This is a genomic window from Saccharothrix australiensis (assembly GCF_003634935.1).
Lineage (GTDB): Bacteria > Actinomycetota > Actinomycetes > Mycobacteriales > Pseudonocardiaceae > Actinosynnema > Actinosynnema australiense.
Window position 1 is genome coordinate 1,556,056 of the sequence record NZ_RBXO01000001.1, and the last position, 57,671, is coordinate 1,613,726.

Genomic DNA, 57,671 nt, shown 5'->3' on the forward strand with positions numbered 1-57,671 from the left:
CGTGCCAGAAGCAGCCGTCCACGAACACCGCCACCTTCGCGGGCCCGAACACCACGTCCGCTTCCCGGCGGACGGCCCGCACCGGACGCCGGTGCACGCGGTAGCGCAGGCCGAGCCGGTGCAGCTCCCGGCGCAGCGCGACCTCGATCCCCGTGTCGCGCGAGCGCTGCCTGCTCATCCGGGCCCGGACGTCGTCCGTGGTCTCCAGTTTCGGCACCGCGCCATGATGGCTCACCCGGGGTACAGCACCGCGCGCAGCCTCCGCGCGGCCTGGTCGAGCCCGCGCCGCGTCGGCAACGCCACCGCGCCCACCTGCTCGGACTCCGTGAGGCGCAGGTCGTGGAAGAAGAACGGCGGCATGGCGTGCACCAGCAGGTCGGCCGACCGCTGCGGGCCGCCGCGCGGGTTGAGGACGAGCCGTTCGACCCAGGCGTCGACCTTGAACACGACGTCCGCCAACGGGTGCACGCGCACGTCGAGCCCGTGGCTCCGCAGCACCGCGAGCACGAAGGTGTCGCGCAGGAACGCGGCGAACTGGGCGAGCACCCGGTGCCGCATGGCCTCGCGCGCGACCGCCCGGTCGACGGGCGCGTCCGCGATGACCTCCTTCGCCGGCGCCCAGAGCATCGTGCGGGCCCGCTCGTCGGCCTCGCAGAACTCCCGGAACTCCGACCAGCCGGGTAATCGGCCCAGGGATTCGACCACGTGGTGGGCCACGTGGGTGAACGCGAACTCCGGCCGCCAGTCGCGGACGTCGACCACGTGCGGCGGCGGCCCTGGGGCCGGCGTGCCGCGACAGGCCGCCACCACGTCCTCCGGTGTCACGCGGTGGATCGCGTCGGCGCGGTGGGCCATCACGTGCTCCACGACGCGGTCGCGGTGGCGGAACCAGCCGTTGAAGTGGAACCGGGTTTCCTGGGTGACGTTGAAGGTGCGGCGCACGTCCAGCGCTGTGGTCATCATGACGGAGAGGGTACGGACGGGCACCGACAGCTCCGGGGAAACCGCAGGTCAAAGCCGATCATGCCGGTCGCCGCGCGGCCGGCGGGCACACGCGGGTCAGGGCCGGTCGACGTCCAGCCGGGCCCGGTCGGCCGCCGCGCGCCCGGCGTCCCAGCCCGCCGCGCTGCGAATCGGCGTGGACTTGGTCCTGGTGTTGGTGAAGAGGCCGGCGAAGTGGTCGTCCACGGCGCGTTTGCGAGCCGCCAGTACCGGGAGGAGGCGGTCGTCGTCGGACGCGGGCGCGTTGGCCGCTTTCAGGCGCTCGCCGACCCGGTGCGCGTAGGACAGCAGGAACGACTTGCGGAACGACGACGAGCGCGCCTCGTCGCCCTTGCGGGCGCCGTCACCGGCCGCGACCATCGCGCGCGTGGCCTGGACGAGCAGGGACGCGGAGAGCAGCTCCACGATCTCCAGGTCCAGCTCCTCGCCCACCAGGGCGACGAAACCGAGGTCGTAGACGACGGCGCGGCAACGGTTGGCGTCGGCCACCACGTGCACCACCTGGGCCTTGCCGTCGAAGTAGCGCTTGTCCAACCACACGCGGCGGGACGTGGTGGTGGGCTCCTCCGACGGCATCCGCTCCAGGGCGTGGCGGGTGACCAGTTCCTGCGCCTTCGCCGACAGGGCCTCCGCCTCCTCGGGGAACGCGGTCGACTCCGCTTTCGCGAGCAGCGCGCGCACGCGTTTGAGGATCTTCGGCGCAACGGTGTGGTGGGTGATCGCGGCCAGCGGGCTGCCGGGCCGGGGCACGATCAACGGCAGGCCGGGGAGCGTCATCAGGGTGCCCAGCAACGCCACCGCCACCGCCACGGCGTCGTCGGGCAGCTCGATGTGCTTCCGCGCCCACTGCGCGAGGTGCGGCTCGGACTCGTCCCACCAGACCGCGGCGTCCATGTCGGCCAACTGCTCCGTCCAACGAGGATGGAGCGACGGGTAGCGGGACGCCTTACGGGCCAACGCGTCCACCAGGAACGACAACGCGCGGTCGTCCTCGTTGCGCTTCACGACCTCGAACAGGTCCTGCGGCAGCCACCCGTGGTCCCAGAGGTGTTCCAGGGTCTGGTCCAGGACGTCCCGGACGGCACCGTCCACTTCGGTCGGTGTCAGGCCGGCGGTGCGCGGCAGCGGGGCACGGCGGTTGACCGCGGCTCGCCGGATCGCGTCGCGCAAGGAGTCCACGATGGGTGATTCTCCCCCGTCGCGCGGTGTCGCTGCGTCCGGTGTGGCGCGTGCCGTGCCAGCCTCGCGCGGTGAGCCGGAAGACGCAGCGCCCGCAGCGGCGACCGATCGTGGTGGTGCGGCAGCCGATCGGCGCGCCGTTGAGCCCGGCGCAGCGGGCCGTCGTCGACCGGTGCCGCGCGCTGCCGGAGCTCACCGACCCGCTGGAGGCCGAGCTGACCGTCAGCGGCGCGGTGGCGGGCGTGGTCGCGGACGAGCAGTTCTGGGCGGGGATCATCGAGCACGCGGTGTCGTTGCCGAGCCGGCGCAACGACCGGCTGCTGCGCGTGCTGGCGGCCCTGCTCACCGGGCGGCCGGGCGAGTGGGCGTCCGACGCGGTGCGGCCGTGGGGACCGCCGTTGAGGGTCGGCGGCGCCTGGGTCTGCGACCGGTCGGTCGACGCCGGCTACCTGGCGCTGATCTGCGTCTACCGGTTCGTGGATGAGCACGCGATGGTGTTCCTGGTCGACGAGCTGGCCGGGGGCGTGGTGCGGCAGGCGTTCGTGACGCGGGACGTGGACCTCGCGCGTCGTCGGGTGGCGGAGCAGGGGCCGTTGAGCGGGATCGGGGCGGAGGCGGCGCACTGGCTGCTGGCCAAGTCCTACGACCGGCTGGACCGGAACCCGGGGCTGCGGGTGGACCCGGAGGTGCGGCGGACCCGGCTGCTGGCCGGGCGGAGGATCGCGCTCGCGTTCGGGTGATGTCCCGGTCAACTCGCGGCGGGCGACCGGTGGGGCGCCCGCCGCGCTCATGTCACCTGCGTTGGGGGCGTGCTGGCGCGGGGCCGCTCCTCACTGAGCCTTCATCGGCGCTCCGGCACCCACTCCGTCGAACTTGTAGATGATCATCGGCCACGCGTGGGCCGCCGGAGCCTGCAGCGCGGTGAGCACGAGAGCGAGTGCGACGGCGATGCTCGTGAGTCGAGACTTCTTCACCCCGCGATCATTCCATATCGATTCGGAATTATAGTTTCGGGGTCCGAACTTCACTTTGTGATTACGTGCGCCGAAGGTGGCAGGTGGGCTCACCGTCGGTGACTCGTCGGAGCTGGATGGTGTGATGGGTCGTCGATCATAGGATGACACGGCCTGCGGCCGTCACGTCAAGGGCACCTCCTCCGTGGAGGAATTGATCGGCCTCCTATGAAAATCGCGCGGGTTGGGTATGGGTCGTCCGGGGTGGCGCAGTTCGTCCAAGTGGTCCTGCAACGACGCGCCTTCGTTCCCGTCCAGGTCGCTCAGCAGGGCGGCGGCCTTGGTCCAATGGCGTTCCGCGGCGGCGGGGTCGCCGAGCGCCACCAACGCGTGTCCGAGCATGTGCAGGGCGCGGGCGAGGACCGCGGCGGTGCCGGCTTCCACATCCAGGGCGACGGCACGTTGTGCGCAATCGACTGTCTCTCGGAATTCACCGAGGTCGTAGTGCATCTCGGCTTCGACGGTCAACGCATCCGCCAGCGCCGACCGGTCACCGCTCGCTTGGGTCACCGCAAGCGCCGCCTTCAGCCGATCGCGCGCTTCGTCATGCCAACCGTGTTGGTGCAGAAGTCGGCTGATGTCGATGAGCGTGGTGCCCCGACCGCGGACATCACCGATGCGGTCCCAGATCGCAAGGGCGGATGTGAAGAAGTCCAAGGCCGAATCGTCACGTGCCGTGCAGCGGTGCGCGCGTCCGAGCAGCCTCAGGGTGGCTGCCTCCAACGCGGGCATGTGCAGGGTGCGGGCCGAATCCAGCGTGGCGTGGAGGTGCACGACCGCCTGGCCGACCTGGTTCTGTGCCAAGTGGACTCGGGCCAGGTTGTACACGGCGACTGCCACCACCTGTGGAAGACCGTGCTCACGAGCGGCCTCCACCGATCTCTCGAAGCACTCCGCGGCTGCACCGTACTGGCCGAGTCGGAAGTGGACGGTGCCGATGTCGTTCAACGCCCCGGCCCGGCCCTCCACACCTTGCGACACCATCGCCGCCTCCAGCGCGGCGCGTTGGCAGACCAGCAGGTCCTCGTAGTAGCCGAGCCGGTCGAAGATCTCCTGCACGTTGGCCGCCAGCCGCCAAGCGTGCTCGTGGAAGCCGTGACCGACCGCCCTCAAGATGGCCGTGACGAGGTTCGCGCGCTCTTTGGCGAACCAATCCAACGCCTTCTGATCGCTGGTGAACGGCGCGGCCGGCGGCACACCGTCCAACGGCGGCACGGGGCTCTGGTCGGGGGTCAGTCGTGCATACGCCGCCGTCGCGGTGGCCAGGTAGTGGTCGAGCAAACCGGTCAGCGCGGTCTTCCGCGTTGCCGGGGACTCCTCGTGGCGGACCAGGTCGACCGCGTAGCCGTGCATCAAGTCGTGCAGCCGGAACCGCCGTGCGGCGCCGTACTGGAGGAGGTTGGCCTTCGTCAGCGCGCTCAGGTAGCGGGTCGTGGTGCTGATGGGCTCGCCGATCAGGGCGCTCGCCGCCTCGGGGCCGAACTCGGTCGTGAAGTGCAGGCCGAGCATCCGGAACATCCGTGCGCACGCTGCCGGCAGTGAGCGGTAGGACCAGGAGAACGCCGCCGACAGGGTGGCGTGCTCATCGTCGCTGTCGTCGGACGAACCCAGGATGCCCAGACCCTCGGGACCCTTGAACTCGTCGACGAGATCCGCCAACGCGGTCTCCGGGCGCAGCGCGACGTGCTCCGCGACGATCCGCAACGCCATCGGATGGCCATCGGAGCGTTTGGCGAGCTCGTTCACTGCTTCGGGGTCCTCGTTGACCCGTTGTGCACCGATCACGTCGCACAAGAGCGATTCGGACTCGGTCGCGGACAGTTGCGGTACGTGGATCACCTGCGCGTCGTCGTGCACCGGCAGGGCGAACAGCCGGGTGCGGCTGGTGATGACGGTGAAGCACGGGGTGGTCGCGTCGAGGATGGGGCGGACCTGGTTGCTGTCGCGTGCGTTGTCGAGCAGCAGCAGCACCGCGTGTCCGTCGAGCACGCGGCGGAGGCGGGTCCGGCGTTCCTGCCCGGTGACGGGGATCGGCTCGACGTCGAGCTTCGCGAGCAGGATGCCCAGCGCGTCGTCCGGGGCCAGCGGGTTGGCGGGGCCGAAGCCCTGGAGGTCCAGCACGAGCTGGCCGTCCGGGAACCGGTCGACGCGTCGGTGCGCCCAGTGGACCGCGAGTCGCGTCTTGCCGATGCCAGGCATCCCGTGCAGCGCGATCACCTGTCCGCACACGCCTGATTCGAGCACCTCGTCCATCCGGGCCAGGAGGTCCGCCCGTCCCGCGAACTTCTTGAGGTCCCTCGGCAGGTCGCGCGGAGGCACCCGGCGCGGCGCGGGTCCGGCGGGGCCGGTGCCCGCCTGCTTGCGCAGGATGGCCAGGTAGGCCGCGCGCAGCTCCGGGCCGGGCTCCGCGCCCGTCTCCGCCATCAGGTTCGCGCAGAACCGCGTGTGGAATTCCAGTGCGCGGGAATACTTGCCCAATCCGTCGAGCGATTGGAGGTAGAGGCGCGCGAAGTTCTCGTCCAGTTCGTGCTCGCGGGTGAGCCGCCCGGCTTCACCCATCACCTCGGCGTGTTCGCGCAGTTGGAGACGACTGTCCAGCAAGGCGTGCTGGGCGGGTATTCGGTCGAACGTCTCCATCTGGTCGCGGCAATGGTCCGCCCATCTTCCGTCCAGTTCTTGGAGTGGTCGCCCCTGCCAGAGCCCGAGAGCCTCGCGGAGCAACTCCTTCGCACGCACGTGATCGTTTCGGGCGGCGGCCGACCGACCTGCTTCCGCCAATTTGCGGAAACGGTGGTAGTCGACCAGCCCGTCCGCGAGTTCCAGTCGGTACGCATCGCCTTCCTTGTGTATCCGGCCACCCGAGCCGGACTTGGTCAGCACGGCTCGCAAGCGGCTGATCAGCGGTTGGAGCTTGCCCCGCACCTCTGCGGGTGCACTGCTCCGCCACAGTTCCCGGGCGATCCGGTCCACCGGCACCGGTTCGCCCGTGTAGTACAGCAGCAATGCGAGAACGGCCCGCTGCTTGGTCGACCCGAGGTCGAAATCATTCCCGTCGATGTGTAATCTGGTCTTCCCGAGGATCTTGAATTCCACCAGCGCCTCCTTTCGCCGGCGGGCGCCGCGGAAACACAGTGTGCGGTAGTCGCGGGCGATTCCGCAGCTGTCTCGAAGGCATTGCTCCGATGTGGGGACGGCCACCCCTGCGATCGGCGGTGCAAGCGGGCTGCAAGTTCCCGGCAAACCGGCACCGGAGGCTTGTCCCCACGCAGTAGCGGGAGGGGGAACAGCATGACGAGAACCGAGTGGTTGCGGGCCCCGGTCGGGATCGACGCCCCACGGTGGGTTACCAGGGGTAGGTGCCGGCAGGTGCTCGCCGTGGTGCACACGGTCGCCAGCGGGCAGCGACTGCTGGAGGCGGTCGAGTTGATCGAATCGGATACCAGGGTGCAGGTCACGTTCAGCCAGGCCCCGGACACCTTCTCCACGGGGGTGGGAGAGTTCCTCCGGTCGACCCGCGGCATCGTGCTGTCGTGGGAGCAGGCGACGCGCGAGCGGTTCGACCTCGCGTTGGCGGCGTCATACGGTTCGCTGCACCACGTGCACGCGCCGATGCTGGTGATGCCGCACGGCGCCGGGTTCGGCAAGTCCGTGTCCGTCGCCGGACCGCCGCAGGTGTACGGACTGGACGCGCAGCGGCTGCTGCACAACGGGGAGGTGCTGGCGGCGGCGCTGGTGCTGTCGCACGAGAACCAGCGGGAAGTGTTGCGCCGGCAGTGCCCTGAGGCGTTGGACGTGGCGGTGGTGGCGGGCGATCCCTGCTACGACCGGATGGTGGTGAGCCTGCCGAGACGCGCGGACTACCGGACGGCACTGGGCGTGGGCGCGGAGGAGCGGCTGCTCGTCGTCACGTCCACGTGGGGGCTCGACTCGTTGTTCGCGCGGTTCGAGGACCTGCTGCCGCGGCTGCTCGAAGAACTCGGGACGCGGGGGTACCGGGTGGCCGCGATGCTGCACCCGGCCGCCTGGTTCGCGCACGGGCTGCGGCAGATCGGCGCGTGGCTGGCGGAGTGCGTGGACGCCGGGCTGATCGTCGTTCCGCCCGAGGTGGATTGGCGGGCGGCGGTGATCGCGGCCGACCACGTCGTCGCCGATCACGGCTCGGTCGGGGTCTACGCCGCCGCGATAGGCACACCGGTGGTGCTCGCGGATGCACCGGTGGGAGCGGTGCTCGGCGAAGGTTCGGCGCAGGACCTGCTGCGGCGGCTCGCCCCTCGGCTCAGGCACGACCGGCCGGTGGCCGATCAGCTGGCCGTCGCCGCGAGCACCGCCGGGGTGCTGGCCGAACGGGTCCGGGACTGCCTCACGTCGTGCCCGGGGCGCTCGGGAGCCGAGTTGCGACGGGCCATGTACCGGCTGCTGGGTATGCCGGAACCAGGGCGGCACCGAGCGCAGGCACCGGTCCCGGTGGTGACGCTGTGAAGGACTCGACGCTCGCCGACGTGATCGTGCGGTCCACCGCGGACGTCGAGGTGCTGCGATCCTCGCTGCGGCGCAGCCCGTACGCCGAACTCGCGGTCGGAGTGGTCGACGACGGCGTGCTGGCCGTCACGCCGGGTGGTGAGGTGGTGGCGTTCGCGGGTCCGCTGGTCGGGTGCCTCGCGTCGGAGGAGGCGTGGCGTCCGGTGGTCGGCTCGCTCTACGCCTGGCGTATCGCACGGCTCGACTTCGGGATGTTGCGTCACCACGGGCTGCCGCTGTGGTGCCGACGACACCGTGCCGAGCGGTCACCCTGTGGGCGGCTTGAGCCGCGCTGAGATCTCGATCGCCCGCCGGGAACCCAGTTTGGTCAGCAGGTCCAGGGCGTGCCGCCAGTGCTCGGCGGCACGCGCCGGATCGGTCGCCGCCTCGGCCAGCACCTCGTGGGCCTCCGCCGCGCCCCGGTCGGAACCCAGGGCCAGCATGTCCGCCAGCGCCAGTGCGCCCACGCGGGCGGCTTCCTGGGCGTTGCCGGTCGAGTGGTGGAGGCGTGCTTCCACGACCGCGACGCGCGCCCGGTTGTACGGGTCCGGCTCCGCGAGGCCGTCGAACAGCGTCGCCGCCTCGCGCAACGCCACCAGGCCCTCGGTGGCGCGCTCGGCGCGACCGAGGGCGTCACCGAGGTGGATCAAGGTGAGGCCGAGGCTGCGGTTCGCGTCGAGCTCGCGATTGATGCGCACCAGTTCTTCCAACTCCGCCAGTGCCTCGGTCAACCGCCCCTGCTGGAGTTGGAGCAGCGCCAGCATCTCACGCGCGTCGGCCGCCCCACGTCGGTCGCCTGCTCTGGTCGCGCACGCCATCGACGCCGTGAGGTGCTCCTCGGCCTCTGCCTGCCTGCCCAGCGTCGTGCACGCCATGCCCTGGCGCTTCAGCATCACCGCTTCCGCGATCGGGTCACCCCAGCGGCGGGCCGCGGCGATGCCCCAGTCGTTGATCTCCAAGCGGTCGCGGTAGTGCTTGTGGTGCAGGAGCAGCGGCCACATCACATCCGCCAGCTGCCAGGACAGGCGGTCCCAGCCGTGGCTCAGCGCGACCTTGCCGGCGGCCATCAGGTTCGCCCGTTCCGCCTCCAGCCAGGCAAGCCCCTGTATGCGGTCCAGCGTCGGCAAGTACGTCGGCTCGTTCGTGAACTCGTAGGGAAGGCGGTTGCGATGGGGCGTGACCGCGCGGTCGGCGACCTGGGCGGCGGCCAGGTACCACTCCAGCATCCGGTGCAGCGCCTCGGCGCGTTCGGTGGCGCCTGCCTGGTCGCGGGCGTGCAGACGCACGAGGTCGTGGAAGCGGTAGCGGTCCTCGCGCACTTCTTCCAGGAGGCTGCCCTGCACCAGTTCGTCGAGCACGTCCGGCGCGGCGTCATCCAGCACGGACACCGCCACCGACGGGCCGAAGTCCCGACCGGGGTGCAGGGCGAGGCGGCGGTACAGCGCGGCGGCCGTCGGGCGCAGGGCGCGGTAGGAGAGGTCGAACGTGCTGCGCACGGACAACTCGGGTGACGAGGAGAGAACCGCCAGCCGGCCGCGCTCGTCGTCCAGCTCGGCCACCACCCGCTCGACGGACCACCGCGGGCGGGTGACCAGCCGGGCGGCGGCTATCCGGAGTGCTATCGGGAGGCCGCCGCACATGGACACCAGCGTGCGGGCCGGTGCGCGTTCCCGCGTGACCCGCGTACCGCCGACCGCCAGGTCGAGCAGCCGGATGGACGACGCGACACCCAACGGGCCGATGTCGAGCAGCCGGGCACCCTCGGTGATGAGACCGGCGAGCCGACTCCGGCTGGTGACCAGGACCGCGCTCCGGTCGGAGGCCGGCAGCAAGGGGCGGACCTGGGCGGCGGAGAGGGCGTTGTCCAAGAGGACCAGGAGGGCTCGGTCGGCGGTCAACGAGCGGTACAGCGCGGCCTGCTCGACCAGCTCGGCGGGTACGCGTTCCGGCGGCACGCCCAGCCCGCGCAGGAACAGGCCGAGGGCCTCGCCGGGCAGCACCGGCTCGCCGCCGCTGAAGCCCGCGAGGTCGACGTACAGCTGGCCGTCCGGGAAGCGGCGCCCGTGCGCCCAGTGCAGCGCGAGCGCGGTCTTGCCGACCCCGCCCGGACCGCACAGGACGGCGAGCATCCGACCGTCCTGGCCGTGGATGGTGTCGAGTTCGGCTTGTTCGTCCGCACGACCGGTGAAGTGCGCCGGCGCGGCGGGCAACTGGCGCGGCACCATCGGCTGCGGCGCGTTGTGGTGGAAGTGGATGCCGCCGTGCACTTCGCCCGCTTGGACCGCACCGCCGATCACCGATCCGGTCAGGTCATTGCGCAGCCCGCCGTCCCCGCCGCTCCCGGTCGTCATGCGGTCCCCTCCCGCCGCTATACGCCAATACGACCGTACGGTACGCAGCGGCAGAGGCGGGGTGATATGCCGAAACGGTGAGTGGAAACCACCCGCACCGGGCAATGAGCGACCCGGTCGGACACGGAACGTCTGCACTCGGTTGTGGCTTTGAGGCGAATCGCGGTCACCTGTTTCGCGGCAGGTCGTGGTCCGTTCGGTCGAGAATGAGACGCGGGGATCGCGCGTAACGGCTCGGCGCTGCCGGCAGTCCTGCGGAAGGGGGTCTCGACATGCCGATTGGAATGTCCGGCAGCCGAAAGCAGTGGCACGTGCCGGGCGTGGCGCACTTACGGGCGGCGAGGGGCTCGTTCCGGTGTCGAGCCCGGTGGTAGCCGTCGCGCAGGCGGTGGTGCGGGGCCGGGGTGGCTCCCGGCACGCACCTTGTCATCATCGCGACTGCGATGCGAAATCGTCGGACGGTCGTCGATGGTGTCGGCTCGGAATTCGGTGCTGGTTCTCGTGCCGCGAACAATGGCGATCTGCCGGTCGTCTGCGGTGAGGAGTGCGTCCCATGTCGGATTCGCCGGAGTAAGGGGGCTTTCGGCATACCTGTGTCGACGAAGACGCGAACCGGGTCGGTTTCCACGTCTGACGCCACAGTCTCAAGTATCTGCCGCAAGCGCGATGGTTGGTGAGCGTTGCGGGCCACCGTCCAACGCGACTCGATTCGAGTGGCCTCGCTCACCCCACCGGCACGCCGGGGCGGTCCTCGCGCCAACGGCACGTGGTGCAGCGCGGCGGAGATGCGAAAAAACCAGGCCGGTGGAATACCGGCCTGGTTTCGGTGTGTGCGCCGCCAGGGACTCGAACCCCGAACCCGCTGATTTCGGGCGACGTCTGTCGTTGCCTAGCACTGATGGCCAACTATGGCCACTACCAGTGGTGATGCAGAACGCAACTGGCCACAGTGGACTCTTTTTTGGGGTCATTTGTGGTTGTTTTGTAGGGGGTAAGTCATGGATTTGATCATATGGCTTGGTCGAGGGGTTTGCGTGCGGCGGCGCGCTGGACGTGCGGCCTGGCGGGTTGCTACGCACGGTTGTGGAGCCTGTTCCCACAGTGCCGACACGCCGGATCTGCTGAGGGTCTGTTCGATACTTGCGGCTGCTTGTAGCCTGGGTCACATCGGTTGATGTGCGCTACCTGTAAGGGTCTAGATGAACAGCGGCGACTCCGCAGCACGACGTCTGTACACTTTGCTTTCTGAGTTGCAAGGGTACTGGGACAGTAATCACAACCTTCTAACGGCCTGGCAAGAAGCGTTCGCCGCCGTGGACGGGGATGGTGAGAAGCGTTCGATCAGCAGTATTCAGATTTCCCTCGGCAGTCTGATCGCTGATATTCAGGTCGATGCGCAGGCTTTGGACCCTAACCCGCCTGTGGCTGCTACGATGCAATACTTGAATGACTGGACTCGGGTCTGCTTCGGCAGAGGGTTCGACCCCGGCGGGACGGCGCTCGTTTCGGTCCAGCGCATACCGCAGCACGCCATAGACGGTCTGTTGCTCATCGCTTCGCTGAGTGAGGTAAATTTTAACGCAAAGAAAATTGAGTCGGATCAGCTGGAGTTGCTCGGGCGTCAGGCTGAGGAGTTGCTCAAGGAGTTGAGGGCGGATACCTTGCTGCCTGCAGAACTGCGACGAAAGCTTGTTCGTGCGGTTCTCGAAGTGGCTGATTCTATCCGCGACTATCGCATTCGGGGGAGTGCGAATCTGGAGCGGGCGGGGCAGGTTCTAGTTGGCTATATGGCCACGGGCGAAGTGGCCGTAGATGAGCCCGGTGTGGCCTCTGCTTGGAGTAAGGTTCGTAGATTCGTGCAGTATCTGGTGGCAACCCTACGATTTGGGCAGGGCTTTGCCAGTCTGATGAATGGCGAGGTTTCCGATGCGATTGAGCAGATAGAAGGTGCGTCGGACGTTTTCGAAGCTGAGATCGTTGATGACCAGCGGGAGTGAGTAGCGTTGTTCGGTGGCAATTCGGCGGAGCCGTCGCGGCAGTCGATCGCCGTGCCCAGCATTGTCGGGTCTTGGAGCGCGCGATCCATCCGAGTCGGTAGGCCGGAAGCGGTCGGGGCTGGGCTGCCCCGCTTGGTAGCGCGTCGCCGTCCCGGCCGCGTGCACCGACTCCGCGCGCGGCCGACGGGCGGAGCGAAGCGGGAGTCCGGCGTGCCGCGATGCGGGGAGTCGGTGCCAACCTGAGTCGGGATCGGCCACGCGCTACCGCAGGCGGCGCGCCTTGATCCTCTAGAGCCGAGTTCGGCAGAGCTACGTCGAACGCGGGGCGGGGTGAGGTTCGTCATGCTGGTGATGATGGCGCTCGGACGCTCCTAGGCGAACAGTTCAGCCTTGCCGGGTTTGTTGGCGTAGCCGATGACTTGAGTGGATCGCCCAACGGGTGACGTGGATAGCTGAGTACGACCGGGCGTTGCTGGTGGCTGCGGGACCGCCCGATGTTTCGGCAACTCGGCAGGCGGCTTGATCACAAGGGCGATGGACATGTCAGCGCATCGGTTCGAACCGCTCTGGTCGGTGGCTGAAGTCTCGGCTTTTCTGGGAGTTCCTGTGCACACCTTGTACGCTTGGCGGGCGAAGCACTACGGGCCGCCTGCACGGCGAGTCGGAAAGCACCTGCGTTACCTGCCGTCCGACGTGCGGGCTTGGTTCGAGCGGCTTGAGCCGGAGGTGGCGTGATGGGGCGCCCACCTTTGTCGATCGGCACCTACGGCAAGATCCGCTGTTACGAGACTTCCACGGGGTGGCGGGCGACCACGTACTTCTGTGACTTCGACGGCAGGACGCGGCCGGTCGAGCGCACGGGGAAGACGAAGGCGGCTGCTGAGCGGAACCTCAAGGCGGTGCTCACGGAGCGGTCCAAGCCGTCCGGTGGGCAGCTCACGGCGGACACGCGGGTGAAGGTCGTCGCTGAGCTGTGGTTCACGGAGTTCGAGAAGGCGGTTCGGAAGGGCCTGCCGGACCTGTCGCGGTTCATGATGGCGACCGGGGTTCGGATCGGTGAGGCGCTGGGCGTCTGGTGGGAGGACGTCGACCTGGACGCCGGGGTGGTGGCGGTGGACTACATCGTTATCCGGATCTTGGGCGTCGGGCTGACCCGGAAGTCCACCAAGACGGAGGCGGGGAGCGGACGTACCGCTGCCGTCGTGGGCGTTGCAGATGCTGAAGTGACGGTTCGCGGCGACCGGCTATGCGGAGGGACCGGTGCGCTGGGTGGTTTGCGTGATCCGGCTAACGCTCGTCTGGACCTGCGCGGCGCTCGGAGACGTGACGAGTTCGCCTGGGTGACGTCACACGTGTTCCGGAAGACGGCGGCGACGATCCTGGACGAGGCCAACTTGACGGCCCGGCTCATCGCCGACCAGCTCGGCCACTCTCGGCCCTCGATGACGCAGGGCCTCTACCTGGGGCGGAAGGCGGTGGACCCGCGCACGGCTGAGGCGTTGAATCGGCGTTCGGCGGCGAGGAACAAGCCGGGGAATCCCCTCCGGACGAGGAGGCACCGCCAGCTACCTGAGCGGTCCCGGTTAGGGAGTCAAGGCATAAACCACGGGTAAGTCATGGGAGCGACCTGGGAAGCAAAAAGGCCCCGGTCTGTGACCTGGGCCTTTTGTGCGCCGCCAGGGACTCGAACCCCGAACCCGCTGATTAAGAGTCAGCTGCTCTGCCAGTTGAGCTAGCGGCGCTTGCGGACTGTCTTGCTCCGTCCGACGTGGAGAACATTAGCACAGCGTCCTACTCGGCTCCCAATCGCCTGGTCAGGGCTGGTGCGCGACGCTGTCCCAGGGGGAACTTCGCGTCCGTAACGATCCGGCATCCCGCGCAACATCGTCAACCCTTCGGGCGTCACCTTGTAGTGGGACCACCAAAGGTGTTTTGGGGTCTGCGGGACGTGAAGCGGAGGCGGGGATGTCGGTCAGCCGGGGGGCGCGGAGAGCGCTGGGTGTCGTCGCGATCGGGTTGGTCGTGGCGTTGGTCACGAGTTGTTCGTCGGGCGCGGCGGCCGGCGGTGGGCCCGCGGCCGGTCCCACGCCCACCTCCTCCACGCCGCCGCCCAAGCCCGTGACGTTGACCACGGGTCCCGCCGACCAGGCCGCGGACGTCCAGCCGGGGCTCCCGGTGGTCGCCACCGCCACCGACGGCAAGATCACCGAAGCGGCCCTGACCAACCCCGAGGGCAAGCTCGTCGCCGGCCAGGTGTCGCCCGACGGCCTCCAGTGGACCAACACCGAGCCCCTCGGCTACGACAAGACCTACACGCTGACCGTCACGGCCCAGGGCGCGGACGGCAAGCCCGCCACCCGGACGTCGACCTTCACCACGGTGAAGCCGCGCACGCTGACGTTCCTCTCGGTCAACCCCCTGGACGGCACGACGGTGGGCGTCGGGCAGCCGCTGGCCTTCTACTTCGACGAGCCGATCGCCGACAAGGCCGCCGCCGAGGCGATGATCTCCATCACCACCGAGCCCAAGGTCGAGGGCGCCTTCTACTGGTTCAACGAGAAGGAGGTGCACTGGCGCCCGCAGCACTACTGGGCGACCGGCACCAAGATCACCATCGACGCCAAGATCTACGGCAAGCACCTCGGCAACGGCATCTACGGCGAGAAGGACCGCCTGATCACGACCACCATCGGCGACGCGGTCATCCACGAGGCCGACGGCGGCACGCACCAGGTCGTCACCAAGATCAACGGTCAGGTCGCCCGCACGATGCCGACCTCGATGGGCAACGCCGCGAACCCGACCCCGGTCGGCACCTACGTGTTGACGGAGAAGCACGACCACATGGTCATGGACTCCCGCACGTACGGCCTGGCGCTCGACGCCGGCGGCTACGTCACCCCCGTCGACTGGGCCACGCGCATGTCCAACAGCGGCATCTTCTTCCACAGCGCCCCGTGGTCGGTGGGCGACCAGGGGCAGCGCAACGTCAGCCACGGCTGCCTGAACCTCTCGCCGGAGAACGCGAAGTGGGTCTTCGACCTCTCCAAGCCGGGTGACATCGTGGTGGTCACCAACTCCGGCGGCCCGGCCCTGGAGGCGTGGGACGGCTTCGGCGACTGGCAGGTGCCGTGGGAGCAGTGGGTCACGGGCAACCGCTGACCCCTTCAGAGGTCCCGGACGCGACCCGCCGCCACCTCCAGGCGGCGGGTCGTGCGCACGGTGTCGAGCATCCGCCGGTCGTGGGTGACCAGGAGCAGGGTGCCGGGGTAGGAGTCCAGGGCGGACTCCAGCTGCTCGATCGCGGGCAGGTCCAGGTGGTTCGTGGGCTCGTCGAGCACCAGCAGGTTGACGCCCTTCGCCTGGAGCAGCGCCAGCGCCGCGCGGGTGCGCTCACCCGGTGACAGGGACGCCGCCGGGCGCAGCACGTGGGCCGCCTTGAGGCCGAACTTGGCCAGCAGCGTGCGCACCTCGGCCGGCGGCAGGTCGGGCACCGCCGCGCCGAACGCGTCCACCAGCGGCTCGTCGCCGAGGAACAGGCCGCGCGCCTGGTCGACCTCGCCCACGACGACGCCCGGTCCGAGCGAGGACGTGCCCGAGACCGGCGGCACCCGCCCGAGCAGCGCCGCGAGCAGGGTGGACTTGCCCGCGCCGTTCGCGCCCGTGATGGCCACGCGGTCCGCCCAGTCGACCTGGAGGTCCACCGGGCCCAGGGTGAACGCGCCCCGCCGCACGACGGCGTCGCGCAGCACCGCCACGACCGCGCCCGCCCGGGGCGCCGCCGCGATCTCCATGCGCAGCTCCCACTCCTTGCGCGGTTCCTCGACCACGTCGAGGCGCTCGATGAGGCGGTCGGTCTGCCGCGCCTTCGCCGCCTGCTTCTCGGTCGCCTCCGCGCGGAACTTGCGGCCGGACTTGTCGTTGTCCGGCGACTTGCGCCGGGCGTTCTTCACGCCCTTCTCCATCCACGCCCGCTGCGTCCGGGCGCGCTCCTCCAGCGCCGCGCGGGTGCTCGCGTACTCCTCGTAGCTCTCCCGCGCGTGGCGGCGGGCGATCTCGCGCTCCTCCAGGTACGACTCGTAACCGCCGCCGTAGGAGCGCACCTGCTGCTGCGCGAGGTCCAGCTCCACGACACGGGTCACGGTGCGGGCGAGGAACTCGCGGTCGTGGGAGACCAGGACCGCGCCGGCGCGCAGCCCGGTCACGAACGCCTCCAGCCGCGCCAGGCCGTCCAGGTCGAGGTCGTTGGTCGGCTCGTCGAGCAGGAACACGTCGTAGCGGCTCAGCAGCAGCGACGCCATGCCCGCGCGGGCCGCCTGGCCCCCGGACAGGGACGTCATGGGCTGGTCCAGGTCGACGGTGAGCCCCAGGTCGGCGGCCACCTCCTCGGCGCGTTCGGGCAGGTCCGCGCCGCCCAGCGCCAGCCAGCGCTCCAACGCCTCGGCGTAGCCGTCGTCCGCGCCCGCGGTCAACGCCTCGGTGGCCCGGTCGAGCTCGGCCTGCGCCGCCGCCACGCCGGTCCGCCGGGCGAGGAAGTCGCGCACGGTCTCGCCGGGGCGGCGCTCCGGCTCCTGCGGCAGGTGCCCGACGGTCGCGGTCACGGGGGAGAGGCGGATCACACCGCGCTCGGCCGGGAGGAGGCCCGCGAGGGTCCGCAGCAGGGTGGACTTGCCCGCGCCGTTGGCGCCGACCAGGCCCACGACGTCACCGGGCGCGACCACCAGGTCGAGCCCGGAGAACAGGACGCGGTCACCGTGCCCGGCCGCCAGGTCCTTCGCGACGAGTGTGGCGCTCACGGCAGCAGAAACTCCCCGTAGTCACGGAAAACGCCCCCTGACCGGGTGGCCAGGGGGCGTTTCGCTTGGGGTGAGTGACGGGACTTGAACCCGCGACACCTGGGATCACAACCCAGTGCTCTGCCAGCTGAGCTACACCCACCAAGACCGGTCGACCCGGCGGCATGAAGCATACCTTGCCCTACCGCCGGGTCTGAAATCGACCCTATTCCTCCCGGTCGGCGGCCAGCAGCTCGCTCGCCACGGCCTGCGCCTGCTCCGAGGTGGGCCCCGGCTGGGGCACGAACGCCGTGCGCCGGTAGTAGGCCAGCTCGCGGATGGACTCGCGGACGTCGGCCAGCGCCCGGTGGGCGAGCCCCTTCTCCGGCTGCGCGAAGTAGATGCGGGGGTACCACCGGCGGCACAGCTCCTTGATCGACGACACGTCGACCATCCGGTAGTGCAGGTGGGCGTCCAGCTCCGGCATGTCGCGGGCGATGAAACCCCGGTCGGTGGCGATCGAGTTGCCCGCCAGCGGAGCGGTGCGCGGGTCCGGCACCCACTGCTTGACGTAGGCGAGCACGAGGGCCTCGGCCTCGGCGAGCGTGGTGGTGGACCGGCGGACCGCCTCGGTCAGGCCGGATTTGGCGTGCATCGCCGTCACGACGTCCGGCATCGAGCCGAGCGCCCGCTCGTCGGCGTGGATCACCACGTCGACCCCCTCGCCGAGCACGTTCAGCTCCGCGTCGGTCACCAGCGCCGCGATCTCGATCAGGGCGTCCTTGCCGAGGTCGAGCCCGGTCATCTCGCAGTCGATCCACACCAAACGATCCATCACCGGAACCAGCCTAGTCGTCGGGTGGTCGGACCGGGTCGCCGCTGCCGGGCACCGGCGCGCGCCGATCCGGGCGGCCGGGCGCGGTCCCTTGTGGACCGGGTGCCCGGCCGCGCGGTCGCACCCGCGGTCAGCCGCCGGCGCGCTGGGCCGCGAGGTCGCCCGTCGGGTCCCCTGGACCGCCCGGACGCGCCTTCGACCCGCGGACGCGCATGGACAGCACCGCGGCCGTGATGCTCAACCCGCCCGCCACGTACCAGGCGGGCGCGTAGTTGCCGAAGTGGTCGCGGGCCAGCCCCGCCGCCGTGGCCGCGAACGCCGCGCCGAGCTGGTGCGCGGCGAACACCCACCCGAAGACGACGGCGGCGGACACCCCGAAGAACTCGCGGCACAGGGCGACCGTCGGCGGGACCGTGGCGACCCAGTCCAGGCCGTAGAAGATGACGAACACCAGCATGCTCGGGTGCACCGAGTCGCCGAACAGCTGCGGCAGCACCAGCAGCGAACCGCCGCGCAGCGCGTAGTAGGCGCCCAGCAGGACGCGCGAGTCGACGCGGTCGGTGAGCCAGCCGGACAGGATGGTGCCGACGATGTCGAAGATCCCGACCAGGGCGAGCAGGTTCGCCGCCGTGGTGGTGGGCATCCCGTGGTCGTGGGCGGCGGGGATGAAGTGCGTGCCGACGAGGCCGTTCGTGGTCGCGCCGCAGATCGCGAAACCGCCCGCCAGGTACCAGAACTGACGGGTGCGCGCGGCGGCGCCGAGCGCCGTGACGGCGCGCTTGGCCGCGCCGCCGGTGGCGGTCGGCCGGGGCACGACCGCGTCGCCGCCGTAGGGCGGTACGCCCAGGTCGGCCGGGTACTCGCGGAGGAACAGCAGGACCAGCGGCACGACCGCCAGCGCCGCGACCGTCACCAGGACCGACGCCGAGCGCCAACCCGACGACTCCGCCAGCGCCGCCACGACCGGCAGGAACACGAGCTGACCGGTCGCGCCGCCCGCCGTGAGCACACCGGTCACCAGGCCCCGGTGCCGGACGAACCACCGGCCGGTGATGGTGGCCACGAAGGCCAGCGCCATCGAGCCGGTGCCCAGGCCCACCAGGACGCCCCAGAGCAGCACCAGCTGCCAGCTGGTGGTCATGAACACCGTGAGGCCGCTGCCGATCGCGACCAGCGTCAGCGCGCACGCCACGACCCTGCGCACGCCGAACCGCTCCATCAGGGCCGCCGCGAACGGCGCGGTCACCCCGAACAGCATCAGGTTCACCGACACCGCGAACCCGATGGTGGCGGTGGACCAGCCGAACTCCTCCTGGAGGGGCTCGATCAGCGCGCCGGGCGTCGCGCGGAACGCGGCGGCGCCGATGAGCGCGATGAAGCTCACGCCCGCGACCGCCCATGCCCAATTGCTTCGAGTCACGAGGAGGAAGCGTGCGCGATCTTCCGCCGTCGGACCAGTGGCTCGATGGTCATCATGTGCAAGAATCGGGCCATGACCCACCTCGTGGCCCTCCTCGCCCTGGACGAGGTGGTCGTCTTCGACCTCGGCACACCGCCGCAGATCTTCAGCGCCGCCCGCGACGAGGACGACGCGCGCCTCTACGAGGTGCGGGTCTGCACGCCGGGCGCGCGTGCCGTGCGCAGCGCCGCCGGGTACACCATCACCCCGGACCACGGCCTGGAGCTGCTGGCGGAGGCGGGCACCGTGATCGTCGCCGGCGTGCACTACGGCGCGCGGGTGCTGCTCGACGGCGCCGTCGAGGACGGGGTGCGGGACGCGCTGCGGGCGGCGGCGGACCGGGGCGCGCGGGTGATGTCGATCTGCACCGGGGCGTTCGTGCTGGCGGCGGTCGGCTTGCTGGACGGTCGCCGGGCGACCACGCACTGGCTGCACGCCGACAACTTCCGGCGGCTGTTCCCGCACGTCGACCTCGACCCGGACGTGCTGTTCGTCGACGAGGGCGACGTGCTCACCTCGGCGGGCGTCGGCGCGGGCATCGACCTGTGCCTGCACGTCGTGCGCAACGACCACGGCAGCGAGGTCGCGAACCGCGCCGCCCGGCGCTGCGTCGTGCCACCGTGGCGGCCCGGCGGCCAGTCGCAGTACATCGTCCGCCCGGTACCGGCGGAGGCGGACACGTCCACCGCCGCCGCCCGCGCGTACGCGTTGGAGCACCTGCACGAGCCGCTGGAGCTGCGGGCGCTGGCCGGGCACGCCCGGATGAGCGTGCGGACGTTCACCCGGCGGTTCCGCGAGGAGACCGGGCTGAGCCCCGGCAAGTGGATCACCCAGCAGCGGGTCGAGCGGGCGCGGCACCTGCTGGAGACCACGGACCTGGCCGTCGACCAGGTGGCGCGGCACGCCGGGTTCGGCACCGGCGCGGCGCTGCGGCAGCAGATGAGCGCGCTGCTGGGTGTGGCGCCCAGCGTGTACCGGACGACGTTCCGCTCGGCGGTCTAGGAGGACCTACGCCCGGCCGCGTCAGCGCCGTTCCAGGAAGGGGCGCACCAGGTCGGGCACGGCGTCGTCGGCCAGCGCCAGCCCGTCGCCCTCCGCCACGTCCACCACGTGGTACGCGCCGTCGCCCGCGGCGGTCGTCGCGGTCATGGTCACCAGGCCCGAGCGGCGCTGGAAGAACGACCGCGAGACGCGCCAGCCGATGATGCCGGTGCGTTGCAGCGCAACGGTTTCCCGCACCACCGAGCCCTGCCGCGCGACCAGGTGGCGACCGGTCAGCGCGTGGCCGAGGGAGCGGTAGCGGTCCCACCCCAGCAGCGCCGCGAGCGGCAGCAGCGCCAGTGACACCTGCCAGGTCCAGCTCGGCGCGAACCACGCCAGGACACCGGTCAGCACCAGCACCGGCACGATCGCGCGCACCAGCCGCCTGCGCAGCGCGGCGACCGGGTGCCTGCGCAGCGGTGCCGTCGTCGGCGCGGTGTCCTGCCGCAGCACCGCGGCGGACACGCGGTGCGCCTCGGCGATCGGCGCGGGCGGCAACAGCAGGTTGCTCTCGCCCTTGCGGCCAAGGCCCGTCGTCACGGTCTTCGCGTGCGCGCCGCGACCCGCACGCAGCAGCAGGGGTTCCGCCACCTCCACACCGCGCAGCCGTTGCTCCGCAACGGAAACCGAGCGGGTCGTCAACAGGCCGCGGCGCACGCGGACCGTGTCGTCAGGCTCGCGGGTCAGCCGGTAGCCCCAGAACTGCACCACGTAGACCAGCACCGAACCGAGCCCCGCGACCACCAGCACGACGCCCGCGAACAGCGACAGGGTAAGCCAGAGCGGCTGCTCCACGACCCAGTGCGCGGCCTCCTCCAGTGGGCCGAAGACCTCCAGTTCCAGCTCGCGCGCGTAATTCCCCAGCAGGCCGGCCATCGCGCCCACCGCCACCAGGCCGGACAGCGTCAGCGGCGCGTACCGCAGCCACCGGGTGTCCCACTCGGACAGCACGACCCCGGCGCGCTCCTCCCGCTCCGCCGCCTGCTCCGCGGCGCCCGCCGGCGCGGCCTGCGTCAGCAGCAGCACCCGCAGCCGCTCCGCCTCGGCCGACGACACGGCGTCCAGCGTCAGCCCGTCCTCGTCCGACTGGTCGTGCCTGCCCGTGCCCACCCGGATCGCGGACAGGCCGAACAGCCGGTGCCCGAGCTTCGCCGTCAGGTCGACGGTCCGGATGCGCTCGCGCGGCACCGCCAGGCGCTTGCGCACGAACAGGCCCGTGTGCAGCTCGACCTGCTCGGTGGTGATCCGGTAGCGCGTGGTCACCCAGCGCAGCAGGCCGAACAGCACGATCGCGACGATCACGCCGACGCTGAGCAGGATGCGCCACGTCTCGCCCTTGCCGAGCACCAGCAGGCCGATGAACACCGGCACCAGGCCGAGGACCTCGTTGAGCGGGCGCACGATCAGCATCCGCGCGTCCAGCCGGTGCCAGTCGACGACCGGCTCGGCGTACTCGGGCGCGGCGGGCAGCTCCGGCGACAGGTCGTGGGTCACGTCGCGTCACCCGGCGTGGCCTGCGTCGTGGTGGTCAGCTCGTCGGCCAGCCGCACCGCCTCGTCCTGGTCCAGGCCCTCGATGAGCACCGGGCCCGCCGCCGACGCCGTGGTGACCGTCACCGTCGACAGGCCCAGCAGCTGTTGCAGCGGACCGCGCTTGGTGTCCACGGTCTGGATGCGCGACACCGGTGCGATGCGCCACTCCTGGTTCAGCCAGCCCGCCAGCGTGTACACGGCGTCCGGGGTGGCTTCCCACCGGTGCACCCGGTAGCGCCAGCGCGGCATGACCAGGGTGTGCGCGGTGCCCGCGGCGAGGGTCGCCACGACCAGGCCGACCTGCCACGGCGTGCGGTTGAACACCAGTACCACCAGTTGCGGCGCCAGCAGCACCGCCCACCCGATCACGGCGTGCAGGGTCCAGAGGGTCACGGCCTTGCGGCTCACCCGGTGTCTCGGCGCACGCAGGCGCAACTGGTCGGTGCTCACGCCGTCCACAATGCCCCAAGGCCGGGTCCGCGGTGACACGAACCCGGCCTCGGCGGTGGTCTACGGGTGGACGTACGGTGGCGTGAATATCTCCTTGGCGGAGACCCCACCGGGGGCGTCGGCGCTCGCGGGCGCGGCCAGGACGGCGCCGAGACCGGCGCCGAGACCGGCGCAGAGGGCCGCCACGGCGAAGATCCTGCGGATCGCGTTCACAACCATCGTCAAGCTCCGTTTCGATTGGTAGCGGCGTGGGCGGTGGGCGACGACCGTGGTCGCCTGCGCGGTCGGCGGGCCCGCGCGGGGTTCGGCGCTCGGCACGCCGGCGGCGCGGCGGACCGCCGACCCGTCCCGCGGCGTAGACCGGTCCGCGGGGCACGGTGGTGTGAACCCGCTCCGCGCCCGGCCGCGGCGCGCGGCGGTCGGGCGCGGTCCTCGGGACCCGCGTCGCCGCGCGGGCCCGGCGGTGCCCGCGCGTTGCGCCGATCGCTCGTGCCCGTGCCCTCCGTTCACCCGCATCGCACTACCGCCGCTCGCCAGGGGACGCAGGGAGGAGCGTCCGAGCGGAGCATGGCACAGAGGTGTCATCCGGCTCATCACCCAGTTCTGTCGCAGCAGGATGGGTAAAACCCCCAAGCGGGGCGCTCCGGTTGTCGTGAACATCCCACCATTGCCGGCAACGAGCGGAACGGCTTCGCGGTTACCCCGCGAAGCCGCCGTCCCACCCTCCGGACTCGTCGACGAGGTCCATCCACCAGACGGCCGCGCCCGCCCGGTCCCGGACGCCCAACGTCCGGTAGATCCGCTGGAGGTGGTTCTGCACCGTTTTGGGCGAGAGGCCCAGTTCCTCCGCGATGGCGCCGGTGCTCGCGCCGCCCGCGATCCGCCGCAGGACCTCGATGCCGCGCTTGGTCAAGCCCGCCGCCAGCGCCCGCGCGATCCGCCGGTTGACCTGCTCGGCGGTCGAGGTGGCGCGCAGCGGCTCCGGGCGGCGCACGCGCACGACGGTGTTCTCCCGGCGCGGCTCGAACCGGTGGTGCGCCAGCTGTTCCACGAGCCGCGCGGACAGGTCGTGCTCGCGCATCCGCAGCAGGTCGCGGCCTTCCTGGAGTTCCCACAGCCGGTACTGCTCCAGCTGCGCGCGGGCGTGCCGCAGCGCCGGTTCCAGCCGCCCGGCCCGCTCGTGCGCGACGCTCAGCGCGCCGTGCGCCCGCACGGCGACCTCCCGCGCCAGGCAACCCATCGCCAGCTCGGCGGCCTGCGTGAGCTGCCGCACCTGGTCGTCGAACCGGCCGCGCGCGCCGTTCACGCGGGCCCGCGCCATGAGCAGCTCGGCCCGCAGCACCGGCCGGTCCCGGCCGGCCAGCAGCTGGTCGGCCCGCTGGCACGAGCGCAGCGCGCGGTCCAACTCGCCGAGGTCCAGCCGCACGTGCGCGAGCAGGAGGTTCAACCGGGCCAGCCGGACCGGCTCGTCGAGGCTCTTCCACTTGTCGCGCACCTGCGCGCACAGCGCTTCCGCCCGCCGGAGCTTGCGCAGGCACGGCTCGCCGTCCGGGCTGCACCGCGTCGCGGCCGACCGGATCATGCAGTGCTCGTGGTACTGCGTGCGCATGAGGTTGGCCTGCTCGAACAGGATCGAGCCGATCAGCTCGTGGTCGCCGGTCAGCTCGGCCAGCCCGAGCGCGCGCGACAGCGAGTGCAGCGACCGCTCCCGCGAGTCCAGCCGCAGCTCCACCACGGCCTGCGAGAAGCTGCACCACGCCTGGAGCAGCACGTGCCGGTTCGCGGAGGCGATCTGCTGCACGCGGTCGATGGTGTCCAGCGCGCCGGGCAGCAACCCGCGCTTGCCCAGCGCCACGGACTGGGCCAGCACGCTCTGCGCCACGCCTTCCGCGTCGTCCAGCCAGGAGAACGCCGCGACGGCCTTCTCGGCGAACTCCAGCGCGTCACCGGGGCGGCCCTCGTCCAGTGCCATCCGCGCCTCACGCAGGTTCGTGACCGCGTTGGCGCGTGGATCGGCCGTTCGCTGCACGGGAATGGTCATCAGCCCCCCGACGCGAAGGATACTCACCGCAGTTCCCGTTTGAGGACCTTTCCCGTGGCATTGCGCGGCAAGGCGTCGAGGAACACCACCTCGCGCGGCACGGCGAACCTCGCCAGGTTCCGCCGGACGTGGTCGAGCACGGCGCCCTCGTCCAGCGCGCCGGGCTCCTCGGGCACCACGTAGGCGACCAACCGCCGGCCGAACCGCTCGTCCGGCACGCCCACCACGGCCACCTCCCGCACCCCGGCGAGACCCGCCAGCAGGTCCTCGACCTCGCGCGGGTGGACGTTCTCGCCGCCCGACACGACCATCTCGTCGTCCCGCCCGACGACGAACAGCAGCCCGTCGGCGTCCCGGTACCCCACGTCGCCGGTCGACATCAGCCCGTCGACGACCTCCTTGCCGCCGCCGTCGGTGTAGCCGTCGAACAGCATGTCGTTCGCGACGAAGATCCGACCCGGCACACCCGCCGGCACCGGACGCCCACGCTCGTCCAGGATCGCGACCCGCGTGCCGCGCGGCGGCGTCCCGGCGGTGCCCGGGTGGCGGGCCAACTCGTCCGGCCCGGCGACGCTGACCCACGAGACCTCGGTCGAGCCGTAGAGGTTGTGCAGCACGGGCCCGAACTCCTCGAAGCAGCGCCGCACCACCGGGACCGGCAGCGCCGAACCACTGGAAGCGATCACCCTCAGATCGGGCAGCGCCACCCGGCCGCCCACCTCCAACACCCGTTGCAGCATCACGGGAACCACGAACAACGCCGCGCTGCGGTGCCGCGCCGCGTCGGCCACCACCGCGGCGGGGTCGAACTCGCGCCGCAGCACGAACGTGGCGCCCAGCACCAGGCCGAGCTGGAGCGCGGCCAGGCCCCACGTGTGGAACAGCGGAGCGGGCACCGACAACCGGTCACCGGCGCGCAGCGGTATCCGCGACAACAACGCCGCCGCCGGCGCGAGACCGGTCGGCTCGGGCCGGCGCGCGCCCTTGGGCGCACCGGTGGTCCCCGACGTGAGCACGATCATCCGTCCGCGCGGCGGCCGTCCGGGCAGCGGCGTGGCGGGCGCGGCGGCGATCAGCCCCTCCAGCGTCCGGCTCCTGGTCGTGCCGTCCAGCCACGCCACGACGCGCCGCACCTTGCGCGGCGCGCGCACCAGCAGGTGGCGGAACTCCGCGTCCGCGACGACGACCGAGACGTCCTGCTCGCGCAGCACAACCCCGACCTGCACCGCGCTCAGCCCCGTGTTGAGCAGCACCGCGTGCGCCCCGATCTTCACGCACGCGGTGACGGTCTCCACGAATCCACGGTGGTTGCGGCACAACACGGCCACCTTCCCACCCGCGCCGACACCGAGGTCCAGCAGCGCGTGTGCGAGCCGCGTGGTCCGCTCGTCGACCTCCCGGTAGGTGGTCGTGCCGGAGTCGTCGACGATCGCCGGCCGATCCGGGTGCCGCACCGCACCGACCGCGAACCCCAACGCGACCGTGACACCCCACCTGAGATACGCGTCCAGCACACCGAACAACCGACTCGGCCTCATCGGCCGTACAACGCCGGCCCCGACCAACACCACCACCGCGCGCAACGCGCCAACCAGCGACCGCCCGCTGAAACCCGCCGCGAAGTAGGTACCCACACCCCGATACTGACACTACCTACCCACGAGTAGGAAGAGGTACCGCGCCCAAGCCACGCGCCCGGCGCACACCTGACCCGAGCGTGTCATCCCCGTATGGCCTGCCCGCAGGGGACCACGCTTGTCATGGCAGGTCAAGCACGCCCTTCGCTTGACCTGCCATGACAAGCGTGGTGGTCTTTGACCAGGCCATACGGGGATGACACGCTCAGCACTGCTTCAAGCGAAGCTTGGAGCAGTGCCCCATCCTCGGTGGCCGGCCCGTCCGGCGAGGACGCTTTTCACGCTTTTGATCTTCGACCCGACCCCGCACCGCACCACTCCGCCACCCCGGGGGCGGCGGAAGATCAGCTCTCCGGCACGCCGGAAGCGTCCACCACCGCGTCCCGCAGAGCCGCCCGCAGCCGCCCCACCTCCAGCGGCGTCAACACGGCGGCCTCACCCGGCGGCACGGTCACCACGACGTGCCCCTGGCTGACGAAGACCGTCATGTCCCGGCGACGGGACGCGATGTCGCGGCAGGAGACCTGCCACTCCTTGCCTGTACCCACGGCCCCGAACCTCCAACTGTCTCGTCACGGGTGCTCGGACCAATCCGGGCGCTCGCGGGATGAGACGCACGCGGGTTGGTGCCATGACGGGGAAATCCCGACGGCGACCGTGCCGAGCTGCCGACAGCGTCGCATGCAGTCACCACTTCAGTCACCTGTGCGGGTGAAAAATGGCTGAACCGCAACGGATCGTGATAATCGGATCGCACCTTGCCGGGCCTCCGCCGGCGGCTGCGTTGGGTGTGCACAAGCCCGATATCTGCGGAACCACTGAGCTGAGACTCGGTGTCGAGGTCGTCGAAGTCCTCGAAATGCGCACCAACGAGCGAATGGTCGTCGCCTCGGACGGCGCAACGCATTCGTACGATCGGTTGGTTCTCGCGACCGGCCTGACGCGACCCGCACGCACGCGACCCGCAGGCACGCCACCTACAGGCAGGAGCCGCTGCCCGGCCGGTGGTCGGCCACGATCAGCCGCTCCAGCAGCGCCCGCAGGCAGTGCGCCTCGGCCGGCTCCAAGCCGGCGGTGAAGTCGTTCTCCACCTCGACCTGGAGCTCCTCCACCTCGGCCTGGACGGTGCGCCCCCGCTCGGTGATCACGGGCACGCGCACGCGCCGGTCGGTGGGGTCGGGCTCGCGCACGACCAACCCGGCCCGCTCCAGCCGGTCCAGCTCGGCCGTCAGCGTCGTCTTGTCCAGCCCCAGCGCCTGGCCGAGGGCGAGCTGGGTGCGCCGGTACTCCTCGCTGGCCAGCGCCGAGAGCACGAGCTGGCCGCGGGTGGTGATGCCGTGGCGCGCCGCCGCGTCCTGCGCGACCGAACCGAGCTTGTGCGCCGCGCGGTGCAGCAGCCAGTTCAAGCCGGCCCGGCTGACGCAGCCGGGATCGACGGGCGCGTTCATGGCGCCGATCATACGCCCCCACCGGTAACTTCTCGCCGGAGAATATCTTGACCCGGAACGCTAAGACCAATACCTTCCGATTCAAGAACATCCGGAAGGGGAACAGTGCTGCTCCTCGCGGACCGGGAGGACCGGCATTGGTGCACTCGCCCACCAGCGCGTGACGGGCTCCACCCCGGAGGCCCTCGGAGGCCCCGCCCCCGCGCGGTGCGCGGAGCACCCGCCCACGGCCGCTAACCTGTCGCGTGGAGGGGAGGCCACGTGACGCGACTGCTGATGGTCCTGGCGTTGATCGCCGGGTTCGTCGTCGTCGGTCCCGCCTCACCGCAGCACGTCGACCTCGCGGCGGTCAGCGCCACGGTCGACGCCGCCCATTTGCCGGGTGCGGCCACCCGGGTGATGGTCCACCCCGTGCAGCAGCAGGGGCACCTCGGCAAACCACTGGACGGCGTGCAGCCGCCCGTCCACGTCGCCCCCGTGCCCGAGCCGCACGCCGACGTCGTCGACCCGACTCACCGCACCCCCGAGCGCACCGGCCAGGCGCCGCTCGGCGAACGCGCGCCACCCGCGGACCTCCGGTAGCCGTACCCCTTCACCCCGACCCCGGAGGTCATTCGCCATGCCGCGCCCACCCGCGCGGCGAGAGCTCCTCGTCCGAGGGCTGCTGTCCCTCGGCGTGCTCGCCGCGTCCGCGTTCGTCCTGCTCACCAGCCAACCGCGCCTCGGTCTCGACCTGCGCGGCGGCACCCAGATCGTGCTGGAAACCCCGTCCGAGGCCACGTCCGACAACACCGACCGCGCGATGGAGGTGCTGCGCCGCCGGGTGGACGAACTCGGCGTCGCCGAACCCGTCCTGGCCCGCTCCGGCGACCACCGCATCGTGGTGGAGCTGCCGGGCGTGCAGGACCCCGCCGAAGCCATCGAGGTGCTCGGCCGCACCGCCCAGCTCGCCGTGCAACCCGTCACCGGACCGGGTGACAAACCCACCACGGACGGGGATTCCGTCGGACTGGGCCCGGTCGTGCTCACCGGTGAGGGCGTCAAGGGCGCGCAGGCCGCGCCCAACCAGGCCGGCGTCGGCTGGCAGGTCACCGTCGAGTTCCAGGGCGACGCGCCGGCCACCTGGCAGCGGGTGACCGGCGAGGCCGCGTGCGCCGCGCCCGGCGACCCGCGGCGGCGGGTGGCGTTCGTGCTGGACGGCAGGATCGTGTCCGCGCCGCAGGTCGACCCGTCCGTGCCGTGCCGGACCGGGATGATCGGCACCAGCACGCAGATCACCGGCAAGTTCGCCAAGGAGGAGGCCGAGGAGCTGGCCCTGGTGATCCGGTCCGGCGCGCTGCCGGTGCCGGTGGAGGTCGTCGAGCAGCGGACCGTCGGGCCGACGCTCGGCGCGGAGGCCATCGAGGCGAGCAGCCGGGCCGCGATCATCGGCATCGCGCTGACCGGCCTGTTCCTGATCTTCGTCTACCGGGTCGCCGGCTTGATCGCGGTGCTCGCGCTGGCCGGGTACGCGGCCCTCGCGTACGCGGCGCTGCTGGCGATCGGGGCGACGCTGACCCTGCCCGGCCTCGCCGGGTTCGTGCTGGCGATCGGCATGGCCGTGGACGCGAACGTGCTCGTCTTCGAGCGCGCCCGTGAGGAGTACGCGCGGCGCAAACGTTTGTCCCGCTCGGTCGAGCAGGGTTTCCGGGGCGCGCTCAGCGCGGTCGCGGACTCGAACGTGACCACGCTCCTCGCGGCCGGGCTGCTGTTCTGGCTCGCCACCGGCCCGGTCAAGGGCTTCGGCGTCACGCTGTCGATCGGTGTGCTGGCGTCGCTGTTCAGCGCCTTGGTGCTCAGCCGCGTCCTGTTGCAGCTGGCCGTGCCGCTGCTGGACCGCCGTCCGAAGTGGAGCGGCCTGCACGACCTCGGCCGGGTGCGGACGTGGCTCACCGGCCGCGGGTTCCGGCTGTTCCAGCGGCCGCGCAGGTGGCTCCTCACCGCCGCGGTCGTGCTGCTGGTCGCGCTCTCCGGGCTGTTCGTGCGCGGCCTGGAGCTCGGCGTCGAGTTCACCGGCGGCCGGATGATCGACTACACGGCGTCCTCGGTGGACGCGGGCAAGGTGCGCGCCGAGCTGGCCGCGGAGGGGTTCGCCGACGCCGTCGTGGCGACCTCGGGCGACACCGGGGTGTCCGTGCGCACCGGCCCGATCGACGAGGCCGCGTCGGCCAGGCTCGGCGCGGCCGTCGACCGGGCGACCGGCGGCGCGGAGCAGGTCAGCAACGAGCTGATCGGACCCAGCCTCGGGTCCGAGCTGCGGCGCAACGCGCTGATCGCGCTGGCCATCGCCGTCGCCGCGCAGCTCGCGTACCTGGCGATCCGCTTCGACTGGCGGCTGGGCCTCGCGACCGTGGCGGCGCTGGTGTCCGACGTCGTGGTGCTCGTCGGCGTGTTCGCGTGGCTGGGCAAGACCGCCGACGGCGTGTTCCTGGCGGCGCTGCTCACCGTCATCGGCTACTCGGTCAACGACTCGGTGGTGGTGTTCGACCGGGTGCGGGAGCTGCGGCGGGCGCGGCGCGGCGAACCGTTCGGCGGCGTCGTCAGCACGGCGGTTCTGCAGACCGTGCCGAGGACCGTCAACACGGGTATCGGCGTCCTGTTCGTGCTGGCCGCGCTGCTGGTGCTGGGTGACGGGTCGCTCGCCGACTTCGCCACCGCGCTGCTGATCGGTGTCGTCGCAGGTACCGTCTCGACCGTCCTGACCGCGGCACCGGTGGCGATCACCTTGGAGGGTCGACGATGAACACGGGGCACACGCTGCTGGCGGTCGGCGGGGCTTTCCTCGCGGCCGGGATCGTCGGTCGGGCCGGTGTCCGGATAGGACTGCCGACCATCCCGCTGTTCATGCTGGCGGGCATCCTCCTCGGGCCGCACACGCCGGGGCTGTCCCTCGTGGACGATCCCGCCGAGCTGGGCGTGCTGGCCGAGCTGGGCCTGGTGTTCCTGCTGTTCTACCTGGGGCTGGAGTTCTCGATCGAGGACCTGGTGGCCGGCGGGCGCAAGCTCGCGCTCGCCGGCACCGGGTACCTGGTGCTCAACATCGGCGGCGGGCTCGCGTTCGGGTTCCTGCTCGACTGGGGCACCCGCGAGGCGCTGGTGATCGCGGGCGCGATCGGCATCTCGTCGTCCGCGATCGTCACGAAGCTGCTGGTCGAGGCGAAGCGGATGCGCAACCCGGAGTCACGGCTGGTGATGGGCATCATCGTCATCGAGGACGTGTTCCTCGCCCTGTACCTGGCGATCCTCCAACCGGTGCTCGGCGGCACGTCCGGGGTCCAGGCGCTGCTGGACTTCGGGAAGGCGTTCCTGTTCCTGGTGGTGCTGGCGGCCGTCGCCCGCTGGGGCGGCCGGGTGGTGACCCGGATGTTCACCTCGGCCGACGACGAGCTGCTGGTGGTGTGCTTCGTGGGCGCGGCGGTCACCGGCGCGGCCGTCGCGCACGAGCTGGGCGTGTCCGACGCGATCGGGGCGTTCATGGTCGGCGCGGTGATCGGCGGCTCCGGCGTCGCGCCGCGGGTGCACAAGCTCGTGCTGCCGCTGCGGGACGCGTTCGGGGCGCTGTTCTTCTTCATCTTCGGGCTGAGCATCGACCCGAACGCGGTCGGCGGTGTCGTCGTGCCCGTGCTGGTGGCCGCGGTGGTGACGATCGGGCTCAACCTGGGCGCCGGGCTGTACGCGGCGAAGCTGCACTCGTTCGACCGGCAGCAGGCCGTGGACATCGGGCTGACCGTGCTCACGCGGGGCGAGTTCTCGCTGGTGCTGGCGTCGATGGCGGTGGCGGCGGGACTGGACTCGCGGGTCGCGCCGTTCGTCGCGGGGTACGTGCTGCTGCTGGCGGTGATCGGGCCGTTGGCCGTGCTGCGGTCGGACAAGCTGACGTGGCTGCTGCCGAATCGGCTGTTCAAGTAGGGGAGGAGCAGCCACCGCCCGGCCGCGTGCTTGCGGCGGCGGCCGGGCGGGGTCGAGCATGGCCCGGACGTGACGGGCGCAGCGGACGGTGGGACGGATGACGGGATTCGCCGGGTACCAGAACGAGCTCTACCTGCAGGGCCTGGCGGGCACCGTGCCGCCGTTCACCACCGATCCCGAGCGCCTGGAGGAGTCCGCCCGTGAACGGCTCGGGCCGGGGCCGTTCTGGTACGTCGCGGGCGCCGCCGGGACGGGTGCGACGGCGCGGGCCAACCGGGAGGCGTTCGACGCCTGGCGGATCGTGCCGCGGATGCTCACCGACGCCACCGAGCGCCACCTCGGGGTGTCCGTGCTGGGTACGGAGCTGCCCGCGCCCGTCCTGCTCGCACCGGTCGGGGTGCAGGCGATCCTGCACCCCGACGGTGAGCTGGCGACGGCGCGGGCCGCCGCCGACCTCGGGGTGCCGTTCGTGCTGTCGACCGCCGCGTCGCACACGATCGAGGACGTCGCCGCGGCGGCCGGCGACGCGGCCCGGTGGTTCCAGCTGTACTGGCCGAACGACCCGGACGTGTGCGCGAGCATCCTCGGCCGCGCGCGGGCGGCCGGGTACCGGGTGCTCGTCGTCACGCTCGACACGTGGACGCTCGCGTGGCGGCCCCGCGACCTGGACCAGGGCTACCTGCCGTTCCTGCGCGGCGTCGGCACCGCGATCCCGTTCTCCGACCCGGCGTTCCGCGCGGGCCTCGCGGTCGCGCCCGAGGACGACCTGCCGATGGCGATCCTGCGGTGGGTGCACATGTTCACCGGCACCGACAAGTCGTGGGACCGGCTCGGGTTCCTGCGCGAGCACTGGGACGGTCCGATCGTGCTCAAGGGCATCCAGCACGTCGACGACGCGCGCAAGGCCGTCGACGCCGGGGTGCAGGGCATCGTCGTGTCCAACCACGGCGGGCGGCAGGTGGACGGCGCGGTGGGGTCGCTCGACGTGCTGCCCGGCATCGCCGACGCGGTGGGCGAGCGGGTGGAGGTGCTGTTCGACTCCGGCGTCCGCAGCGGCGCGGACGTCGTGAAGGCCCTGGCCCTGGGCGCGCGGGCGGTGCTGGTCGGCCGGCCGTTCGCCTACGGGCTCGCCCACGGCGGCGAGGTCGGCGTCCGCCACGTGCTGCGCTGCCTGCTCGCCGACTTCGACCTGACCCTCGGCCTGTCCGGGCACCGGAGCCCGGCCGAGCTCAGCCGCGAGGTGCTGCGTCCGCGGTGAGCTGCCGCAGCCGGTGCTGGAGCGTGCTGAAGTCGGCGGGCTGCACGGTGATCCACGGCGTGCCGTCGCCGCCCTTCGACTTCGCCGACAGGTAGCGGCCGGTGATCGTGTCGAAGTACGTCAGCGGCGCGGCGCAGCGCTGCTTGCGGCCGGACCGGTCGCGGCGGGCGGTGAACAGCTGCCCGCCGCCCGTGCGCTGCTCGGCCAGCAGCTTCCGGACGAGCTGCGCCTCGGTGGTGTGCCCGCCGGTCGGCCTGCTGGTCTGGAGGAACGACCCGCCGCCCTCGTCGTCGTAGCGGGGGCGCTGCGGCTGGTCGGCCAGCGCGTCGGCGGGCAGCGAGAGCACGCCGCCCCGCCCCGGCCTCTCCTCCGGCAGCGCCGACACCAGCGCCTGCACCGCGTCCTCCGGCCGCACCGGCTCCAGCACGAAGTGCTTGTCCGGGTGCAGGACGACCCGCAGCGCGTCGTCACCGGACACCGCCACCAGTGCGGTGCGCGTGTCGCCGTCGCCCTGGTTGAAGAAGGCGTAGTACTCCGTGCCCGCGCCGGCCACCAGCCGCAGCGACCGGCCGAGGTCGGCGTGCACCTGCCGGCCGCGGGCCAGGCCGAGCCGCTCCAGCGCCGCCCAGCCGCCCCGCGCGAGGTCCGCCAACCCGCTCACGTCGCCCTCGGCGAGGCGGTCCTCGTCGAAGTCGACCTCGGTCAGCAGCGCGTTGTGCAGCGTGGCGAGGCCCTCGGCCTGCCAGGCGGTGTAGAGCGCGACGACCGGGATCGCCACCTTGGTGCGCAGCACTGTCCCCCCTTACTCCCCGATGACCGGCGGGGCCACCATCGTGCCGTCGCCGAAGATGTCCTCGGTCTCCTGGAGGTACGACGCGGACTTGTGCTCCTTGTCCTCGTCACCCTGCCCGCGACCGGCGCCCGCGCCCATCCCGCCGGCGGCCATGCCACCGGCCGGGCCGCCGCGCCCGGCCGCGCCCGCGCCGCCGGGGCCGAACCCGCCGCCACCGGGGCCGAAGCCGCGTTCGCCGGGGCCCATCGTGCCCGAGGTGCCGCCGGGTCCGAACGCGCCGGGGCCGGGCACGCCGCCGCCCAGGCCGCCCATGCCGGGCATCCGGCCGCCGCCCGCGCCGCCCATGCCGGGCACGCCGCCCGGACCGCGTCCACCGCCGGAGCCGCCCTGTCCGCCGCCACCACCGCCGCCGGGCAGCCGCACGGGCGGCCGGTTCGGGTTGTTGGGGTTGTTGCGCGGGTTGTTGCGGGGATCGTTGCGGGGGTTGCGCGGGTCGTTCGGGTTGCGCGGGTCGTAGGGCAGGCGCGGGTCGAACGGGGGGAACCTCGGGTCGTTCGGGGGGATCCGCGGGTCGTTGGTGCGTGGCAGGTCGATGTTCGGTGGCGGCGTGGGCCGGTCCGGGACGTCCGCCCACGACTTCCTGGTGTTGCCGCCGCTGTCGTCACCGGGCGGGGCAGGCGGGGGCACGTTGATGTCGCCCGACGGCCTGCTGTTGCCGGACTTGTCGCCACCCGACCGGTCCGAACCGGACTTGTCGGTGCCGTTCTCGTCGACGCCGCCCCACTCCTTGGGGCGTTCGATCGGCGGCTGGCCACCACCATCGTCGATGCCCGCGCCCACCTCGTCGGGTGACTGGAAGGTCGGCATCGAGGCGCCCGCGGCGTTCGCGGCGTTGCCGTAGGTGCTGAGCACCTGCATGTTCTTGGAGTTGACCTCCTGGCTCTTCTCGACCGCGTCGTCGTAGTCGGTGTCCCACGGCAGCGCGTCGTTGTACCAGGGCTTGTCCGGGACGTCGACGGGCTTCTCGACGGAGTCGCGGGCCAGCCGGAACGACTCGCTGATCTGCGCGGTGCCCTGGCCTGCGGTGCTGGCGCTGTCGCCCGCCGCCTGCGACCAGCTCGCGAGCGGGGACGTGGACGCGCGGGCCTGGTCGCCCGCCGCGCCTTCCCAGGACGCGCCGGAGTCGCGCACCGCCTTCTCGATCAGGTAGGCGATGTCGATGTGGTCGCGGTTGACCTTCTCCCAGTCCTGCTGGGTGGTGTCGGTGGTCCGTTCCGGCCCCTTGCCGTCCTTGAACCAGCCGTAGATCTTGTCCGCGCCGATACCCATCTGGAGCAGCGCGAAGCCGCCGAGGTCCATGTCGACGTCGGGCGGTACGGGAGAAGTCATGGCCTAACCCCTCAAGTTCCCGATGACCGTCTTGGCGACCCGCTCCGACTTCTCGCACGCCTTGTCGTCGTTGAGCTTGTCGTTCTTCCCGATGTTGGCCTGGACGAGGACGGCTTCCTTGTCCGAGGTGCCGACCGCGGTGCTGCAGTTCCGCTTGCCGTCGGCGCTGTCGAAGTTGATCGCGGGCCGACCGTCGACCTTGGTCTCCTCGGCGACCGACATCCCGGCCTTGGCTTCCTCGATGAAGTCGTCGATCGTGTTGCCCTTGACCACGAGCGAGATCTCGAAGGTCGAGTTCTCCAGCACGTCCTTCCCCTGGTAGGTGCAGGCGGGTCCGAAGGTGCCCTCCGTCGCCTTCGCCTCGCGGAACGTCGTCAGCTCGGCCTGCTGCGCCTTCGTGAGGATGGCGCACGGGTTGCTGAGGTACTTGGCGAGGCTCAGGCCGGAAGCTCCGCCGGTCGCGGAGCCGGACGTGGTCGGCGTGCGCTCCGACGTCCCGGTGGTGGGGCCCGCGGTCGGGTCGCCCGGATCGGTTGTCGTGCACGCGGCGAGCACGGCCACGGCGGAGCTGACGACGAGAGCGGCCCGAATAGTGCGGTTCAAAGAACTCATTCCTTCGGCTTCAATGCGTCGGCAGCCGCCGAGTCGGTGTTCTTGTACTCGTCGAGCGCCTTCTGGATGTTCGCGATCGTGTTCTCCAGCGCCTTCTGCGCTTCGAGGTTCGCCCAGCCGTAACCGCCGGGCTCGTCACCCGCGGACTTGCGGATCGTCAGCGTGGCGGCACCGCTGTAGACGTCTTTTCCGGGGGAACCGCTGACCGCGATCCGATCGGAGACGCGCTTGGTCTCCAGCAGCTTCTCCAGTGCCTGCTTCAGGCCGTCGATCAGCCGCTGCGCCTCTTGCGGGTCGACGAAGAACTTCGTCTGCGTCGACACGTAGCCCGCGCCTGGTCCGCGTGCCACCGTGTCGGCGACAAAGCCCAGCTTCGCGCCCCCACCACCACCACCACCAGCGTCCAGCATGCTCGCGCTCCCCTCACGCCAACTGCGGGCTCAATGATGGCATAGCGACCCCGTCGAGTTAGGGCGTTCGGCGGGGTTGGCGCGGTGGTGGGGTCCGATTCGTTCAAGACCACCCGCACGCCGCGGACCTACCGTGGGCGCATGATCGAAGAAGCCAGGTCTTTCCTGTGGCTCAACGCGCGGGCGCTGGAGCAGCGGCGGTTCGCCGCGATGTTCGACGGCGGGCCGGTGGAGCCGGTCGTGGCGGCGGTCGCCGCCTATCGCAACGAGGACGGCGGGTTCGGGCACGCGTTGGAGCCCGACGGGCGCGGGCCGACCAGCCAGCCGTTGCACACCTACACGGCGTTGCGCGTGTGCCGCGACGTGGGCGACGACCGGTTCGTGGCCGGTGCCGCCGATTTCATCGCCTCCGTGGCCAACGCGGACGGCGGGGTGCCCAACTGCCTCGCCACGGCCGCCGACCACCCCCGCGCGCCGTGGTGGCAGGTGTCGGCGGACAGCGACCTGCTGATGACCGCGCTGGTCGTGAGCGCGTTCCACGAGTTCGGGTTCGACCACCCGTGGTTGGCGCGGGCCACGGGGTTCTGCTGGGCCCGGATCACATCGTTGACCGCGTCGCACCCCTACGAGGCCAATGCCTGCGCCACGTTCCTCGACCACGTGCCCGACCGGGCGCGGGCCGAGCGCGAGGCGGAGCGGCTCGGCGCGCTCGTGCGGGAGACCGGGCTGGTGGACCTCGGCGACGGGCAGGCGCCGGCCGGCTACGCCGCCGGCGAGACGCACAAGCCGCTCCACTACGCGTCCTCACCGGACAGCCTGGCCCGGCGGTGGTTCACCGACGAGGAGGTCGAGCGGGACCTCGACCGGCTGGCGGGCGAGCAGCAGGACGACGGCGGCTGGACGTTCCCGTGGCCGGCGTGGACCCCGGTGACGACCTACGAGTGGCGACCGGTCGTCACCATCGAGGCGTTGCGGACGCTGCGCGCCTACGGCCGCACCAGCTGACCCAGCGGCACACCGGCCAGGTCCTTCACCTCGCGCGACAGGTGGGCCTGGTCGGCGTAGCCCGCGCGCTGCGCTACGTCGGCGAACGGCACGCCCGTCCACGCCAGCTTCACCGCGCGGTCGAACCGCAGCACGCGGTGCAGCACCTTCGGGCCGTAGCCGAACGCGTCCAGGCTCCGGCGGTGCACCTGGCGGACGCTCAGCCCCAGGTCGTCGGCCAGCGCGGCGACGGTGGACCTGCGCACGGACCGCGTGATCGCCGCCGCGACCGGGTCGGGCGGGGTGGCGCGCAGCCGCGCGCGGGCCGCGGCCGCGAGCACCGCGGTCGGGTCGTCCGCCGCGGCCAGGGCGTCCTCCAGCGCGGGCGTGGGGCCCCACAGCTCGGCCAGCGGCACCCGCAGGTCGCGCAGCGCGTGCGCCGGCACGCCGAACGCGGCCGGACCGACGCCGGGACCGAACCGCACGCCGTGCAGGACGCCCGGACCCGTGGTCGTGGGGTGGCCGACGGTGTCCGGACCGGCGACCACGAGCGTCCCCGCGGACGACCAGATGATGTCCGTGCAGCCGTCGGGCACGACGCGGCTGGCGGTCCGCCTCGCCGCCGTGCGCCGCCAGACGCACGCCAGCCCGGCGGCGGGGCGTTCGACGTAGCCGCTCACGGCCGGGTCAGGGTGGCCACGGCCACGCCGGGCTCGTCGCCGAGGCGCACGTCGACCGCGCCGCCCGGCCGCCACACGCCGCTGCCGCCGGCCGTGTCGTAGTCGCCCGCGCGCCCGGTGTACTGGGCCAGCACCGCCCACATGCCCAGGCCGGCGGCGTGGCCGAGCTGCTCGGCGATCCGGGCTTCCGGCCCTCGGGGGTACCGGGCGCTCACCTTCGGGTACAGGGCGCTCACCACGTACACGTCCGCTCCGCCCGCCCGCACCTCGACCGCGTGCGACGGCACGGCGGCGTCGGAGCAGACCGCCAGGCCGAGGGTCCAGTCGTCGACTTCGAGCAGCAGGTGGTGGTCGCCGGGCACGAAGAGCCGCGCCTCGACGTCGTCCAGGTGCCGTTTCGCGTAGTGGCCCAGGGTCTCCCCGGTCGGTCCGATCACGACGGTCGCGATCACCACTCCGTCCGGGGTGGACAGTGGCGCGCCGACGAGGGCGTACGCGTCGTGGGCGGCGCAGGCCGAGCGGATCGGGGCCCAGTGCTCGTCGTCCTCGGTGAGCGGCCGGACGGGGTGCAGTTCGTAGCCGGTCAGCGAGAGCTCGGGGAACGCGCACACGCGCGCGCCCTTCGCGGCGGCCTCGCCGATCAGCCGCGCGTGCTCGGCGGCGTTGCCCGCCGGGTCGGCGACCGGCGTGGTCTGGATCGCGGCTACCTGCACGGAACCACCCTAACCGGCGCGCGGGGGTCCGGCTCGGGTCGCGGCGGTGGCCGAGGGGGTGGTGGCTGGGGGGTGGTGGCGGGGCGGGCGGGCGCGTCGGCGGTGCGCGGCCCGCCCGCCGGTGTCACGCGCCGAACCTGATCCAGTTCACGCTCACGTACGCGGCGGGCTGGCCGCTGGTGAACGTGATGTGCACGTCGTGCGTCCCGGTGACGCCCGAGATGTTCGCCGGCACCGTCCGCCAGCTCTGCCAGCCGCCGGTCGAGGCGATGGCGAAGCTGCCCACCGGGGTGGCGCGCGGGTCGTCCAGGCGGACCTCGACCAGGCCGCTGACCCCGTTCGCCGCCCCGGACGCCACCCGGCCGAGGAACTGCCGCGCGCCGCCGGAGCCGAACCGCACGCCGGAGAAGCGCAGCGAGTCGCCGTTCTTCAGCTGCCCGATGTCCTGACCGCCCTCCGACGCCGCCTCCAGCACGCCGCCGGACCGCGCGGACGCGTGCTCGGCCTGGATCTCGCGGTAGGCGTCCCAGCCCTGACCGGGCGGGGTGGTCGTGGTGGTGGTCGGCGGGGTGGTCGTGCCGCCGCCCGCGGTCCACACGGCGACGTAGTCGATCGACATGGAGTGGCCCGGCGCGGTGGCGGGGGTCGGGGTGGCGCGGCCGGCCACGCCGTCCGGGAACGCGCCGCCCATCGCCAGGTTCAGCAGCACGAAGTAGCCCGCGTGCGACGTCATGTTCCGCCACGTGGTCGCGTCGAACTGGTCGCGCCCGACGGTGTGGAACTGCTGACCGTCGACGTACCAGCGGAACCGCGCGGGGTTGGCGCTCTCGTCCCACTCGAACCGGTAGGTGTGGAACGCCGCCTGGCACGGCGAGCCGGGGCAGGCGCGGCTGTTGCCGAGGCCGGACGTCTCGTTGCACGGCCCGCCGGGTGACACGCCGCAGTGCAGCACGCCCCACACGGAGTCGAGGCCGTTGACGTTCTCCATCACGTCGAACTCGCCGATGCCCGGCCAGTTCCAGTAGTTGCCGCGGTAGGGCGAGCCGAGCGCCCAGAACGCCGGCCAGTAGCCCAGCGCGGCCTGGCCGGTGACGTCCGGCAGCCGGATCCGGCCCTCGATGGCCAGCCGCCCGCCCGGCGGGGGCCGGAAGTCGCCGCGCCGCGTCTCGATGCGCGACGACGTCCAGTTGCCCGCGTTGTCGCGCAGCGCCGTGATGCGGAGGTTGCCCGCGCCGTCGAGCGCGATGTTGGCCGGGGAGTTCGTGTAGCTCTGCACCTCGCCGGTGCCCCAGTTGGCCGGACCGCCGGGGTAGGAGCGGCCGAGGTCGAAGATCCAGTCGGAGCCGGACGGCAGGGCGCCCGCGGGGCCGGTGAAGTCGTCGGCCCACTGGAGCGTCCAGCCCGGCGGGGTCGGTGGCGCCGTGGCGTCGGCCGGGATCGTGGCGAAGGCCGCGGCGGGAACGGCGGCGAGCAGGACGGCGGCGGTGGCGAGCGCGCGCCGTCGACGGCTGGGTTCCATGCGCGGGTGACCTCCTTGTCACTGGTGCTGCGCGGCGTCACTTCGGACTGCCATCATGAGAGCGCTCTCACTCCGGGCGCTCAATCGGCTGAACGGCTCAAGCACGGCTCCGGCGGCGGCCTGCGCTCCGGAGACGGCGTGTGCACCGGAGGCGGCGTGTGCTCCGGAGATGGCGTGTGCTCCGGAGACGCAGTGTGCACCTGAGACGGCGTGCGCTCCGACGGCGGCGCGGCTACTTCGCGTCGGCGTAGCTGTCGACCGGCACCGCCTTGAGCGGGAAGCGGACCGGGGTGTCGCCGAACACCAGCCGGGACGCCTCCGCGCCCGCCGCCGCCACCTCGTCGCACACCACCTGCGCCGCCTCGGCCGGGCAGTGCACCAGCACCTCGTCGTGCTGGAAGAACACCAGGTGCGCACCCGGCGCGGACCGGTGCAGGCGACGGCGCAGCGCGCCGAGCAGCGCCGCCGTCCAGTCCGCCGCGCTGGCCTGCACGACGAAGTTGCGCGTGAACCGGCCCCACTCGCGCGCCGCCCGCCGCGACCGCCGCGCCGCGTCCTCGCCCTCGTCCGCGCTGCCGGTCACCTCGCGCCACGCCTCCGACGGCGGCGGGCTCGTGCGCCCCAGGCGGGAGCGCACCACCCGGCCCTGCTCACCCGCCGCCGCCGCGGCCTCCACGTAGCCGACCGCGTCCGGGAAGCGCCGCCGCAGCACGGCCAGCAGCGGGCCGGCCTCGCCACTCGTGCCGCCGTACATCGCCGACAGCATGGCGATCTTCGCCCGCCCCCGGTCGCCGTCGAACGCGTCCGCCGCCAGGTTCGTGTACAGGTCGTCGTCGCCCGACACCTCGGCCAGCCTGCGGTCGCCCGACAACGCCGCCAGCACGCGCGGCTCCAGCTGCGCCGCGTCCGCCGCCACCAGCCGCCACCCCGGGTCGGCCACCACCGCGCGCCGGAGCGTGCGCGGGATCTGCAACGCCGCGCCGCCCCGCGTGGCCCACCGCCCGGACACCACGCCGCCGACGACGTAGTCCGGCCGGAACCGGCCACCGGAGACCCACTGGTCCAGCCACGACCAGCCGTGCGCCACCCACAGCCTGGCCAGCTCCTTGTACTCCAGCAGCGGCGCCACGGCCGGGTGGTCGACCTCCTTCAGCACCCACGCCCGCGCCGACGGGATGTCGATCCCCTCCCGGCCGAACGCCCGCACGATGCCCGGCGGGTGGTCCGGGTTGACCGGGCGGCCACCGAACGCCGCCGTGATCCGGTCGGCCAGCTCCGCCAGCCTGGCCGGCCGCGCGCCCGCGACCGGTCTCGGCCCCAGCAGCTCCACCAGCAGCGCCTCGTGCACGTCCGCCCGCCACGGCAGGCCGTGGTGGGTCATCTCGGCGGCGGCCAGTGCGCTGGCCGACTCGGCGGCGAACAGCAGCCGCAGCCCCTCGGCGCGGTCCAGCCCGGCGGCGACGCGCTGCTGCTCGGCGTGGACCGCGACCACGGCCTCCAGCCGGTCGGCGTCGCCGGGCAGCGGGTCGCGCGCCGGCTCGAACAGGGTCGGCTGGGCGTCCCGCTTGCGCGGGCCGTGGTCCTCGGGGACGGGCAGGCCCCGCAGCCGCGCGACGGCCGCGGCCAGGCCGCGCGGCTCCCGGTGCCTGCCCTGGTGGGCGAGCAGCAGCGCTTCGACGTGGTGCAGGTCCAGGCACCGCTCGACCCGCACGCCGCGCGCCAGCAGCTCCGGGTACACCTCGGCGGTCGACGGCCACAGCCAGCGCGGGCGCGAGCGCTCCAGCTCGGCCACCGCCGACGCCAGGTCGGTCGTCTCCACCACGGGCCCGGCGGGCAGCCCGGCGTCGGAGAGCGGCCGGAGGCGACCGGCGTTCTCCGCGTGGGAGTCGAGGGCGACGAGCACGTCCCGGATTGTGCCTCGGGGGTACGACAGTCCCGCGCCGGCGGCGGGGACACCCGTTCGTGGCGGGCGCGGCCGGGCAGGATGTGCGCCGTGGATCGGATGCCCCTACCCGGCGAGCTGCTCGACCCGCGGCACGCGGTGGTGCCCTTCCACGGCCGGGTGCGGGAGCTGGCCGCGCTGAGGCGGTGGCGGGACCGGCCCGACGGGGCGTCCGTCCTGCTGCTGCACGGCCCCGCCGGGGTGGGCAAGACGCGGCTCGCGCACCACTTCGCCGACGACGCCGTCCGGGTGGTGGACGACGCCGAGCTGGTCCCGTGGCCGGAGCTGCACCGGCTGCTCCGCCAGGCCGCCGGGCGGGCCGGGGTCCTGCTGGTGGCGCGCCGCGCCGGCTGGTGGTGGTCGGCGGTGCGGCAGCGCGCGGGCGACCTCGGCTACGACTCCGCCGAGCTGGCGGTGGCGCCGCGGCCGGTCGAGCACGACACGTCGTTCGCCTCCGCCTGCGCCCACTTCGCCGACGCCCTGGGCAGGCCGCGCCCCACCGCGCCGCCGCCGCGCGCGGCCACGCTGCACGACCTGCACCTGGCCGCGCTCGCCGCCGTGCACGGCTCGCCCGCCCACGACCCCGTGGAGCTGGTGCGCTGGCTGGCCGAGGTCGACCCGGCCGCGGCGGCGCGCGGACGGCTCGCCGAGGACGTGCTCGCCGTGACCCTGCTGGACGAGCGCATCGAGCCGGAGCGCACCCCGGACGCCCTGGAGACCCTGCTCCGCGCCGCCGAGCGGTGGCCGCACGCCCTGCGCCGCGCCGAGCGGCTGTTCACCGCGCACCCCGCACTGGTGGGCGTCACCGGCGCCGCGTGCCTGACCGTGCTCGCCGAGCGCCCCGCCGCGGCGCGGGCGCTCGCGCGCCACGTCTTCGACGACCCCCGCTTCCACTGCGACGTCCTGCCCGCCGTGCTCACCCGTACCCTGCTGCGCGACCGCGCCCGCACCGCGGGCAAGGCGGAACTGGCCGAGCTGCACGGGATGCTGGGCGCCCGCGCCGCGCTCGCCGCGCTGCGGCACGAGGCGCTGGAGGCGGCCCGCGCGGAGGTCGCGGTGCACCGGGACCTGGTGGCCGAGGACCCCGCCGAGCACCGCCCGGCGCTCGCGGACGCGCTGGGCGACCTGTGCCTGCGCCTGATCGCGGTGGACCGCGAGGAGGAGGCGCTCGACGCGGCCGAGGAGGCGGTCGCGCTGTGCCGCCTGGTCGCCGTGGACGACGCGGACTGCACGCCGCAGCTCGCCGCCGCGCTGGACCAGCTCGGCCTGCGCTACGCCGCGCTGGGCCGCCGGGACGAGGCGCTGGCGGCGACCGAGCAGGCGTTCCTGCTCCACCAGGAGCTGTCCGAGCACCACTCGGCGCTGTTCCGGCCGGATTTCGCGAAGGTGACGCACCACCTCGCCGCGCGCCTGTCCGACGTGGGGCGCCGGGAGGAGGCCGCCCGCGCCGCGCGGTGGGCGATCGCGCGGTGGCGGGACGTGGTGGCGGCCGACCCGCGCTACGAGGCCGAGTACGCGCGCACGCTGGCGTCCATCGCGGCGCTGCTGTCGGTGCTCGGTGAGTGCGACGGGTCGACGGTCGTCGTGCGCGAGTCGATCGGGGCGCTGCGCAGGCTCGCCGCCGCCAACCGGCGCGACTTCGAGCCGGAGCTGGCCGCCGCGCTGGGCCGCCTGAGCGCCGTGCTGCGCGGCCGGGACGGCGCCGCGGAGGCGTCCGCGGAGTCGATCGCGGTGTGGCGGCGGGTGGCCGCGGACGGCGACCCGCGCGCGGTGGGCGAGCTGGCCGCCGCCCTCGGCGACCGGGTCGACGTGGCCGGGCTGAGCGGTCCGGACCGGCTGGCGGCGGCCGAGGAGGCGGTGGCGCTGACGCGCCCGCCGGCGGCCCGGTTCCCGGCGGGTGGCCGGGTGGACTTCGCCGTCGCCCGGCTGCGGCTGGCGCGGGCGCTGCTGCACGTGCGCCGCGAGTACGAGGCGCGGGGCGTCGTGGAGGACGTGCTGGCGGAGGAGCCGCCACCGCGGTTGCCCGCGGAGCGCGCCGGGAAGCTCGCGTCCGCGCTGCGCGGGGTGGCCGACGCGCTGGCGGCGGCCGGGCACGACGAGGCGGCGCTGCGGTCCGCCGAGCGCGCCGCGGAGGTCTGGCGGGACCTGGTCGGCCGCCACCGGGGCGCGCCGGTCGCGCTCGCCGAGGCGGTGCGGCGGACGGCCGAGCTGGCGCCGGAGCCGCCCGCGGCGCTGGGCCGCGCCCGGCTGGCCGTGCTCGTGTGGCACCTGGCCCGGACGCCTGCCGAGCTGTCGGCCGACGTCGGGTACGCCGAGGCGCTGTCGCACTACGCCGCGCGGTGCGCCGAGGCCGGCCGCGAGCTGGACCGCGCGCTGGCCCTGGCGCACCGCGCGGTCGTGGTGCTGCGCGCGGCGAGGGCCGACCCGGACCGGTTCGCCCGCGCCGCGGGTGTGGTCGACGACGTGATCCGGGCGCACGCCGACCCGGAGGTGGCGCGCGCCCGGACCCGGACGATGGTCGACCGCGACTGGCCTAGTTCCTGCTGACCAGCGCGCGCAGGAAGAACGCCACGTTCGCCGGGCGCTCCGCCAGCCGCCGCATGAAGTAGCCGTACCACTCGTCGCCGTAGGGCAGGTAGACCCGCATCCGGTTTCCCTCGGCGGCGATGCGGCGCTGCTCCTCGGGCCGGATGCCGTACAGCATCTGGAACTCGTAGCTGTCCTTGGCCCGCCCGGACGCGAGGTCCGCCGCGATGGCGATCAGCCGCGGGTCGTGCGAGGCGACCATCGGGTAGCCCTCGCCCGCCATCAGGACCTTGAGGCAGCGCACGTAGGACAGGTCGACCTCGGCCTTGTCCTGGAACGCCACCGACGCGGGCTCCTGGTACGCGCCCTTGCACAGCCGGACCCGCGACCCGGCGTGCGCCAGGTCCCGGCAGTCCTGCTCGGTGCGCTTCAGGTACGCCTGGAGCACCGCGCCCACCCACGGGAAGTCGACGCGCAGCTCCCGCAGGATGCCCAGCGTCGAGTCGGTGGTGGTGTGGTCCTCCATGTCGAGGGTGACCGTGGTGCCGACGACGCCCGCCGCCGCGCAGATCCGGCGCGCGTTCTCCAGGGCGATCTTCTCGCCGTCCACGGGCAGGAACTGGCCCACCGCGGACAGCTTCACCGACACCTCGGCCCGGTCGGCGTAGCCGGCGGTCTCCAGGCGGCGCAGCAGCTCCAGGTAGGCGTCGACGGTGGCGGTGGCCTGCGCCGCGTCGCGGGTGTCCTCGCCGAGGTGGTCGAGCGTGACCAGGCGGCCGTCGGCCAGCACCTCGCCGGTGGTGGCGATCGCGGCGTCCACGTCGTCACCGGAGATGAAGCGCTTGACGACGGGCCGGGTCAGCGGCGTGCGTTCGACGAGCCCGCGGATGGCCCCGGAGCGCGAGGCGGCGAGCAGTGTGGAGCGGAGCATGGTCACCCCTGGTGCGGGTAGCGGTAGGAGGTCGGAGCCACGAAGGTCTCCTTGATCGACCGGGGGCTCACCCAGCGCAGCAGGTTGTGCACGGAGCCGGCCTTGTCGTTGGTGCCCGACGCGCGACCGCCGCCGAAGGGCTGCTGGCCGACGACCGCGCCGGTGGGCTTGTCGTTGACGTAGAAGTTGCCCGCGGCGAACCGCAGCTCCTCCTGCGCGTGCGCGATGGCGGCGCGGTCCCGCGCGATGATCGCGCCGGTGAGGCCGTACGGCGCGGCGCTCTCCATCTGCTTGAGCACGGTGTCGTAGTCGGCGTCGTCGAACACGTGCACCGCGAGCACCGGGCCGAAGTACTCGGTGGTGAACACCTCGTGGCCGGGGTCGCTGCCCAGCAGCACGGTCGGGCGCACGAAGTAGCCCTCGCTGTCGTCGGCGGTGCCGCCGGCCACGACCTCCAGGCTGGAGTCGCCGCGCGCGGCCTCCAGCACGCCGGACAGCTTGTCGAACGAGCGGCGGTCGATGACCGCGCCGAGGAAGTTCGAGAAGTCGGTGACGTCGCCCATCGTGAGCGACTCGACCTCGGCGATGAAGTCGTCCTTCACCCGGTTCCACACCGAGCGCGGGACGTAGGCGCGCGAGGCGGCCGAGCACTTCTGGCCCTGGTACTCGAAGGCGCCCCGGACCAGCGCGGTCCGCAGCACGTCGACGTCGGCCGACGGGTGCGCGAGCACGAAGTCCTTGCCGCCGGTCTCGCCGACGATGCGCGGGTAGGAGCGGTAGCCCGCGATGTTCGCGCCGACCTCGCCCCACAGGTGCTGGAACGTGCGCGTGGAGCCGGTGAAGTGGATGCCGGCCAGGTCGGGGTGCCGCAGCGCCACCTCGGACACGGCGAGGCCGTCACCGGGCAGCAGGTTGATCACGCCGGGCGGCATGCCCGCCTCTTCCAGCAGCCGCATCGTCAGGTGCGCGGCGAAGCTCTGCGTGGGCGACGGCTTCCACAGGACCACGTTGCCCATCAGCGCGGGCGCGGTGGGCAGGTTGCCCGCGATGGCGGTGAAGTTGAACGGGGTGATCGCGTAGACGAACCCCTCCAGCGGGCGGTGGTCGGTGCGGTTCCACACGCCGGGGGAGGACTGCGGCTGCTCGGCGATCAGCTGCCGGCCGAACGACACGTTGAAGCGCCAGAAGTCGATCAGCTCGCACGCGGCGTCGATCTCGGCCTGGATCGCGGTCTTGGACTGGCCGAGCATGGTCGCGGCGTTGAGCGTCTGCCGCCAGGGGCCGGCCAGCAGGTCGGCGGCCTTGAGCAGGATCGCGGCGCGGTCGTCGAAGGACAGCGCCCGCCACGCCGGCGCGGCCTGGCGGGCGGCCTCGATGGCGTCGGCGGTGTCCTGCCGGGTGGCCCCGTGCAGGGTGCCCAGGACGGCGCGGTGGTTGTGCGGCTGGACGACGTCGAACCGCTCGCCGCCACCGACGCGCTGCTCGCCGCCGATGGTCAGGGTCAGCTCGGCGGGTTCCTTCGCCAGTTCGGCCAGCTTCGCCTGCAGCTGCGCGCGCTCCGGGGTGCCGGGGGCGTAGCTCAGGACGGGCTCGTTCACCGGTGCGGGGGCCCTGGTCACGGCATCCACAAGCAGCTCCTTCGCCACGGGGTTGTGTCCCCAACACGGTAGGACTACCGAACGTGCACCCCGTTGTCCTGCCGTCTAGGCTTGCGTGCCCGGCGTTGTGCGGACGAACAAACGTGCGGCCGTTCGGCTGCCGCCCGAAGGGGGGACGGGGTGAGCCTGCGGCAGGTGTTGATGGCGCTCGGTGATCCCCTGGTGGAGATCCAGGTCGCGCCGCACGGCCTGGAGGTGGACGTGCACGACGTGGTCATCCTCGACCCGGACGACGTGCCGGACGTGCGGCCGGGCGACCTGGCGCTCGTCATCGGCGCACGCGGGCGGACCGCGTTGCCGCTGGTCAGGGCGGCCGGGTTGGGTGGAGCGGCGGCGGTCGCGGTCAAGGTCGACGCACCCGCGCCGGTGCTGCGGCAGGCGGCGGCGGACGCGGGCGTCGCGCTGCTGGCCGTGCGCCCGGAGGCGCGGTGGGAGCACCTGGAGTCCCTGGCGCGCGGCGTGGTGAGCAGCGCCCGGCTGACCGCCGACGCGGGCCAGGGTGAGGTGCTCGGCGACCTGTTCGCGCTGGCCCAGACGATCGCGGCGCTCACCGGCGGCATCGTGAGCATCGAGGACACGGCGAGCCGCGTGCTGGCCTACTCCCGGTCCTCCGACGAGGTGGACGAGCTGCGCAGGCTGTCCATCCTCGGCCGCCAGGGCCCGGAGCCGTACCTGAAGATGCTCCGCGAGTGGGGCGTCTACCAGCGGTTGCGCTCCGGCGAGGAGGTCGTCCGCATCGACGAGCGGCCCGAGCTGGGCATCCGCCGCCGCATCGCGGTCGGCATCCACGCGGGCAGCCGGCCGCTGGGCACGATCTGGGTCCAGGAGGGCGCCACGCCGCTCACCGAGCGGTCCGAGCGGGCGCTGCTGGGCGCGGCCCGCGTCACCGCGCTGCACCTCGTGCAGCAGCGCGAGCCGACCGCCGCGTTCCGGGAGAGCCTGCTGGCGTCCCTGCTCGACGGGCGCATGGACGCCGCGTCGGTCGCCGAGCAGATCGGCGCGGACCCGGGGAAGCCCGCGGCCGTCGTGGTGTTCGCGCTGCGCGGCCAGGAGCACGCGGACCGCACCCAGCACGAGCTGCGCCGCACCGAGCTGACCGGCCTGATCTCCGTGCACGCCGCGGCGTACCGGCGCAGCGCGCTGGTCAGCCAGTCCGCCGGCCGGACCTACGTGCTGCTGCCCGACCTGCCGCCGAAGGCGCCGCTGCTGGCGCTCACCAAGGAGATCGTCGCCGCCGCCCGCAAGCACATGGGCCTGCGCGTGCAGGGCGCGGTCGGCTCCACGGTGTCCACAGTGGACGAAGTGCGGACGTCCCGCGACGAGGCGGACCGGGTGCTCGACGCGATGGCGCGCGACCTGGACGTCGACGTCGCCACCCTCGCCGACGTCCGGTCACGGGTGCTGGTCAGCGAGACCCTGGCGCTGCTGGCCGGCCACCCGCGCATCCGCGACCCCCGGCTGAACAGGCTCGACCCGGAACTCGCGCGTTCCCTGCTGGCCTACCTGGACGCGTTCGGCGACGTGCGCACCGCCGCGGCCGGCCTGCACGTCCACCCGAACACCCTGCGCTACCGGGTGCGGCGGGCCGCCGAGGTCGGCGGGTTCGACCTGGAGGACCCGTTGCTCCGGTTGTTCGCCCAGTTGCAACTAAGGCTGACCTGAGAGTCTCAGCTCGCTCCCCTTACGCTGCCGCCGTGAACCTCGATGCGTCGCCCCGGCGCGGCAGTGACTTCGCTGAGTTGTCCAGGTCGGTCAAGCAGGCCGGCCTGCTCGACCGACGGATCGGCTTCTACGTCTTGTGCCTGGTCGGCGCCCTCGCCGCGCTCGCGGCGACCCTGACGGGTGTGGTGCTGGTCGGCGACTCGTGGTGGCAGCTCGGCCTCGCGGCCGTGCTGGCCGTCGTCTTCACGCAGATCGCGTTCCTCGGGCACGACGCGGGCCACCGGCAGATGTTCGCCACCAACAAGGTCAACGGCGCGGTCGGGCTCCTGCTCGGCAACCTGCTCATCGGCGTGGGCTTCGGCTGGTGGATGGGCAAGCACAACCGCCACCACGCCAACCCCAACCACGAGGACGAGGACCCGGACGTCGACATCGCCGTGCTCGCGTTCAGCGCCGAGCAGGCCGTGCGCAAGGAGGGCTTCTTCCGGTTCGTCGTCAAGCACCAGGCGTGGCTGTTCTTCCCCCTGCTGCTGCTGGAGGGCTTCAGCCTGCACGTCATCAGCACCGCCGCCGCCGTGCGCCGGGAGGTGCGCGGGTGGCGGCTGGAGCTGGTGCTGCTGGCCGTGCACGTGATCGGCTACCTCGGCCTGGTGTTCACGGTCATGTCGCCCGGCAAGGCCATCGCGTTCATCGCCGTGCACCAGGGCCTGTTCGGCGTCTACATGGGGTGCTCCTTCGCGCCCAACCACAAGGGGATGCCGGTGCTCAGCGCCGGCCACCAGCTGGACTTCCTGCGCAAGCAGGTCCTGACGTCCCGCAACGTGACCGGCGGCTGGTTCACCGACTTCCTGCTGGGCGGCCTGAACTACCAGATCGAGCACCACCTGTTCCCGAACATGCCCCGGCCGCACCTGCGCCGGGCGCAGGTGCTGGTCCGCGACTTCTGCCGGCAGCGGTCCGTCTCCTACGCCGAGTGCGGCCTGTTCAGGTCTTACGGGTACGTGCTGAAGTTCCTGCACGAGGCGGGAGCTGAACTGCGCGATACAGGAAAGCTCGCTCGGTCAGCGTCCAGCTAGTGGTGGTCAGCAGGTAGACGCCGGCCGCGAGCGGCAGCACGGCGGCGATGAGCACCGTGCCGAACGGCAGCAGCCGCAGCACCTTCGCGAACGGCGGCTGCGGCCCGCCCGTCCGCGCCGCGACGGCCGCCTGCCACCGCGACGTCGCGAACGCCACGGCGGTCAGGGCCGCGAACAGGCCCAGGAACACCGGGGTGTGGTCGAACACGCCCAGCCAGTGCGCGCCGAGCGGCGTGCCCAGCAGCGTGCCGTCCAGCAGCGGGTTCGGCGTGGTGACCAGGCGGTACATGACCATGAAGAACGGCACTTGGACGAGCGCGGGCAGGCACCCGGCGAACATCGAGGTGCCGTTCGCCCGGTACAGCTCGGCGGTCCTGCGCTGGAGTTCGAGCGGGTCGGCGCGGTGCTTCTCCGCGAGGGCGCGCACCTCGGGGGCGAGAGCGGCGCGGGCCTTCTCGCCGCGCACGGCGGCGCGGCTGAGGGGGTGCATCAGCAGTCTGACGACCGCGGTGAACAGGACGATGGCGAGCGCGGGCGCGGCGATGCCCGCCAGGGCCGAGCCCAAGGCGTGGAACACAGGGTTCTCCGTGCGGTGCGAGCGGGAAGGGGACGTCGGTCGTCGAGGCCGGGTCCGGGTGGACGCGCGGCGTCGGGGCCGGTGTCCGGTGGACCTCAGGCGCTCAGGCCGAGTCCGGGTGCTCGCGGACGGGGACGCCCCGCGGCGTCGGGATCGCGCAGGCGCAGGAAAGCCGTCTTCAGGGCTTTGTCGCGCAGGGAGAGGGAGCGCACCCAGGCGGGCGCGTCGAGGACCGGCGCGGCGGTGAGCAGCAGCGCCACGAGGGCCACGGCCGCCACGACGGCCAGCACCTCGGCCGGGGAGTTCAGCAGGGTGAGCGCGAACAGGCCCGGCGCGTACAGCGCGAGCAGCAACTGGAGCCTGGTCACGTCCACCCCCTCCCCGAACGTCTCACCCGATCGTACCCACCAGGGCGGGTCGGCTGGGGTGGTCGTAGCGGATCGTGACGTCCGCCCGCGGCTCGTAGCCGGCGTACGCGGGCAGCGTCCACCGCCACTCCGGGTCGGTCTGCCGGGCCAGCGCCGCCTCGGACAGCCACAGGTGGGCGGTCAGCTCGGCGGGCAGCCACTTGTCCAGCAGCAGCGTGCCGTCGAGCAGCAGGACGCCGCCCTCGGGCAGGGTCGCGTAGTCGGCGCGGCTCGCCCGGTCGGTCACCGGGTTCCACAGCGACGGCAGGACCCGGCCGGACCCGCCGGGGTCGAGCGGCGACAGCACCTCGCGCAGCAGCCCGCCGACGTCCAGCCAGCCGTCCCGGAACGCGTCGGGGTCGGTGCGCCCGAACTCCAGCCGCACCGACGCGGGCCGCAGGAAGTCGCCCGCCGAGACCCGCAGCACCGGCCGGCCCCGCGCCCGCAGCGGCTCCACCAGCGCGTCCGCCAGCGCGCCCGGCCGGGTGGGCGGCGCGCCGTCGAGCAGCACCCGCGTCCAGGGCGTGCGCGGCGCCGCGTCGACGCGCTCGACGAGTTCGGCGACCAGCCCCTCCGGGGTCAGCGGGCGTACCTTCACGGCAGCGGGTAGTCCGCCCAGCCGGCGGGCAGGGTCGGCACCGGCCAGTCCGGGTCAGGCGTGAAGTCGGCCCACCGCCGGTCCCACCACGTGTCGCCGGCGTCCAGCATCGCCCCGACCTCCTTGCCGGTGCGGCGGATGGCCTCGCCCTGCTCGGCGGTGTACTTGCCCTCGGCGAGCTGGGCCTCGAACTCGTCGCGGTCCCGCTCGACCCAGCCGCCCTCGACCGGCGCCCAGTAGTCCAGCGCGTGGTCGAGCGTGTCGAACCCGAGCGGCGTGCGCCGGAACGGGTCCTGGAGGTTCAGGTACCAGCCCGCGAACCGCCGCTCCGGCCCCTGCCAGTACAGGTCGACGGAGTACGCGTCACCGGGGCGGTGCAGCTGGAGCTTGCCGTGCCCGCGCCAGCGCGTGTTGCCCGCGGCCTGCCAACCGTGCGGGTAGTGGTGCGGTGGGAAGCCGAACACCGTGCCGGGGACGGTGAACACGACCAGCAGGCCCGGCTCGTCCAGCACGACCCTGGTGGGCGTGACGGACCACGGCTTGCCGTGCAGCACCTCGCGGCGCAACGCCACGTCACCCGGTGCGAAGAACCCCATGCGGGCCAGCTTAAGCCGCGCCGTCCGCGGTGCGGACGACGTACGGCGCCCCGCCGTTCCCCCGACACCCCGGAACCGCGCGGCGGCGCGGATCAGTCGGTCAGGGCGCGGTGCAGCCGGGCGAGGGCCAGGGCGCGGCGCGGGTCGGTCCGGGGCAGCAGTCGCGCCAGGCGTTCCAGGACCTCCGCGTCGTCGCCCGTGCCCGCGTACGTCCACAGCGCTTCGACGTCGCAGTGGTCCAGCACGCCGCGTCGCACGGCCGCCGACAGGTCGTCGCGCTCCTCCCGCACCACGGGCGCGTCCGACCTCGGCAGCAGCTCACCCCGGTACGCCGACGCGGCCGACGGCACGTCGCCCGCCCGCAACGCCTCCCGCACGGTCAGGAAGTCGCCCCGCACCTCGGCCGCCAGCCGGTACGGCCTGGTCAGCAGCACGTCGCCGAGGTGGGCCCGCAACCGGTGCAGCTCGGCGCGCACGGTGGCCGGGTTGCCGCGCTCGCCGTAGAGGCGCAGCGCCAGCTGCTCGGCGGTCAGCCCGCGCGGGTGCAGCGCCAGCGCCGTGAGCAGCTCGGCGTGCCGCAGCGACAGCACGAGCGCCCGACCGGCCAGGCAGCCGCGCGGCTCGCCGAGGAAGCACAGGGACAGCACGGGCCTCCGGCTGCCCCGGCGGGGCACCCGGAGCAGGTAGCCCTCGTCCAACGGCTCCACGACGGCCTCCCGGCCGTCGGACAGCAGCACCCGCTCGCCGGACACGTCGACCCGCTCGTCCCGGACACCACCGGACACCGGCGCCAGCACGCGCCCGGTGGGGTCGAGCAGCGCGCCGGGCTCGCCGCGCAGGTCCAGCAGGTGCCGGGCGTTCTCCACCCGCAGGCGTTCGGCCTCCCTCGCGCGCCGCACCTGCAACTGGCTCTCCACCAGCCGCCCGGCGGCCGAGACGAGCGCGACCGTCGCCGGGTGCAGGCTGGTCAGCGGCCCGCTCACGTCCACGACGCCGAGCAGCCCCCCGGTGTCCGGGTCGCGCACCGGGGTCGCCGCGCAGGTCCACGCGTGGTAGGTGCGCACCAGGTGCTCCGCCGAGTGCACGGTGACCGGGCGGCCCAGGGCCAGCGCCGTGCCGATGGCGTTGGTGCCGATCGCGTCCTCGCTCCAGCGCGCGCCCTCCGTCAACCGCACCCGTTCGGCCCGGTCGCGCACCGACGCCGCGCCCTCGCACCACAGGATGCGGCCGTCCGCGTCGGTGACGATCATGACGTGCTCGGCCTCGTCGGCGATGCCGACCAGGGTCTCGCGCAGCACCGGCAGCATCGCGGCCAACGGGTGCGCGCCGCGCAGCTCCACCACCTCGTCGGGTGCCAGCACGACCGGCGGCTCGTGCCGCTCCGGGTCGACCCGCGCCGCGAGCGAGCGCCGCCAGGACTCGACGATCACCGGGCGGGCGCCGCCTGCCGCCGACCCGCTCAACGCCGCCTCGCGCTGGTGGGCGAGGCGGCGCGGGTCTGGGTGCATGGCGGAACCTCCTGAGCACCCCAGGATGACGGCCGGTCGCCCGCGTCGGCAAGCCGGTCCTACCCCGATCGGGTGCAACGTGACTGCAACGTCGCGCTCCCTACCTTCACCCGGCGATCGAGGCGACGACTCGGAGGCGGAGCAGGATGGCGAAGTACGCGGCACCCGGCCGGCCGGGCAGCGTGGTGTCCTACCGCGAGCGGTACGACCACTTCATCGGCGGCGAACACGTCCCGCCCGCGCGGGGCGCCTACTTCGCCGACCCGTCCCCGGTGACCGGCGAGGTCTTCACGGAGGTCGCGCGCGGCACCGCCGAGGACGTGGAACGGGCGCTGGACGCGGCGCACGGCGCGGCGCGGGCGTGGGGCCGCACGTCGGCCGCCGAGCGGGCGAACGTGCTCAACGAGATCGCCGACCGGGTGGAGGACCACCTGGAGGCCCTCGCCGTCGCCGAGACGTGGGAGAACGGCAAGCCGGTCCGGGAGTCCCTGGCCGTCGACCTGCCGCAGGCCGTCGACCGGTTCCGCTGCTTCGCGGGCGCGATCCGGGCGCAGGAGGGCGGCATCTCGCAGGTCGGCGAGGACCTGGTGGCGTACCACTTCCCGGAGCCGCTCGGCGTGGTCGGCCGGCTCCTCCCGTGGAACTTCCCGCTGCTGACGGCCGCCTCGGAGCTCGCACCCGCCCTGGCGGCGGGCAACGCGGTGGTGCTCAAGCCCGCCGAGCAGACCCCGGCGTCCGTCCACGTGCTGATGGGGCTGATCGGGGACCTGCTGCCGCCGGGCGTGGTGAACGTCGTGAACGGGTTCGGGGAGGAGGCGGGCAGGTCGCTCGCCTCGTCGCGGCGCGTCGCGATGGTCTCGTGCGCCGGCGGGGCGTCCGCCGGGTGGCCGGTCGCGGAGGACCCGGCCGCGGTGGCGCCGGAGCCGGGCGGGAGGAGCCCGAACATCTTCTTCGCCGACGTGGCCGCGCGGCGGGACGCCTTCTACGACAAGGCGTTGGAGGGCTTCACCGGGTTCGCCCGCAACCAGGGCGAGGCGGGCACGTGCCCGTCGCGGGCGCTGATCCAGGCGTCGGTCTACGACCGGTTCCTGGCCGACGCCACCGAGCGCACCGAGGCCATCCGCCAGGGCGACCCGCTGGACACCGACACCATGATCGGCGCGCAGGTCAGCGTCGACCGGTTGACGAGGGTGCTGTCGTACATCGACATCGGCGAGCGGGAGGGCGCGCGGCTCGTGTGCGGCGGCGGGCGCGCCGACCTCGGCGGCGCGCTGTCCGGCGGGTACTACGTCACCCCGACGATCTTCGAGGGCGACCACCGGATGCGGGTGTTCCGGGAGGAGATCCTCGGACCGGTCGTGTCGGTGACCCGGTTCGACGACTTCGCCGACGCCCTGAAGATCGCCAACGACACCCCGTGCGGGCCGGGCGCGGGCGTGTGGTCGCGGGACGGGGCCACCGCGTACCGCGCCGGCCGCGAGATCCGGGCGGCCAGGGTGTGGGTGAACGACTACCACCCCTACCCGGCGGGCGCGGCGTTCGGCGGCTGCCTGCTGTCCGGCACCGGCCACGAGGACCGCCGCGCGCTGCTGGACCACTACCAGCGGACCAAGAGCCTGCTGGTGAGCTACTCGGCCGGGGGACAGGGCCGGCGCCTGCCCTGACGGCGGGCGGGGAGGCGGCGCGTCGGCCGCCGCCCCGCCCATCGGGGCCTAGTCCTGCCAGGGGACCTGAGGCGACCGGTGGAAGTTCACGCCCTGCGCCCGCCAGCGCGGCGCCTGCGCGGCGAGGCGGCGGCGGAAACCCTCCCAGTCGTGGGTCCGCCGCGGCGACCACGCCACCTCGGCGATCGCGGGCAGGCGCGGGAAGGCCAGGTGCTCCAGGTCCGCCGGCGTCGCCACCGTCTCCGTCCACAGTGGAGCCTCGACGCCGAGCACGGCCGACTCGGGCAGGTCCCGGACGAACGCGCCGGGGTCCCAGTCGTACGCGTCCTCGACGTCGGTGTGGCCGGCCCAGTCCAGGCCGAGCGGCGTGTCCGCGTCGTACTTCATGTCCAGGTACGCCTTCGTGGCCGGCGACAGCACGACCCGGTTGCCCCGCGCGGCGGCGGCCACCACGTCCGGCGCGACCTCCTTCGTGCCCCAGAACTGCACCACCGCCGACGCGGGCGGTGTGGCCTTCACGAACTCGTGCCAGCCGACCGCGGTCTTGCCGTGCTTCGCCACCAGCGGCAGGACCCGGTCCATGAACGCGATGAAGTCCGGGTCCGTGGTCTTGAACGCCTCGTCGCCGCCGATGTGCAGGTACGGACCGGGCGTGAGCGCCGCGACCTCGCGCAGCACGTCGTCGAGGAACTCGTAGGTGACGTCCTTGTCGATGCACAGGGAGCTGAAGCCCACCTCGGTGCCCGTGTAGAGCGCCGGCGCGACGCCGTCGCAGTTCAGCTCGGCGTACGAGGCGAGCGCGGCGTTGGTGTGGCCCGGCAGGTCGATCTCCGGGATCACCGTGATGTGCCGGGAGGCCGCGTAGGCCACGAGTTCCCGGTACTGCTCCTGCGTGTAGTGCCCGCCGGGGCCGCCGCCGACCTGCGTGCTGCCGCCGTGCTCCGCCAGGCGCGGTCGGCTCTTGATCTCCAGCCGCCAGCCCTGGTCGTCGGTGAGGTGCAGGTGCAGGCGGTTCAGCTTGTACTGCGCGATCAGGTCGATGTAGCGCTTGACCTCGTCGACGCCGAAGAAGTGCCGCGCCACGTCGAGCATCGCGCCGCGGTGCTCGTAGCGCGGGTGGTCGAGCACCCGGCCGCCGGGCACGGTCCACGGGCCGGGCCGCCGGGTCTTCGACTCCACCTCGGCGGGCAGCAGTTGGCGGAGCGTCTGCACGCCCGCGAACAGGCCGGCCGCCGTCCGCGCGCGGACCACCACCTCCTGCCCGGTCACGTCGAGCTGGTAGCCCTCCTCGCCGACGCGCGCGTCCGCGCCGGTCAGCAGCAGGGAGATCCCGTGGCCGGACGCGTCCGGCCCGACCGGCAGCCGGTAGCCGGTGGACGGGCGCAGGACGTCGGCGAGGTGCTCGCCGACCCGGGCGGCCTCCGGGGAGCCGGGCTCGGTGTGGATGCGCGTGTCGGCGGTGAGAGTGTGGGTGGCGCCCGGGTTCGGCGTGACCTCGACCGGGGCGGGCACGATGTGCTGCAAGGCTGTCTCCGGGTGTCGCCCGCGCCTGCCCGGCCGTGCCCGGCGCGCCGAACGGGAGCGGGACGGCGGGTGCTCGACTGGTTCCGCGCCGGCCGGCGCTGCTGGCTTCCTTCGGTCCCGGGCACGGACGTCCCCCTGGCTCGCCGCGGCTCACCAGGCTCCGGCCACCGTTACAGCCGGACCGGGAGGTGTCAAGGTCCAGACCAATTAGGCGAACTTCGGCTTGCCGAGCGCACGCCACGCGGCCGGGAAGCGCTCCTCGACCCGTTGCGACTTCGCCACCTCCATGCCGTAGAGCAGGCCGAAGGTGAAGCCGTTGGCGTTGTCGAGGTGGGCCTGGCCGCCGAGTTCGCGCAGCACCGGCCGGGCCACCACGCTGTCCTGGTGGTCGCCCAACAGGGTCTGGAGGTCCTTGAGGCGCTTGCGGTACTTCCTGGCGCTCTTGCCGTACAGCGGCTCGACCGCCTCCACGGCGTACCGCAGGCGCTTGGCGGCCTTGCGGGACTCGTGCAGCGACTCGTCGTCGTGGGCGTGCTCGGCGTTGCGCGCCAGGCGGCGGTAGGTCTTGGCGATGAGCGGGGGCAGGACCTTCTTCGCCTTGCCGGCGGCGAGCGGCGTCAGTGGCGGGTCGGCGAGCAGCGCGTCCACGGCGTCCAGCAGGGCGAAGTAGCGGCGGCTGTCCATCGCGGCGGTGGCCGAGCGGTGCGCGTCCGCCTCCAGGGGCGCGAAGTGCCGGGTCAGCTCGGCGGAGACGGAGCCGAGGACGAGGTCGGGGTCCAGCTCGGCGACGTTGTGCTCGAACCCGGCGCGCATCACCTCGGCGTCGCGCGCCTCGCCCAGCACACCGGCGATCCACTTCAGCTCGTCGGTGAGCGCGCGGGTCCGCTCGCGGTCCACGACCTTGCCGAACGCCTGGAGCGCGCTGCGCATCCGGCGCGTCGCCACCCGCATCCCGTGCACCGCGTCGTGCTCCTTGCGGCGCACCCGGGGGTCCTGCTGCTTGAGGGCGTCCGCCTGCTCCCGCAGGTACGCCAGGACGACGTCGCCGGCGGTCTTGCCGGTGCGCGGCGCGGGCGGGCGCGGCGCGATGCGGCCGGCCAGGAGGCGGGTCAGCTTGGCCGACGACGTCGACCGGACGATGCCCGCCCGCGCCAGCCGCTCCTCCACGACGTCCAGCAGCGCGGTGTCGCCGCGCTCGCCCAGCTCGACCTCGACCTCGCGCCAGCTGTCGACGGACTCGTCCGCGACGTCCTGCGCCGACACCAGGTCCTCGACCACCTCGGCGAGCAGGTCGCCGCGGTCGTCGACGAGCTGCCAGCGCTGCCGCGTGGTCCGGATGCGGGCCACCGGCGCCAGCTCGTCGCCCCTGGCGTGCACCTGGACCAGCGCGCCGAGCTCCTTCGGCGGGTGCTTGGCCG

General features: G+C 72.8%; 50 protein-coding genes and 2 tRNA genes (2 of these 52 only partly in view). 17 read left to right on the plus strand and 35 right to left on the minus strand.

The annotated features are described in order from the left end of the window. The 3 genes from C8E97_RS07360 to C8E97_RS07370 form a co-directional block, all read right to left on the minus strand. Window positions 1–178: the beginning of a very short patch repair endonuclease gene (locus C8E97_RS07360; RefSeq protein WP_121010987.1), read on the minus strand. 209 nt of this gene lie to the left of the window's left edge; only the first 178 of its 387 coding nucleotides appear in the window; it begins with the start codon at window positions 176–178; the stop codon falls past the left edge of the window. Between the two features lie 53 nt (window positions 179–231). Beyond that, on the minus strand, window positions 232–963 hold the full coding sequence (locus tag C8E97_RS07365) for a hypothetical protein (RefSeq protein ID WP_121002870.1): 732 nt from the start codon (window positions 961–963) through the stop codon (window positions 232–234). Window positions 964–1,059: 96 nt separating this feature from the next. Continuing rightward, window positions 1,060–2,181, minus strand: coding sequence for a DUF2786 domain-containing protein (locus C8E97_RS07370; RefSeq protein WP_121002872.1), 1,122 nt, complete (start codon window positions 2,179–2,181; stop codon window positions 1,060–1,062). Between the two features lie 71 nt (window positions 2,182–2,252). Here C8E97_RS07370 and C8E97_RS07375 point away from each other — a divergent pair, with 71 nt between their 5' ends. After that, a complete protein-coding gene (locus tag C8E97_RS07375) occupies window positions 2,253–2,921 on the plus strand; it encodes a hypothetical protein (protein ID WP_246018723.1) in 669 nt (222 codons plus the stop codon). A gap of 90 nt (window positions 2,922–3,011) precedes the next feature. On the opposite strand, the gene C8E97_RS34340 is transcribed toward C8E97_RS07375, so the two are convergent. Both C8E97_RS34340 and C8E97_RS34000 read right to left on the minus strand, forming a co-directional pair. Beyond that, complete coding sequence (locus C8E97_RS34340) at window positions 3,012–3,155, minus strand: hypothetical protein (protein WP_170211677.1); 144 nt, start codon at window positions 3,153–3,155, stop codon at window positions 3,012–3,014. 162 nt (window positions 3,156–3,317) lie between these two features. Further along, the gene (locus tag C8E97_RS34000; protein ID WP_147455019.1) at window positions 3,318–6,287 is read right to left on the minus strand and encodes an AfsR/SARP family transcriptional regulator; all 2,970 of its coding nucleotides are present in this window, start codon (window positions 6,285–6,287) and stop codon (window positions 3,318–3,320) included. Between the two features lie 282 nt (window positions 6,288–6,569). On the opposite strand from C8E97_RS34000, the gene C8E97_RS07395 reads away from it, so the two are divergent. Continuing rightward, window positions 6,570–7,673: a hypothetical protein gene (locus C8E97_RS07395; RefSeq protein ID WP_211346935.1), complete on the plus strand. Its 1,104-nt coding sequence runs from the start codon at window positions 6,570–6,572 to the stop codon at window positions 7,671–7,673. Continuing rightward, a complete protein-coding gene (locus tag C8E97_RS07400) occupies window positions 7,670–8,008 on the plus strand; it encodes a hypothetical protein (RefSeq protein ID WP_121002878.1) in 339 nt (112 codons plus the stop codon). The genes C8E97_RS07395 and C8E97_RS07400 overlap by 4 nt, the downstream gene beginning before the upstream one ends. On the opposite strand, the gene C8E97_RS07405 is transcribed toward C8E97_RS07400, so the two are convergent. Next, window positions 7,979–10,063 carry an ATP-binding protein gene (locus C8E97_RS07405; protein ID WP_121002880.1) on the minus strand — a complete coding sequence of 695 codons (2,085 nt, stop codon included), beginning with the start codon at window positions 10,061–10,063 and terminating at the stop codon, window positions 7,979–7,981. The two genes, C8E97_RS07400 and C8E97_RS07405, sit on opposite strands and share 30 nt — an antisense overlap. Window positions 10,064–11,262: 1,199 nt before the next feature. On the opposite strand from C8E97_RS07405, the gene C8E97_RS07410 reads away from it, so the two are divergent. The 3 genes from C8E97_RS07410 (at window position 11,263) to C8E97_RS07420 (ending at window position 13,673) form a co-directional block, all read left to right on the plus strand. After that, a complete protein-coding gene (locus C8E97_RS07410; RefSeq protein WP_147455020.1) occupies window positions 11,263–12,060 on the plus strand; it encodes a hypothetical protein in 798 nt (265 codons plus the stop codon). Window positions 12,061–12,600: 540 nt separating this feature from the next. Next, window positions 12,601–12,795 carry a helix-turn-helix domain-containing protein gene (locus C8E97_RS07415; RefSeq protein ID WP_121010993.1) on the plus strand — a complete coding sequence of 65 codons (195 nt, stop codon included), beginning with the start codon at window positions 12,601–12,603 and terminating at the stop codon, window positions 12,793–12,795. A gap of 14 nt (window positions 12,796–12,809) precedes the next feature. Further along, the gene (locus C8E97_RS07420; protein ID WP_211346937.1) at window positions 12,810–13,673 is read left to right on the plus strand and encodes a site-specific integrase; all 864 of its coding nucleotides are present in this window, start codon (window positions 12,810–12,812) and stop codon (window positions 13,671–13,673) included. Window positions 13,674–13,729: 56 nt separating this feature from the next. On the opposite strand, the gene C8E97_RS07425 is transcribed toward C8E97_RS07420, so the two are convergent. Beyond that, a tRNA-Lys gene (locus tag C8E97_RS07425) sits at window positions 13,730–13,802 on the minus strand. Between the two features lie 223 nt (window positions 13,803–14,025). Here C8E97_RS07425 and C8E97_RS07430 point away from each other — a divergent pair. After that, window positions 14,026–15,222 (plus strand): L,D-transpeptidase, encoded by a 1,197-nt coding sequence (locus tag C8E97_RS07430; protein ID WP_121002884.1) that lies wholly within the window; start codon window positions 14,026–14,028, stop codon window positions 15,220–15,222. Window positions 15,223–15,227: 5 nt separating this feature from the next. Here the strand turns inward: C8E97_RS07430 and C8E97_RS07435 are convergent, their stop codons facing one another. The 4 genes from C8E97_RS07435 to C8E97_RS07450 form a co-directional block, all read right to left on the minus strand. Further along, entirely contained in the window at window positions 15,228–16,856 is a 1,629-nt protein-coding gene (locus C8E97_RS07435) for an ABC-F family ATP-binding cassette domain-containing protein (RefSeq protein WP_121002886.1), read from the minus strand. A gap of 66 nt (window positions 16,857–16,922) precedes the next feature. Beyond that, a tRNA-His gene (locus C8E97_RS07440) sits at window positions 16,923–16,998 on the minus strand. Window positions 16,999–17,061: 63 nt separating this feature from the next. Next, window positions 17,062–17,673 carry an oligoribonuclease gene (gene orn / locus C8E97_RS07445; protein WP_121002888.1) on the minus strand — a complete coding sequence of 204 codons (612 nt, stop codon included), beginning with the start codon at window positions 17,671–17,673 and terminating at the stop codon, window positions 17,062–17,064. A 127-nt stretch (window positions 17,674–17,800) separates the two neighbouring features. After that, window positions 17,801–19,090, minus strand: coding sequence for an MFS transporter (locus C8E97_RS07450; RefSeq protein ID WP_121002890.1), 1,290 nt, complete (start codon window positions 19,088–19,090; stop codon window positions 17,801–17,803). Between the two features lie 72 nt (window positions 19,091–19,162). Here C8E97_RS07450 and C8E97_RS07455 point away from each other — a divergent pair, with 72 nt between their 5' ends. After that, window positions 19,163–20,131: a GlxA family transcriptional regulator gene (locus C8E97_RS07455; RefSeq protein WP_246018724.1), complete on the plus strand. Its 969-nt coding sequence runs from the start codon at window positions 19,163–19,165 to the stop codon at window positions 20,129–20,131. Between the two features lie 21 nt (window positions 20,132–20,152). Here C8E97_RS07455 and C8E97_RS07460 read toward each other — a convergent pair whose 3' ends face one another. The 7 genes from C8E97_RS07460 to C8E97_RS07480 form a co-directional block, all read right to left on the minus strand. Next, window positions 20,153–21,664: a PH domain-containing protein gene (locus C8E97_RS07460; protein ID WP_342776197.1), complete on the minus strand. Its 1,512-nt coding sequence runs from the start codon at window positions 21,662–21,664 to the stop codon at window positions 20,153–20,155. Then, window positions 21,661–22,152, minus strand: coding sequence for a PH domain-containing protein (locus C8E97_RS07465; protein WP_246018725.1), 492 nt, complete (start codon window positions 22,150–22,152; stop codon window positions 21,661–21,663). Before C8E97_RS07465 ends, C8E97_RS07460 begins: the two co-directional genes overlap by 4 nt. Window positions 22,153–22,212: 60 nt before the next feature. Continuing rightward, window positions 22,213–22,371, minus strand: coding sequence for a hypothetical protein (locus C8E97_RS34345; protein WP_170211679.1), 159 nt, complete (start codon window positions 22,369–22,371; stop codon window positions 22,213–22,215). A gap of 478 nt (window positions 22,372–22,849) precedes the next feature. Next, window positions 22,850–24,193 (minus strand): helix-turn-helix transcriptional regulator, encoded by a 1,344-nt coding sequence (locus C8E97_RS35835; RefSeq protein ID WP_170211681.1) that lies wholly within the window; start codon window positions 24,191–24,193, stop codon window positions 22,850–22,852. A 23-nt stretch (window positions 24,194–24,216) separates the two neighbouring features. Continuing rightward, entirely contained in the window at window positions 24,217–25,827 is a 1,611-nt protein-coding gene (locus tag C8E97_RS07475) for an AMP-binding protein (RefSeq protein ID WP_246018727.1), read from the minus strand. Between the two features lie 347 nt (window positions 25,828–26,174). Further along, window positions 26,175–26,378 carry a hypothetical protein gene (locus tag C8E97_RS34005; protein ID WP_147455021.1) on the minus strand — a complete coding sequence of 68 codons (204 nt, stop codon included), beginning with the start codon at window positions 26,376–26,378 and terminating at the stop codon, window positions 26,175–26,177. Between the two features lie 429 nt (window positions 26,379–26,807). Next, window positions 26,808–27,278: a MarR family winged helix-turn-helix transcriptional regulator gene (locus C8E97_RS07480; RefSeq protein ID WP_246018729.1), complete on the minus strand. Its 471-nt coding sequence runs from the start codon at window positions 27,276–27,278 to the stop codon at window positions 26,808–26,810. Between the two features lie 261 nt (window positions 27,279–27,539). Between C8E97_RS07480 and C8E97_RS07485 the strand changes: the two genes are divergently transcribed. The 4 genes from C8E97_RS07485 to C8E97_RS07500 all read left to right on the plus strand — a co-directional run bounded on the left by C8E97_RS07485 (window position 27,540) and on the right by C8E97_RS07500 (window position 32,484). After that, on the plus strand, window positions 27,540–27,860 hold the full coding sequence (locus C8E97_RS07485; RefSeq protein WP_121002894.1) for a hypothetical protein: 321 nt from the start codon (window positions 27,540–27,542) through the stop codon (window positions 27,858–27,860). Between the two features lie 37 nt (window positions 27,861–27,897). Next, window positions 27,898–30,060, plus strand: a complete 2,163-nt coding sequence (gene secD, locus C8E97_RS07490; protein WP_121002896.1) for a protein translocase subunit SecD — start codon at window positions 27,898–27,900, stop codon at window positions 30,058–30,060. Continuing rightward, window positions 30,057–31,226, plus strand: coding sequence for a cation:proton antiporter (locus C8E97_RS07495; RefSeq protein ID WP_121002898.1), 1,170 nt, complete (start codon window positions 30,057–30,059; stop codon window positions 31,224–31,226). The genes secD and C8E97_RS07495 overlap by 4 nt, the downstream gene beginning before the upstream one ends. Window positions 31,227–31,323: 97 nt before the next feature. Beyond that, window positions 31,324–32,484 (plus strand): lactate 2-monooxygenase, encoded by a 1,161-nt coding sequence (locus C8E97_RS07500; RefSeq protein ID WP_121002900.1) that lies wholly within the window; start codon window positions 31,324–31,326, stop codon window positions 32,482–32,484. Here C8E97_RS07500 and C8E97_RS07505 read toward each other — a convergent pair. From C8E97_RS07505 to C8E97_RS07520, 4 genes are read right to left on the minus strand one after another with little or no spacing between them, the layout of a single operon-like run. Further along, window positions 32,456–33,277 (minus strand): ESX secretion-associated protein EspG, encoded by an 822-nt coding sequence (locus C8E97_RS07505; RefSeq protein WP_121002902.1) that lies wholly within the window; start codon window positions 33,275–33,277, stop codon window positions 32,456–32,458. The two genes, C8E97_RS07500 and C8E97_RS07505, sit on opposite strands and share 29 nt — an antisense overlap. Window positions 33,278–33,286: 9 nt before the next feature. Further along, window positions 33,287–34,666: a hypothetical protein gene (locus C8E97_RS07510; protein ID WP_147455022.1), complete on the minus strand. Its 1,380-nt coding sequence runs from the start codon at window positions 34,664–34,666 to the stop codon at window positions 33,287–33,289. A 3-nt stretch (window positions 34,667–34,669) separates the two neighbouring features. After that, window positions 34,670–35,269 carry a DUF3558 domain-containing protein gene (locus tag C8E97_RS07515; RefSeq protein ID WP_170211683.1) on the minus strand — a complete coding sequence of 200 codons (600 nt, stop codon included), beginning with the start codon at window positions 35,267–35,269 and terminating at the stop codon, window positions 34,670–34,672. A 5-nt stretch (window positions 35,270–35,274) separates the two neighbouring features. Further along, complete coding sequence (locus C8E97_RS07520) at window positions 35,275–35,688, minus strand: hypothetical protein (protein WP_147455023.1); 414 nt, start codon at window positions 35,686–35,688, stop codon at window positions 35,275–35,277. A gap of 141 nt (window positions 35,689–35,829) precedes the next feature. Here C8E97_RS07520 and C8E97_RS07525 point away from each other — a divergent pair, with 141 nt between their 5' ends. Next, window positions 35,830–36,693: a prenyltransferase/squalene oxidase repeat-containing protein gene (locus tag C8E97_RS07525; protein WP_121011014.1), complete on the plus strand. Its 864-nt coding sequence runs from the start codon at window positions 35,830–35,832 to the stop codon at window positions 36,691–36,693. On the opposite strand, the gene C8E97_RS07530 is transcribed toward C8E97_RS07525, so the two are convergent. From C8E97_RS07530 to C8E97_RS07545, 4 genes are all read right to left on the minus strand, one after another. Further along, window positions 36,675–37,352 (minus strand): helix-turn-helix domain-containing protein, encoded by a 678-nt coding sequence (locus tag C8E97_RS07530; protein ID WP_121002911.1) that lies wholly within the window; start codon window positions 37,350–37,352, stop codon window positions 36,675–36,677. The genes C8E97_RS07525 and C8E97_RS07530 overlap by 19 nt on opposite strands. Next, entirely contained in the window at window positions 37,349–38,065 is a 717-nt protein-coding gene (locus C8E97_RS07535) for a carbon-nitrogen hydrolase family protein (protein WP_121002913.1), read from the minus strand. Before C8E97_RS07535 ends, C8E97_RS07530 begins: the two co-directional genes overlap by 4 nt. Before the next feature lie 124 nt (window positions 38,066–38,189). Next, entirely contained in the window at window positions 38,190–39,584 is a 1,395-nt protein-coding gene (locus tag C8E97_RS07540) for a glycoside hydrolase family 16 protein (RefSeq protein ID WP_121002915.1), read from the minus strand. A gap of 232 nt (window positions 39,585–39,816) precedes the next feature. Next, on the minus strand, window positions 39,817–41,487 hold the full coding sequence (locus C8E97_RS07545) for a bifunctional 3'-5' exonuclease/DNA polymerase (RefSeq protein WP_211346938.1): 1,671 nt from the start codon (window positions 41,485–41,487) through the stop codon (window positions 39,817–39,819). Between the two features lie 90 nt (window positions 41,488–41,577). Here C8E97_RS07545 and C8E97_RS07550 point away from each other — a divergent pair, with 90 nt between their 5' ends. Next, entirely contained in the window at window positions 41,578–44,073 is a 2,496-nt protein-coding gene (locus C8E97_RS07550) for a P-loop NTPase family protein (RefSeq protein WP_147455024.1), read from the plus strand. On the opposite strand, the gene C8E97_RS07555 is transcribed toward C8E97_RS07550, so the two are convergent. Next, window positions 44,060–44,983, minus strand: coding sequence for a proline dehydrogenase family protein (locus C8E97_RS07555; protein ID WP_121002922.1), 924 nt, complete (start codon window positions 44,981–44,983; stop codon window positions 44,060–44,062). The genes C8E97_RS07550 and C8E97_RS07555 overlap by 14 nt on opposite strands. Before the next feature lie 2 nt (window positions 44,984–44,985). Further along, on the minus strand, window positions 44,986–46,611 hold the full coding sequence (gene pruA, locus C8E97_RS07560; RefSeq protein WP_121011016.1) for an L-glutamate gamma-semialdehyde dehydrogenase: 1,626 nt from the start codon (window positions 46,609–46,611) through the stop codon (window positions 44,986–44,988). Between the two features lie 150 nt (window positions 46,612–46,761). On the opposite strand from pruA, the gene C8E97_RS07565 reads away from it, so the two are divergent. Then, window positions 46,762–48,303, plus strand: a complete 1,542-nt coding sequence (locus tag C8E97_RS07565) for a PucR family transcriptional regulator (RefSeq protein WP_121002924.1) — start codon at window positions 46,762–46,764, stop codon at window positions 48,301–48,303. 32 nt (window positions 48,304–48,335) lie between these two features. After that, a complete protein-coding gene (locus C8E97_RS07570; protein ID WP_246018731.1) occupies window positions 48,336–49,379 on the plus strand; it encodes a fatty acid desaturase family protein in 1,044 nt (347 codons plus the stop codon). Here C8E97_RS07570 and C8E97_RS07575 read toward each other — a convergent pair. The 5 genes from C8E97_RS07575 to C8E97_RS07595 form a co-directional block, all read right to left on the minus strand. Beyond that, complete coding sequence (locus tag C8E97_RS07575) at window positions 49,288–49,956, minus strand: YidC/Oxa1 family membrane protein insertase (RefSeq protein ID WP_121002927.1); 669 nt, start codon at window positions 49,954–49,956, stop codon at window positions 49,288–49,290. The genes C8E97_RS07570 and C8E97_RS07575 overlap by 92 nt on opposite strands. 95 nt (window positions 49,957–50,051) lie before the next feature. Beyond that, complete coding sequence (locus C8E97_RS07580; protein WP_121011019.1) at window positions 50,052–50,324, minus strand: DUF6412 domain-containing protein; 273 nt, start codon at window positions 50,322–50,324, stop codon at window positions 50,052–50,054. A gap of 22 nt (window positions 50,325–50,346) precedes the next feature. After that, a complete protein-coding gene (locus C8E97_RS07585; RefSeq protein WP_121002929.1) occupies window positions 50,347–50,961 on the minus strand; it encodes a nucleoside/nucleotide kinase family protein in 615 nt (204 codons plus the stop codon). Further along, window positions 50,958–51,557: a ribonuclease FAU-1 family protein gene (locus C8E97_RS07590; RefSeq protein ID WP_121002931.1), complete on the minus strand. Its 600-nt coding sequence runs from the start codon at window positions 51,555–51,557 to the stop codon at window positions 50,958–50,960. The genes C8E97_RS07585 and C8E97_RS07590 overlap by 4 nt, the downstream gene beginning before the upstream one ends. 92 nt (window positions 51,558–51,649) lie before the next feature. Continuing rightward, entirely contained in the window at window positions 51,650–53,065 is a 1,416-nt protein-coding gene (locus C8E97_RS07595; protein ID WP_121002933.1) for a helix-turn-helix domain-containing protein, read from the minus strand. A gap of 146 nt (window positions 53,066–53,211) precedes the next feature. Here C8E97_RS07595 and C8E97_RS07600 point away from each other — a divergent pair, with 146 nt between their 5' ends. Next, window positions 53,212–54,729, plus strand: coding sequence for an aldehyde dehydrogenase family protein (locus C8E97_RS07600; protein ID WP_121002935.1), 1,518 nt, complete (start codon window positions 53,212–53,214; stop codon window positions 54,727–54,729). A 48-nt stretch (window positions 54,730–54,777) separates the two neighbouring features. Here the strand turns inward: C8E97_RS07600 and C8E97_RS07605 are convergent, their stop codons facing one another. Both C8E97_RS07605 and C8E97_RS07610 read right to left on the minus strand, forming a co-directional pair. Next, window positions 54,778–56,253 carry a beta-N-acetylhexosaminidase gene (locus C8E97_RS07605; RefSeq protein ID WP_121002937.1) on the minus strand — a complete coding sequence of 492 codons (1,476 nt, stop codon included), beginning with the start codon at window positions 56,251–56,253 and terminating at the stop codon, window positions 54,778–54,780. A 207-nt stretch (window positions 56,254–56,460) separates the two neighbouring features. Then, window positions 56,461–57,671, minus strand: the 3' portion of a protein-coding gene (locus C8E97_RS07610) for a CYTH and CHAD domain-containing protein (protein WP_121002939.1). Its footprint extends 271 nt past the window's final position; the window shows 1,211 of its 1,482 coding nt (coding positions 272–1,482); the start codon falls outside the window, past its right edge; its stop codon occupies window positions 56,461–56,463.

Bases quoted from the DNA above. Each gene is read 5' to 3' on its own strand.
- C8E97_RS07520 (WP_147455023.1), bottom strand. From the start codon at position 35,688: ATGCTGGACGCTGGTGGTGGTGGTGGTGGGGGCGCGAAGCTGGGCTTT.
- C8E97_RS07480 (WP_246018729.1), bottom strand. From the start codon at position 27,278: ATGAACGCGCCCGTCGATCCCGGCTGCGTCAGCCGGGCCGGCTTGAAC.
- C8E97_RS07415 (WP_121010993.1), top strand. From the start codon at position 12,601: ATGTCAGCGCATCGGTTCGAACCGCTCTGGTCGGTGGCTGAAGTCTCG.
- C8E97_RS07510 (WP_147455022.1), bottom strand. From the start codon at position 34,666: ATGACTTCTCCCGTACCGCCCGACGTCGACATGGACCTCGGCGGCTTC.
- C8E97_RS07595 (WP_121002933.1), bottom strand. From the start codon at position 53,065: ATGCACCCAGACCCGCGCCGCCTCGCCCACCAGCGCGAGGCGGCGTTG.
- C8E97_RS07495 (WP_121002898.1), top strand. From the start codon at position 30,057: ATGAACACGGGGCACACGCTGCTGGCGGTCGGCGGGGCTTTCCTCGCG.
- C8E97_RS07525 (WP_121011014.1), top strand. From the start codon at position 35,830: ATGATCGAAGAAGCCAGGTCTTTCCTGTGGCTCAACGCGCGGGCGCTG.
- C8E97_RS07540 (WP_121002915.1), bottom strand. From the start codon at position 39,584: ATGGAACCCAGCCGTCGACGGCGCGCGCTCGCCACCGCCGCCGTCCTG.
- C8E97_RS07365 (WP_121002870.1), bottom strand. From the start codon at position 963: ATGATGACCACAGCGCTGGACGTGCGCCGCACCTTCAACGTCACCCAG.
- C8E97_RS07410 (WP_147455020.1), top strand. From the start codon at position 11,263: ATGAACAGCGGCGACTCCGCAGCACGACGTCTGTACACTTTGCTTTCT.
- C8E97_RS07430 (WP_121002884.1), top strand. From the start codon at position 14,026: ATGTCGGTCAGCCGGGGGGCGCGGAGAGCGCTGGGTGTCGTCGCGATC.
- C8E97_RS07405 (WP_121002880.1), bottom strand. From the start codon at position 10,063: ATGACGACCGGGAGCGGCGGGGACGGCGGGCTGCGCAATGACCTGACC.
- C8E97_RS07455 (WP_246018724.1), top strand. From the start codon at position 19,163: ATGACCCACCTCGTGGCCCTCCTCGCCCTGGACGAGGTGGTCGTCTTC.
- C8E97_RS35835 (WP_170211681.1), bottom strand. From the start codon at position 24,193: ATGACCATTCCCGTGCAGCGAACGGCCGATCCACGCGCCAACGCGGTC.
- C8E97_RS07500 (WP_121002900.1), top strand. From the start codon at position 31,324: ATGACGGGATTCGCCGGGTACCAGAACGAGCTCTACCTGCAGGGCCTG.
- secD (WP_121002896.1), top strand. From the start codon at position 27,898: ATGCCGCGCCCACCCGCGCGGCGAGAGCTCCTCGTCCGAGGGCTGCTG.
- C8E97_RS07590 (WP_121002931.1), bottom strand. From the start codon at position 51,557: ATGGGGTTCTTCGCACCGGGTGACGTGGCGTTGCGCCGCGAGGTGCTG.
- C8E97_RS07600 (WP_121002935.1), top strand. From the start codon at position 53,212: ATGGCGAAGTACGCGGCACCCGGCCGGCCGGGCAGCGTGGTGTCCTAC.
- C8E97_RS34345 (WP_170211679.1), bottom strand. From the start codon at position 22,371: ATGGTTGTGAACGCGATCCGCAGGATCTTCGCCGTGGCGGCCCTCTGC.
- C8E97_RS07555 (WP_121002922.1), bottom strand. From the start codon at position 44,983: ATGCTCCGCTCCACACTGCTCGCCGCCTCGCGCTCCGGGGCCATCCGC.